This is a genomic window from Gallaecimonas kandeliae (assembly GCF_030450055.1).
Taxonomy (GTDB): Bacteria; Pseudomonadota; Gammaproteobacteria; order Enterobacterales; family Gallaecimonadaceae; genus Gallaecimonas; species Gallaecimonas kandeliae.
The window spans coordinates 1169645-1225716 of sequence record NZ_CP118480.1 but is presented as its reverse complement, the minus strand read 5'-3'; the positions used below and the strand labels follow the sequence as shown (position 1 = coordinate 1225716).

The window sequence follows — 56072 nt, the reverse complement described above, 5'->3', positions numbered from 1 at the left end:
TAATTACGGAGTTATACTTTTTATCATTAAATAAAAATAATGAAATTTGGTCAGATAAAATGATGGTAGTTGGCACTACAGCCATCAAAATCAAAGCGACCCAGAAAATGCTGGCTTTCCACCAAGATGAACAGGCCTCATAGCCATCATCCATGTTTTCTGCCGTGTAACGGATAACGCCAGAAGACACTGGAGCATTAACAAATCCATTTAACGCAGTAGAAAAACTTTGAAACTGTCCGAGCACTGCAATGCCGCTCGGCCCGGTATAAATTGCTACGACCTTTCCAATAACAAACCCAATAGCCATTTTTAAAAAAGTAAACAGCCCAGTTAGGGCTGTTACCTTCAACATTTTTTTCATAGAGAAAATGAATTCAGGGAAGATATTATATGTTCGACGGCTCCGCTACTAAGTGTTGGATCCAACGGTATCGAAACTATTTCCTCATGAATCTGCTCTGTTATAGGTAAACACAGGTCATTCCATTGAGAGAAAGCAGTTTGCTTATGAGGAGGAATAGGGTAATGAATCAAAGTCTGAATGCCATCCTTCTCCAGGTGTTCTTGAAGCTTCTTTCTCTCCTGAGTGCGAATAACAAAAAGGTGAAAAACATGTGATTCAACGTTTTTCCACTCAGGCATGCCTAGAGAAGGGTTGCAGACCCCGCTAATATAGGCTTTAGCAACAGCTCTACGCGCCTGGATCTCGCTGTCCAAGTGAGGTAATTTCACCCTCAAGAAAGCAGCCTGCATTTCATCCAGTCGACTATTGGTTCCCTGATAGATGTTTTCGTATTTCTTATGGCTCCCGTAGTTACCTAGAGCACGGAGAGTAGACGCTAATTCATCATCATTTGTCGTTACTGCGCCAGCATCACCTAAAGCGCCCAGGTTTTTCCCTGGGTAAAAGCTGAAGCCACTTGCATGCCCCCAACTACCAGCCTTACGTCCCTCTATACTCGCACCATGAGCCTGCGCTGCATCTTCCAAGACCAACAGATTATGCCTGTCGGCGATATTCATAATGGCAGGCATGTCAGCCAATTGACCGTAAAGATGCACAGGTAGAATGGCCCTTGTTCGTGAAGTGATAGCCACTTCGATTTTCTCGGGGCAAAGGTTATAAGTTTTTTCATCAGGCTCGACCAGCACTGGTACCAGCCCGTTTTCCGTGATAGCAAGAATACTGGCGATGTAAGTATTCGCAGGGACGATGACCTCATCTCCCTCCTTGAGTTTACCCAGTTCCTTCCATGCCCAAAGGGTAAGAGTCAAAGCATCCAAGCCGTTGGCTACTCCTATGCAGTGTTTGACGCCGCAGTAATGAGCAAACTCATCTTCAAAACTGCTAACCTCATTGCCTTGGATATACCAACCAGAATCTATAACTCGAGAAGCCGCTTCATTGAGCTCTTTGGAGTATTTCTCATTAATTTTTTCTAGATCCAAAAACTTAATCACAATGGTTCTCTCAAAAATTGTTATAGGGATTCACTGAACTCTGAAATCCACTTTTCAACTTCAGCCTCAGGATATCCTCGGTGAAAATGTCTGCGCCAAGGATATGCACTGCCTCCAGTTCCATCTTTAAGTTTTATCTTGTCAATTGAGCAAATATGCTTCGCTGGATTTCCCACAACGACAGACCCGGATTCAACATCTCTACCAACGACGCTACCAGCACCAACTAGTGTATCTGAGCAAACCTTTACTCCAGGGAGAATAACTGACATCGTGGCAATTACGGCAAAGTCCTGTATCTCGCATCCTAAGAGTGTATGGCTAGGAGGATGAGGGTCGTTCGTTAGCACTACGTATGGAAATATCCATACATAATTGCCTATCTTAGACAGATTACCGATATGAACATTACTGTGACACTTGACATAGTCCCCAATCTCACAATGCCCTTGGATATCACCTAATGTCCCAATCTGAAACCCTTTGCCCACCGTTGTTCTTTCTCTAATCGTAACACGGTGTCCCGTAACAAGTCCGTCACCAAAAGAGGATGAGCTATAAAGAACGCTATGACTCCGTATCAGCGATTTTTCTCCAATAACAAGAGGGGTATCATCACAAAATTTATTGACGACACCTAGCTCGCAGTAAGATTCTATCTTCGAACCTTTCCCAACTACAACATTGTCATGAATTATGCTGAAGGCTCCGATTGAAACATCATCACCTATAATTGCCTTGTCACTAACTAAAGCTGTTGGATGAATATCTTTCATACCATGATCCTATTGTTAGTAATTATAAAAGCCATGGCCAGTCTTACGCCCAAGTCTATTCGCTGATACCATTTTTCTGAGTAAGTAGGATGCGCGATATTTAGTGTCACGGGTGGTATTATAAAGAGCATCCATTATGGAAAGGCAAACATCATTTCCAATCAAATCAGCGAGGGCGAGAGGTCCTAGCGGATGATGGGCCCCTAGTGTCATAGCTGAATCAATTTCATCAACGGCTGCAACTTTATTTTCTAAAAGTATAACCGCCTCGTTAATCATAGGAATCAAAAGTCGATTAACAATGAATCCAGGGCTATCTTCTACTTTTACTGATTTTTTACCCAAGAACTCACCCAGCCCGACTACTTTTAAATATGTATCTTCATCAGTTAACATTGAAGGAATTACTTCAATAAGCTCCATGCTGGATACTGGATTAAAAAAATGCAGGCCGATAAACCGGCTAGGATGTGGGTAAGACGACGAAAGATCGGTAACAGAGAGGCTAGAGGTATTTGTAGCCCAAATAGTTTTCTCATCGACAAAGCTGGAAAAATTTTCAATAAGACTTTTCTTATCAGCAAGACTTTCTTTTATAGCTTCAAAAACCAAATCGAAGGTCGTATCATTGGGCAAAGATGATACAATTCTTATATTATCTAAGTACATATTCAGATCATTAGATAAGCCAAGTTTTCGAATCAGTCTAAGGATGCTTTTCTGTAAACCAGAAGCCACATGGTCATGATTACTTTCTTTTCTGACTAGTAGCGTTACTTTTATTCCATGCACAGCCATTAGAGCCGACACTCCGCTCCCCATAGTGCCGCCACCGATAATCAATACGTTGTTAAACATTCTCACACTCTCTCAAGAATACTTGATAGTCCCGAATATAGTCACCTTCATCATAATGCTCGCTTGCAAGCACTAGTAAAACACAATCATCGCTGAAATCATGCATCTCACGCCATTGCATATTTTCTATCAGGATTCCTTTCGAAGGTGAGTCCAGCCAGCACTCTTCCCTACTCTTACCGTTGTCCAAAATCATGCGACATTTTCCGCTGACGCAAACGGCAACTTGCTCCAACGCTTTATGGGCATGGAATCCCCTGACCATCCCTTCACATGTTCCAAATATATAATACACCCGCTTAATATCGAACGGAATTGACAGTCCACTCTCTATTGCAACAAGTCCGCCACGACTGTCACTCAATTCAGGCAAGTCAATGAGTTTTATAATGCTCATACTTTTCTTTCCAAAAGGTCGAGAAGGTACACTCCGTATCCATTTTTTTTCAAACTATTTCCAACATTACGGATTTCTTCCCGGCTTAACCAACCATTGTGAAAAGCAATCTCCTCCAAGCAGGCAATTTTATATCCTTGTCGCTTCTCAATGGTTTCTACAAAATGAGCTGCCTCTAATAGACTTTCATGAGTGCCAGTATCCAGCCAGGCAAAGCCACGACCTAGTAGCTCAACATTAAGTTTTCCTGCCTCTAGATAGGCTTGATTAATGCTGGTGATCTCCAATTCTCCCCTAGTAGAGGGGGTTATCTGCTTGGCCAATTCGACTACTTTGTTATCGTAAAAATAGAGGCCGGTGACAGCATAATGTGATCTTGGGCAATCAGGTTTTTCTTCAATAGAAACCGCGCGGAAGTTTTCATCAAACTCCACCACACCGAAACGCTCAGGATCTTTTACCTGATAACCGAATACAGTAGCACCATCTAAGCGCTGCGCAACTTGGCGAAGTTTTGGTGTAAATCCCTGGCCGTAGAAAATGTTATCACCCAGCACCAAGCAAACACTGCTGTCGCCAATAAAGTCTTCACCAATAATAAAGGCTTGCGCCAGACCATCTGGGCTAGGCTGCTCTGCATAGCTAAGTTCGATGCCGAACTGGCTGCCATCGCCTAAGAGGCGTTTAAAGGCGTCGGCATCTTCCGGGGTAGTGATAATCAGGACCTCACGTATACCGGCCAGCATCAGGACTGACAGGGGGTAGTAGATCATCGGTTTATCGTAAATGGGCAACAATTGTTTGGAGACGCCTCGAGTAATGGGGTAAAGGCGTGTGCCGGAACCACCGGCCAATATAATTCCTTTCACTGCACGACTCCCAATCGTTCTCGCCGATAGGAGCCATCCTGTACTCGCCGGCACCACTCGGAATTATTGAGATACCAAAGCACTGTTGCACGAATGCCACTTTCGAAAGTCTCTTGTGGCACCCAGTCCAGTTCACGTTGGATCTTACTGGCATCAATGGCATAGCGCTGATCGTGGCCTGGACGGTCTTTAACGAAGGTTATTAAGTCTTCAAAGCGCCCCACTCCATCCGGCTTGGGGGCCTGCTCCTCCAACAGCGAGCAAATCATCTTCACAACCTCGATATTCTGCTTTTCGTTATGTCCACCGATATTGTAGGTCTCCCCCACTTGGCCTTGTGTGACGACTTGATAGAGTGCCCGCGCGTGATCTTCAACAAAAAGCCAGTCACGGACTTGATCACCCTTGCCATAGACAGGTAAGGGCTTTCCTTCCAAGGCGTTGAGGATCATCAGCGGAATGAGCTTTTCCGGGAAGTGGTAGGGCCCGTAATTATTTGAGCAATTGGTTACCAATGTCGGCAGCCCGTAAGTGCGCTGCCAGGCCCGCACCAGATGATCAGAGCTAGCTTTACTTGCAGAGTACGGCGAACTGGGGGTATAGGGTGTTTGTTCGGTGAATAGATCCTCGGTGCCGTGCAGATCACCATAAACTTCGTCGGTGCTGATGTGATGAAAGCGGAAGGCCTGCTTGCGTGCCTCTGGCAGCCCTTGCCAATACTGCCTCGCAACCTCGAGCAGTGTGTAGGTACCCACAATATTGGTTTCGATAAAAGCCGCGGGGCCGTCAATGGAGCGGTCAACATGACTTTCTGCAGCCAGATGCATGACCGCATCAGGTTGATGTTCGTTAAACACACGCTCCAATTCAGTACGGTCACATATGTCAACTTTTTCAAACTGATAACGTGAGTTCCCGCTCACTTCAGCCAAATTTTCGATATTGCCAGCGTAGGTCAATTTATCGACATTAACAACGCAATCATTAGTATTGCTAATAATGTAACGGATAACGGCAGAACCAATGAAGCCTGCACCGCCAGTGATAAGTAGTTTCATGCTATTCATTGTTAGTATTAACGACCCATACCAAAAATTACAACCTTCACCGTCATCAGGATGACCTTCAGATCCAGCAGAGTACGATGATGTTTGATGTAATGGATATCAAAGCGGTGTTTCCACTTAGCATCCTCTATAGAAGCCCCGTAAGGATATTTGACTTGGGCAAGTCCCGTGATGCCTGGTTTAACAGCGTGACGGAAACGATAGTAAGGAATATGCTTTTCCAACTCCTGAATAAAAACATCCCTCTCTGGACGAGGACCGACGATTGACATTTCACCTCTGAAAACATTGATCAGCTGAGGCAGCTCATCTATTCTCGTCTTCCGAATAAAACGGCCAACTCTAGTGACACGGTCATCATTCTCTCTTGCCCAAGCAGCACCATCCTTTTCTGCGTCTGTGCGCATTGAACGGAACTTGACAACATAATATTCTTTGTTGAATTGACCGACCCTTTTTTGCCGGTAAATAACAGGCCCCTTAGATTCCAGCTTAATAGCCAAGGCCGTCAACAGCATGATTGGCAGCGCGAAAAGACCGATAGCGGTTGCCATCAGAAGATCCATGATGCGTTTTCTCATAGCCTGCATCTTGTCTGACAAAATTGAAAATGCACGTTGATGCAGGAAATAGCCAGAGTGAAGAAGTTCGATACTTGTATAACCTAAACGACAGTCAAGATAACTTACCAAAGGTTCCACCCAAGCCCCGATCTCCGTTGCCAATACAAGAAACTCACGCTGATTTTCTGGCAACTCTGAACTCTTATAGTGACAAATGACCTTACCTTTTACGCTCTCAATATTGAGTTCATTGAAGATGAAGTTAATATCCAGCTCTCTAACAGAGGCTCTTACTGACTCGACTTCTTCTTCAGGGCAAAAGACATAAATCTCCTTCATCTCATAAGCTTGTTTTTTTGTCAAAGCAGCTGCCCGTGCGGTGGAAAGCATTTGCTCAATGGAAAATTCATCGGAGCTTCTCAGATAAACATTCATAGTTTATTCCTTCCGCATAAAATATCTGATAAGTGCCGAGGCAACGCCTAACATGCCTCCCAGCATAATCCCAAGTATGCAAATAAGGGCACGCTTAGGTTTGTCCTTTTCTTCGGGCACTATCGCAGGGTCGACCGTTTTAAAAACGTATTCATCGCGGACCTCAGCAAACATCAAGGTCTTGGTTTGCTCTTCCACCAATTGATAGAGCATGGATTTGAGGTCGGCCAAGTTGGTCTTGTTTATCTGGTTTTCCAGATACCTGATGCTTTTCTTAGCCTCCGCCATATCTCGCTGGCGCATTACTTCGTTGAGATCCTGTACTAGCCAGGCGGTCCATTGTTGTGCAAGTTCAGGGGAATAGAAGCTAGTAGCGATAGTCACCATTCCAGACTCCTTGTCCTGGCTAGTGACTAGTACATCCTTGACAAACTTCTTGTAAGCCTCCTGGGCCGACGGCTTGGATTTAAAAGGCAGCTTGGCCTTTCTTACCCACTCTTGAGCCTGGGCATCATAGATATCGCCATCCAGCTTCAGTTGATCACTGCTCCTGTCCCAGCCCTTGGCTGCCATGAGTGGCACCAGCAGCTGGTGCCTATCGATAAAATGGCCGATAAAGTCCCTGGATTTCAGCACCTGCAACGCCAGTGCGGTCTTATCGGTAGTGGAGCCACCCAAGTTGATGCCGGCCAGGGAAGCCAGGCCGCCAAACTGGCTGGCAAGACCTGCCAGTCCACCTTTTTGATCGCTGTCAGCAGGAGCCACCAAAGCTTCTGACTTATAGACATTAGGCAGGTAAAGGGCGATGGCCACAGACCCCAGGGCAAAGATGAATGTAACGATGAGCACCATCCACTTGCCGGCCCAGATGGCGGCGAAAAGCTCGCGAAGATCAATTTCATCGTCCCGTGCCGGCAGATAACCAGGATGCGGTACGCCCTGCTGCGCGGGAAAGTCAGCGTCTTTCATTTGATTCATTTTCAACCTTATGAGCTGAGAGCTTCGGGAGTTTGGGAGCTCAAAGCTGTTAGCTTGCCCGGCAGCCTATGCTGCCAGGCTTCTATTACAGGGTCGCGATAGCAGCCAGGGCCACAGCGCTCTGATAAATGATCTGGGTCACGTTGCTCCACAATGACAGGCTGTTCATGTACTCGGTATCCAAAGGCACGACGACGGTATCACCGGGGCGCAGGCTGTCGTTGTTTGCGCTGAACCAGCTGGTGCCATGGGGGATCATCACAGAGCCGTCGGCGCGGATCACGTAGACGTGGTCGTCGTCCGCCCGCTTGCGGAAGCCGCCAGACAAGTTCAGGTAGTCATCCACCGTCATGTCAGCCTTGAAGCGATGACTGGCTGCATGTTGTACCTCACCCACTACGCTGATGGTGTCGGTCTTGCGAGGCACATAGAGGATATCCCCGTCTTCCACCTGCATATCGGCATTGGCGTCACCGGCCAAGATATCAGGAAGGTCGATAACCAGGCGGCCAAGGGGTTGCACCTTCTGCAGCTCACCTATCATGGCCATGGCGTCTTGGTAGCCCACCTGGGCACGCTCGGCGGACAAGGCGCGGGTTGCCACATCAGTACGCAGCTGCTCGATAAGCTTGTCCACCTGCATCTTCTCCCGCTGCTGGACCTGCTTACGGGTAAAGACGGCGCCATCGACAAAGGCATACTGGGTAACGCCGCCCGCACGCAGCAGCACGTCTTCCAACGTCTCTCCCCTGTGCACAGTGTAGCGGCCGGGGAATTTCACCTCGCCACGCACCTCCACGACCCTGTCCACCTGCCAGTCGGGAGTGGCGAATACGTTGAGGTGATCACGACTGACCAGAGCCAGGTTGTCGGCTCCACCCTTGATGGCGGTTTCCAGGTCTATGGCCTGATGTTCGACGCTGATGCCGTTGACGTTCTTGTTGCTGCCCATGGCCCGGGTCAACTCGGCACGGCCTACATAGGCAGATACCTTCAGGCCGCCAGCGGCTGTGACCAAGCTCCTGACATTCCCACCGACGACAAGGGGGTAATCCCCGGGCACCTTCACATCACCACTGATACTGACCAGCTTCAGATCAGAGCCGTTGCGGGCTTGGACCCTCAGCTTGCTCAATATAGGGTAAAGCAGTTCCTGACGGCTTAGTTCAGGGGTCAACGCCATCAGCTTGGGCTCAACATAGATACGGGCTAACAACTTGCTGACTTCATGGCCCAGGGTGTTGACTTGCTCTTCTTTACTTAGACTATCAGCCTGCTCGGATGCAGTGTCTTCTATGGCGTAACCAGCTACCGAAGTCGCTTTGATGTCTTCAGGTTTTTGTTCCAGGTATTCAAACCCTCTGGCCACGAGATCATCCGTCAACCAGCGCTGGGAAGCAGGCTTGCTAAGTACCGGCTCTAATTCCTTTGCCACCAGCTTGTTGAGCTTTTTCCTGTCCAGGCTGCTGTCGTCGTAATTGAATACCACCACCACATCGTGGGGTGAGAGAGTCAGGTCCTGGTCACCGCCAGGTTCAGTGACCGCCTGGCCAAGGGCGAACTGGTGTACTTCGATATCCCCAAGCTCGTTAACTTCCCGCACCACCAGGGCGTAATCGAGGTCGGCGGAGATCTTGAGATCGGCCCAAAGGCTACCCACCAAGTCATGCACATGCATGCCCTGGTGCCAGGCATACTTGCCAGGGCGAACGACGGCGCCCGCCAGCACCACGGCATTGGCATAACGGTCTGAGGTGACCCCTACCCGCAGCACATCTCCAGCCTTGATAGCTTGTTGGAGAACCTTGGCCTGGGTCAGGTCGACGTTCTGGATGTCACGCAGGTTCTGGTCGTTGATCCGCTCCAGGACCGAGGCCTTGGGATAGGCACCGGAGCGGGCACCACCGGCCATGGCCAAGAGATCTTTCAGGGTATCGCCTTTGTTGATTTCGTAAAGGGCTGGACGGCGCACTTCACCTTTTGCCTCCACCAGGCCGGAGTAAGGAGGGATGAAGACGACGTCACCGGATTGCAGGCGGATATCGTCAGAAGCGTCACCGCGCAGTAGCAGATCGTAAAGGTCGAACTGGGCGACCGTCTTGCCGGCACGCTTGACGGCGATGTGACGCAAACTGCCGATGTCGCTGACACCACCCGCCACGAAAAGCGCCTGAGTGACGGTTGCCAAGGCCGGTAGCGCATAGGAACCGGGATTCTTGGCTTCACCGGCAACGAAGACACTGATGGTGCGCAGGCTGTTGAGGTTGACAGCGGCGCTGACCCCAATCATCTGGGTTTTGACGCGCTCTTCTATCACCGCCTTGGCCTTGGCAAAGGTCATGCCGGCAAGGTTCAAGGGTCCCAGGTCCGGAAAGTTGATGGTGCCGTCCCTCTCCACCTTCAGGCTGAGCTGCTGGCTTTCCTTACCGTAGAGTTGGACGTTGATGATGTCGTTTACGCCCACCACGTAGTCGTCGGGCACGGGGGCATTGTCCACCGGAGCGAAGGTGCTGACGTCAGCGTCGAAAAGGTTCAACCCGAAGCGCTTGGGCTTGGCCTCGTCATCATGGCTGCCCCTGTCATCCTTGGCCTGCTTGGCGCTGTCCTGCTGCTCGGAGGGGCGCTGCTGCAAAGGCACTGCCTGAGGCTCCACGCTCTGGCTCTGCCCCTGGCTTAGCCCCAACTGCGAAGGATCGATGCCATATTGCTTCATCAGCTGTTCCTGCTGGGCGCGGGGCATGGCCTTGAACTGCTCTATCATCGCCGGTGAGATAGCAATGGCCGAAGCGGTACCACACATCAGCAGGCCGATGAGCGCAAACCAGAATTTCCTCAACACACAATGCTCCGTTTTATCATTTGGCAAAGGTCCACGGCAGATTTCCTCCCGAGCGGCGCCCAGGACAAAACCGTCATGAGCACAACAAGAAAAAATCATTTAAAAACAAGAAGATAAACACAAGCAAGCCATTACATTCAGGCACGCTACCGCCCCTGGGTTGCAGCTCCCACAGTGCTGGTATTGGGCATATTGTCTTGGGCTTCCTTAGCTGTGCTCAAGCGACAAAGCAAAAAGCACAAAGTGCGACCAATGGTCCATCGGTCACACTTTGTGCTTCTCATGTAGCAATAACAAATTTTCCACCATTTCCTTACATTGCCCTACTCAGTTTATCCCGCACTCCCTCGACCTCCGGGGGAATCTTGAAAGGCCTAGCTGCATGGCCTCTCCAGGGTGTCAAAAAATTGTCACCAATAACGCTTCTGGATGGCAGCTAGATTAACAAGCTTTGGGATGCTTTTATACAAAAAGCCCAGCCAAAACGGCTGATACAAGCCCGCCATCACAGGCCTCGTCACATACAATCCGTTAACAAAATTCAGATTGTTGCCGCCCCCATTGCCGGTCATAGATGTGCCGGCACAGAATCGCCAAATAAAAGCCAAAGGCGGGCCAAGGGGCAAGCCTTCTCTCACAATCGTTCAATGTCCTTTAAGGAGATGGAGATGGAAGAGTGATGACTGAGAAGTTCGACCATGACCTTGGCTCGCTCTTCACCATCCTCCATCTGATAGACGGCGCTCAAGCCCTTGAATGGACCGTTCAGCAAGCGGATCTTCTGGCCAGCCTTGAAGCCAGAGTCCAAGGCTCCCTGGCTTTCCAGGCGTTCTTCGTTGAGGACCAGGGTCTTGATGAGTTTGCCAGGGACCCGCACCGGGCTTTCGCCACAGCGCACGAAACCATGGACGCCCCGGGTGGAGCGGACCTTGTAGTAATCGCCAGCTGTGGGATCGATATGCACAAAGAGGTAATTGGGGAAAAGCACCCGCTCGGCGGTCTGACGCCGGCCGCGCTGGATGTCGGTAGCCAAAATCCTGGGGAGATAGGTCTCGAATCCCTGATTCATGAGGTTCGCTTTTGCCCGCATTTCCTGCTTTGCACGGCAATACACCAGATACCAACCCAACACTGAACTTCTCCGGACAAATCCTATGTCACAATAGACGAGTAGTTTACTCCCGCTATGTCAACTTTCAATAACGCCAAAGCCTGTTTGCCTAGTTCCTCGCCATCAGTAGAAATGCCCACGCCATGCCGCCCTGCTGCCCGCCATGACTCACAACTCGGCGCGCCGCAGGTTGTGTTTTGCAGGGGGCATGGGTATAAGTGGCCGTCGACCAAAACAATAACTGAACCATCGAAGGACGGGAGTTCATTCATGAGCCAAAACATCCCACAGGGGACCATGCTGGGCCACCCCAAGGGCCTATTCCTGCTCTTTACCACAGAGATGTGGGAGCGCATGAGCTACTACGGTATGCGCGGCATCTTCGTGCTGTACCTGACCACTGTCGCTACCGCGGCCGCCATGGGCTGGGATATGTCCTATTTCGGCATAGACCCCAAAATGCCGGGCGCTGAGGAAGCCTACCAGAATGCGCTGAGCTCCAATGCCCTTTCATACCTGGGCACCTATGCCTTCCTGGTTTACGTCACTCCGGTCTTTGGCGGCTGGTTTGCCGACAACGTCGCCGGCCAACGCAAATCCATCATCCTTGGCGGTGTCATCATGGCCCTCGGCCAGTTTGCCCTGGGTACTCCTCACAGCCTCATCCCTGGCATGGAGCATGAGTTCCTGATGCTGGGCCTGGCGCTGCTGATCATCGGCAACGGCTTCTTCAAGCCCAACATCTCCACCATGGTCGGTGACCTTTACAAGGAAGGGGATCATCGCCGCGACGGTGCCTTCACCATCTTCTACATGGGTATCAACCTGGGCTCTATCCTGGGCTACTTTGTGGTCGGTTCCATCGGTGAAAAGATCGACTACCAGTACGGCTTTATCACAGCCGGTATTGGCCTGCTTATCGGTGTCGTCCTGCAACTGGCCCTTTCCAACAAGTACCTGGGCAGCATCGGCACCGTGCCCTCAGCGAAGATGTCTTCCGGCAACGATGCCGTGACTGCCAACAAGAAGCCCCTGACCCATGAGGAGCGTGACCGTATCAAGGTGATACTGATCATGAGCTTCTTCACCATCATCTTCTGGGCCGGCTTCGAGCAAGCCGCAGGCTCCATGAACCTCTTCGCCAAGTACAAGACCGATCTGGTGTTCTTCGGCTGGGAGATGCCCGCCAGTTGGCTGCAGTCTGTGAACCCCCTGTTCATCCTGATACTGGCCCCTATCTTCGCCAGCACCTGGATCCGCATGGGTGAAAAGGAGCCCGACTCCCCCCGCAAGTTTGCCTTGGGCATGTTGTTCCTGGGGCTGGGCTTTATCAGCATGGTCGGCGCCGCCCTGCAGATCGGCGACAGCGAAACGGCCAAGGCCCATGTGATCTGGCTGGTCATGGCCTACATCTTCCACACCATGGGTGAGCTGTGCCTGTCCCCCATCGGCCTGTCCATGGTTTCCAAGCTGGCTCCCCTCAAGTACACCTCGCTGCTGATGGGGATGTGGTTCTTCTTCTCCGGCGTGGGCAACTATGCCGCCGCAGAGATAGGTAAGCTGGTTGGCGAAGCCGGCCCTCTGGGGACCTTCGCAGGCGTGGCCATCATGGCCTTCGTCGCCGGTTTCTGCCTGTGGCTGTTGGCCGACAGGCTGATCGACTGGATGCACGGCGCCGAGTCCAAGGCCCACAACGTGGAAGCAGAGATCGCCGTCACCGCTGACCACGAAGCCATGCGCAAGTCCCACGACTAAAAGGGACCTGCAAAAAAGCCCCGCCTGGCGGGGCTTTTTTATCGCCGCTCTTTTGACTCCACTTCCCCAGCCTCTATGCTTATCAAAGTCTTATGAATCCCTTCCGCCTCAGTACCAAGCCAGGAATACGGATGTCCCGCACCCCTGCCAGGCTCAGCCTCTACGACAGTGAACAATGCCTCTATGTGCTGGTATTGCCGCCCTGCTTCAGTGCCTTGGAGATGGCGCGCCTGGCTAGCCAGGAATTGAAGGCAACACCACAGGCCAGCCACGCTGAACTGCGGGACAGGTACGGTAACGGCTATCGCATAGGGAAAAAGGGCTCGAGCCTGGCTTGGTTGCTACTCTACCTGCGGCTGCTCTAAAGCCAGCCAAGGGACTCAGCTGGCCTGGGCCGTCCGCTGGTAGAAAAGCCCCATCAACAAGAGGTCATCGTCCCTGCCCCCTTCTTCTGGCAGAGAGAGCTGTTCCGACAGGCTGAGGTCGGGAGACAGGGGCCAGCGCCATTCCACGGCCCTGTTGGCCAACAGCAGCTGCCCCTGGGCGACAAAATCCAGGGTTTCAGTCTGGTAGCGGCTCCATTCAAACATGCCGAGCGGCGCCTGGCCCCCTTTGAGGGCGATGCCCGACAGCAACGCCACCGGCTGATAGCCGGCGTTGGCGTAATGCAACTGGTGCTTTTCCCTGTCCACCAGGAAATAGGTGGCCCTGACCGGCTGCTCCAGCTGGCTTTTCAACAATTCGTTGTTCAGGTATTCGAGGAAAGGGCCAGGGTTCAGCAGTACCGAGGGTTCGCCACTGCGATATTGTTTGAGAGGCTGGTTGAACAGGCTTTTCAGCAGCACCGACAGGAAGGCGCTGTTGGAGGATACGTGGGTGAAACGGCCCACCAATACCGCCAGGTAGCGATCATCCAGGGCAACATAGTCGATGAACTGGTCGGCGATCTCGGTGGCACTGAACAGCTGATAGCGCAGGGTCAGTTCGTGCCAGCGGAAGCAGCCCTGGGGCATCATCTGCAACTGGATCTCCCTGCCCGCCAGCTTGCTCTCTTCCAGCATCCGCAGGTTCAGCTCCAGCTCGACATGGGCCGCCTCCAGCTCTTCCGTCAGCCGCTGGTTTTCCCGCATCAGGCGGCGGCGCTCCAAGGCCGACTCCACCGCGTACTCGACCATGGCCAACTCGTTGATGGGCTTGAGCAAGACGTCGCTGGCCCCAAGGCGCAGCGCCTTGGTCACGTCCTCCATGTTGGCCGTGCCGGAGATCAGCACCACGGGCAAATCAAGGTAAGCGTCGCGGACCTGCTCCAACAGGGCAAGGCCGGAGCCATCCCCCAGTTGCAGATCGCAGAGCACCAGATCGATGTCCTCCTGGGCCAGCACCGCCATGGCCGACTCCAGGCCGGTCACATCCACCACGTCGAAATCGAGGCGACGCAGGAAAGCCACCAGCAGGCGCAGGAACACCGGCTCATCGTCCACGACCAGAATGCGTTCTCTTGCCATCCATCAAAAGGGCGCTTACGCGCCCCTTTCCCTTAAAGACTGCTTATCTCAACCCTTGTCCAGATACCGGCCACTGTCAATGTGGCCAGCCCCAAGAGCCTTTCAACTGCCGAAAAGATAGGCTGTACCGCCATAAAAAAAGGCGCCGCAGCGCCTCTTTTCATTCCACCTCGTCCAGGTAGGAGTCGATGTCGATGTTCTCCTCTTCCTGCTTCATGGGCTGGTCGAAGGTCTTGTAGTAGCTGTCCTGGAAATAAGCTTCACGGATGAAGGCGTAAGGATCGACGCTCTGATGGATGATCCCTTCCTGCGGAATGAGCCTGGCCCGTTGGTCTATGCCCAAGATGCCCCAGCGGATGGCTTTCTCGGTGAAGTTGAGGGCGGCGAGCGGCGGATAGAGGAAGTCCACGACATCCCCGACCTTGTCCCTGGGAGTGGTGGGACCCAGCACCGGCAACATCACGTAGGGGCCTTCGGCCACCCCGTAGTAGCCAAGGACCTGGCCAAACTGGGTCTCATGCCTGTCGATACCGGCGATGGTGGCCACATCGATAAAGCCCAGCAGGCCGAAGGTGCTGTTGAGGAGGAAGCGCCCAAAGGTCTTGCCGGAACGGGCAAACTCGAGGCGCAGCAGCTGGTTGACGGCGCTGCCAGGTTCACCGAGGTTGTCGGCAAAGTTCAAGAGCCCTTTCTGCACCAGGGTCGGGACATGCTGGGTGTAGGCCACTGTGACGGGGCGGGCGACATTGGGATCCAGGATATCCCAGTTGAAGTGCCACATGGCCCTGTTGAAGCTTTCGATGGGGTCACGCTCGGAAGCGGGCTTGACCACGGGCGGCTTGGCGTCGGGGAGAACCTGGGGCCTGGCGGCACAACCGGCCAGCAGGACCAGGGAAAAACTGATTAACCACCTCATTCAGGGGATCCTTGTATCGATGATGAGATTGACGTGCTGCTGCGAGGCCTCGACAGGCCCCGCTTCGCCACTGAGATCGCCAGACTGGCTCTTGCCCACCATGCCGCTCTGGCTGATCCGGGCACCTATCTGGTACTGATCGGCATCCCCCAGGCTGCGCCCCGGGATCATGGAGGTGGCATCAGACAACTCCACTTCCGTCGGCAGCCTGGACAGCGGCAGCCGCACGGCCGCCAGCGGCGGCCCGCCTTGGGGGCCTCGGGCAAAAACGAAAAGGCTGGCATCCTTGGGCAATTGTCCGGCCAGCGCCGGGGCCAGAGCGACCTTCACCAGCAGGTGCCGGCCCTTGCCCTTGAGCTTGGCCCGGGCATCTTGGATGCGCTGGTCCAACAGGGCCTTGCGGGGGTCGCCTTCCGGCAATTGCCCCTTCAGCTGCTGCCAGAGGGTCGCGGCCTGATCATAATCCTGATGTTCAAAGGCCACCAGCCCCGAAAGCAGCATGGCGTCCTGGTTGCCGGGCTCCTTGGCCAGCAGGCGGCCAAGCACCTCGCCGGCCTGGCTGATGCCCGCCTCGCCGCCATCCGCCAGCAGGGACTGGGCCAGCCCCAATAAGGCGCCGCTGTTGTCTGGATCCATGGCCAGGGCGCGGCGATAGGCATCCTGAGAGAGGCTGGCCTCCTCAAGGGCAAAACCCACCTTCCCCAGGAAAACCCAGGCGTTCTTGTCGTCCCGGCTCAACAGGCGGGTACGGATCCCAAGGGCGAGATCCTGCATCTCGTCGCGGCTGAGTTCCTGCCCCGCCTTGGGTTTCAGGACCCGCTCGGCAAGGCTCGGTAAGCCCGCCATTACCTGCTGCCAGTGGGCAAGCTTGGGCTCGGCCCCCAGTAGCCGGTAAAGCCCGAGAGTTCCCAACACCAGCACCAAGAGCCCGGGTAGCAGCAGCTTCCAGCCGGCGGTATTTCCCCTGCCCTGCGGCTGCTCGGTATCGTCCAGCAGGCTGCGCTTGAGTTCGCTGTCCAGCTCGTCGAAGCGGCCGGCGTCCACCAGACCCTGCTCCCGCTCCCCTTTAAGCTCGTCCAGGCGATGGCGATAGAGTTCGAGATTGAGCTGCCGCTGGGTCATCCCTTTGGAATGGCGCTTTACCCGGACCAGGCTCGGCAGCAGCACCAAGGCCGCCGCCAGGGCCAGCAAGGCCGCCATGCCCAGGTAAAGGCCTGTCATGGACGGGGCTCCTTTTCATCCAGCAGCCGCCGCAGGCGCTTCTTTTCTTCCTCACTCAGGGCCACGGCCGGGTCCCGGCTGGCCCGCACGAAGATGAAGATGAGGCCGCCGACCAGCACCATGACAGGGGCCAGCCAGAGGATGATGGTGTCCATGCGCACCGGCGGCTGGTAGTGGATGAAATCCCCGTAACGGGCCTTCATGTAGCGGATGATCTCCTGGCGGCTCTTGCCGGCCTGGGTCATCTCGTAGACCTTCTCCCGCAGATCCTTGGCCAGCTCGGCGTCAGAGTCGGCAATGTCCTGGTTCTGGCATTTGGGGCAACGCAGCTCCTTGATGAGCTGGTTGAACTGGGCCTCTTTTGCCGGATCGTCAAAGGTGTAGGCATCCACCGCACAATGGGCGGTCATGGACAGGAAGGCGGCTGGCAACAGCAGGATAAACAGCAGCTTTCGGATCATGGCTTCAGTCCGTTGTAGAGTGGCTTCAAGGTCTCGTTCCAGACCCGCTCGTTGACGTCACCGACGTGGCGGTAGCGGATGATGCCCTGCCCGTCGATAAGGAAAGTCTCAGGGGCGCCGTAGACGCCCAAATCCAGGCCCAGCATACCGTCTGGGTCGAAAAGGGTCACGGCATAGGGATTGCCCAGCTTGCTGAGCCAGGCCATGGCCTTGTCCCGCTCGTCCTTGTAGTTGAGGCCGACGATACGCACCCCCTCACGGGCCAGGCTGTTCAGGTACTGGTGCTCGGCATAGCAGGTGGGGCACCAGGTGGCCCAGACGTTGAGCAGCACCGGCTTGCCGTCGGCCAACAGGGCGGCGTCATAATGCTTGGCCGGCTCGAAGAGATCGACCATGGTAAAAGCCGGCACCGGCTTTCCCACCAGCACCGAATCCAGGGTGCGGGGGTCGGAAAAAAGGCCGCGCAGCAAGAAGGAGGCCAGGGCCAGGAACAATGCCAGGGGCACCAGCAACCACCACTTTTTCATGCCACCGCCTCCCGCAGCTTCTTGAATCGATAACGCCTGTCGGTCACCACCAAGAGGCCGGCAAAGGCCATGATGATACCGCCCCCCCAGATCCAGCGCACAAAGGGTTTGACGTGCAGCCGCACCGCCCAGCTGCCATCCTTGAGCTGCTCGCCGAGGGCGACATAGAGGTCACGCCCGAGACCTGGATCTATGCCCGCCTCCGTCATCACCGAGCCGGCCACCGAATAGAAACGTTTCTGGGCATCCAGCTGTGCCTCCACCTTGCCGTTGTGGCTGACCGAGAAGTGGGCGCCGTAGCCCTGGTAGTTGGGGCCTGTGACAGGGCCGATATTGTCGAAATGAAAGCCATAGCCGGCCAGCTCGTAGGTCTCCCCCGGCTTGAGCCTGACATCCTTTTCCACCGAATAGCTGGTGGTCAGCGCTATGCCGATAACGGTCACCGCCAGCCCCAGATGGCCGAGGATCATGGCCCAGTGGCTGCGGCTCAGCAACAGCAGCCCCTGGAAGAAGCCGTGGCGGTTACCCACCCGCAGCTGCACCTCCAGTACGCTGGTGATGAGGATGAAGGCCGCCAAGGCCAGGCCCAGCATGGCGTAGCCTTGGGCCTTGTCCGCCAGCAGCAGTGGCAGGCTGACACCCAGCACCAGGCTGAGGGCAAAGGCCAGGCTCAAGCGTTTCAAGAGGGCCGCTGCAGGCTCCCGCTTCCACCTGGCCAGGGGACCTGCCCCCATGGCGAAGGCGAAGGGCACGAAGAGCCAGGTGAAGAGGCTGTTGAAGAAGGGGGCGCCCACCGAGATGGCGCCCAGACCCAGCTCCCGGTGCACCAGCGGCATCAGGGTGCCCAGCACCACCACCAGGCAGGCGGTGGTCAAGAAGACGTTATTGCCCAGCAGCAAGGTCTCGCGGCTCAAAAGTTCGAAGCTGCCCTGGCTCTTCACCCGGCCGGCCCGCAAGGCATAAAGGCCCAGGCTGCCGCCGATGACCAGCACCAGGAAGGCCAGGATGAAGAGGCCGCGAGCCGGATCCGAGGCGAAGGCATGGACAGACACCAGGACACCGGAGCGCACCAGGAAGGTACCCAGCAGGCTGAGGGAAAAGGCCGCAATGGCCAGCAGCACTGTCCAGGCCTTGAAGACGCCGCGCTTCTCGCTCACCGCCAGGGAGTGCATCAAGGCGGTACCGGCCAGCCAGGGCATGAAGGAGGCGTTTTCCACCGGATCCCAGAACCACCAGCCACCCCAACCGAGCTCGTAGTAGGCCCACCAGGAGCCGAGGGTGATGCCGATGGTCAGGAACAGCCAGGCCGCCGCCGTCCAGGGCCTTGACCAGCGGGCCCAGGCCGTATCCAGCTTGCCGGAGAGCAGCGCCGCTATGGCAAAGGCGAAGGCCACCGAGAAGCCCACATAGCCCATGTAGAGCATGGGCGGATGCACCACCAGGCCAGGGTCCTGCAGCAGCGGATTGAGGTCGGCGCCGTCCACCGGGTAATAGGGCAAGCCCAGCTCGAAAGGATTGGAGGTGAAGAGGATGAAGGCCAGGAAGCCGGCCCCTATCATGCCCATCACCGCCAGCACCCTGGCCACTGCCGGTTGCGGCAGGGCCCGGGAAAAGAGCGCCACGGCCGCGCCCCAGCCGGTCAGGATCAACACCCAGAGCAGCAAGGAGCCTTCATGGGCCCCCCAGGTGGCGCTGATACGGTAAGGCAGGGGCAGCTTACTGTTGGAGTGGGCCGCCACATAGACCAGGCTGAAATCGTTGACCACGAAGGCATGGACCAGGGCCCCGAAGCTGAGGGCCACGAACAGCAGCTGGCCGAAGGCCAGGGGCCTGGCCAGGGCCATCAGCCGCTCATCACCCCTGTGGGCGCCCCAGAGGGGATAGAAGGAAGCCTGCAGCGCCAGGAAGAAGGCGACGATAAGGGCGAAATGCCCCAGCTCAGGAACCATTGACGCCTCGCTCATGCTGGGCCTTGGCGGCACCCGCCACTTCGGGCGGCATGTATTTCTCGTCGTGCTTGGCCAGCACTTCGGATGCCTGGACAGTGCCGTCGGCCTGGAGGCGGCCCTGGGCCACTATGCCCTGCCCCTCCCGGAAGAGATCCGGCAATATCCCCACATAGCTGACCCTGACCCGCTCGCCGCTGTTGTCGGTAAGATCGAAGCTCACCGCCAGGCTTTTGGCGTCACGCGTCACAGTGCCGGGCACCACCAGGCCGCCGATACGCAGCCGCTGGCCGGCCTGGGGTAACACGCCATCCTTGCCGTGGTGCATCTCCACCGGGGTGTAGAAGAGATCGATGTTCTGGCCAAGGGCGTAGAGCACCAGGCCGACAGTGGCGCTGAGCCCCAGCCCTATGGCCAGCACTATCGCCAGCCTGGCCTTACGACGCGGGTTCATCGATGACCTCCTCCATGCTGCGCTGGGCCCGGCGCCTTGCCCTGGCTTCGCGCTTGTCCAGGCTCTGCCAGAAGGATTTTTCGGCCCGCCACAGGTACCAGACCAGACCCAACAGGCTCAGCAAAGAGACACCGTAGGCCAGCCAAACGTAGACACCGTGGCCGCCCATGGCCAGGAAAGCGTGCCAATCCTTAAAGTACATGCCTGGCCTCCAGCATCTTGATGACCCAGGGCCGCCGCGACTCCTGGGCCAGGAGCAGGGTGGCCATGCGCTTGAGGGACAATGCCCCCAGCAGCAGGGCAAAGCCGGCCAGGTTGACCAGCAGCGGCCAGATCATGCTGGGATCTATGGTCGGGTCCAGGCGGCTGATGGTAGAGCCCTGGTGCAGGGTGTTCCACCACTGCACCGAGTAATGGATGATGGGCAGGTTGACTACCCCCACCAGGGCCAGCAGGCCGGCGGCGCGGCCGGCGGTGCGCTTGTCGCTGATGGCGCCATAGAGGGCCATCACCCCCAGGTAGAGGAACAAGAGGATCAACTGGGACGTCAGGCGTGCGTCCCATTCCCACCAGGTACCCCAGGTGGGTTTGCCCCAGACGGCGCCGGTGAAGAGCGACAGGAAGGTGAAGACGGCCCCCACAGGCGCTACCGCCTGTATGGCCAGCTCGGCCAGGCGCTGTTGCCAGACCAGCCCCACCAGGGCCGCTATGGCCATGGCCAGGTAGCCCCCCATGCCCAGCATGGCGGTGGGCACATGGAGGTAGATGATGCGAAAGCTGTCCCCCTGCTGGTAATCGGGGGGGACGAAGGCAAGGCCCCAAACCGACCCCAGCACCAGCAGCGCCAGGGCCGGCCACAACAGCCAGGGCTGCAGGCGCCGGCAGAGCCCGTAGGCCTTTTCCGGCTTGGCGTAAGGGTGTAACCAGCTCCACATGCTCCCTACTCCTTCAATCCAGGCTGACCCGCAGCGCCGCCGCTATGGCAAAGGGACAGAGGGTCAAAGCCGCCATGCTGATGGCGCCCAGCAGCGCCAGCTGCCCTTGGTAGCCAAGGCCAAGGCCGGCCGCCTCCATGGCGCCGACCGCGAATATCAATATGGGAATATACAGGGGTAATACCAGCAAACTCAAAAGGATACCGCCCCTTTTTAGCCCCACCGTCAGGGCCACGCCCACGGCCCCCACCAGGCTCAGGGCCGGGCTGCCCAGCAGCAACGTCAGCAGCAGCGCCCACCAGCCGGCCCCGTCCAGGTGCAGCAGCACCGCCGCCAGGGGCGACAGCACCAGCAGCGGCAAGGCCGTCAACAGCCAGTGGGCACAGACCTTGGCCAACGCCACCAGCGGCAGGGGTAGCGGCAACAGCATCAACTGCGGCAGGGAGCCGTCCGCCAGATCGTCCTTGAACAGCCGCTCGAAGGACAGCAGCGCCGACAGCAACACCGCCACCCAGAGGATGCCGGGCGCCAGGCGGGCCAGCAGCTGCGGCTCTGGCCCCAGGCCCAGGGGAAAGAGGGTGATGACCAGCAGGTAGAAAACAAGGGGATTGAGCACCTCGGCCCGGCGGCGAAAAGCGACCTGCAGGTCGCGCTTGAGGATGCTGGTAAAAGCCGTCCTCACGCCGCCTCCAGCTTAAGGCAGTGGCTCAACGAGAGCCCCAGGGGCTGGTGGGTGGTGAAGATGACGGCGCCGCCGCCCTGGCAATGGGCCTCAAGTTGCGCTTCCAGGGCCTGGACACCCTTCTTGTCCACCGCCGTCATGGGTTCGTCCAGCAACCAGAGCCTGGCCTTGCTCTGCCAGAGCCGGGCCAAGGCCACCCGCCGCTGCTGGCCGGCGGAGAGCTGGCCCACGGGCTGCTCTTCGAAGCCGAAGAGCCCTACCCTGTCCAGCAGCTCCCAGGGGTCCACCGGATGGGCCGGCAGCACCTTGGCGTAGAAGGCAAGGTTTTCGAGGGGGCTCAGCACAGGGTTGATGCCGCCCTGGTGGCCGATGAACAGCAGATCCTGATGATAAGCCTGGCGCACCGCCTCTATGGGCTGGCCCAGGTAGTACACCTGGCCGGCATCAGGCCTGGCGAGGCCCGCCAGAAGCGCCAGCAGGCTGCTTTTGCCGGCGCCGTTGCGCCCTTCCAACTGCACCAGCTGGCCTGGCTCCAAGGAGAAACTCAGGCCTTCGAACAGGCAGCGCTCCTCTCGGATGCAACATAAATTGTCAGCAGCAAGAAGGGGATAGGTCATCCATGATGGCCTGACTGATAAGGTTCTTAGGATGATACCATAATGCTCAAGACTGGCTAGCCGAGGACCAGCATTGAAGATAGCCCCCCCCACGACGCCGCCTCCGGCCGCTCCCTCGGAGAGCGCCAAGGCCACAGGCCAGCCCAGGCTGACCCTCCCCTTGGCGGCCCAAGCCCCACTCTCTGCCGAAGGAGCCAGGCTGGCCATAGGCCTGACACTGCCAAGCCCGGACGGGGCGGCCCTCGCCAAGCTGTTGCCGGAGCTGGCCCTGGAGAAGCTGCCGCAGCTGCTGACCAGCCTGCTGCTGCCGGCCGAGGGCAAAAGCCCGGCGGTACGGCAATGGCTGCTGGGAGCCCTGGCGGCGCGCCTGGCCAATGCCGGCAGCCCCCTGCCCCCGGCGCTGCAAAAATGGCTGAGCCTGCTCTCAGACGACGCCAAGGCCCTGCTCAACCAGGGCCTTGGCCGCCTGGAGCAGGCCCAGGTGCAATCGAGCCAGGACAACCTCTTCTGGGCCCTGCCCCTGCCCTGGGCCAGCGACTGGCTGGAGCTGGCCTGGCCGAAAAAAAAGCGGCCCGCCGGCGGCAAGGCCGAGGAAGAGCCGGTACTGACGCTGCTCTTTCCCATACCCGGCCTCGGGCGGCTGCTGGTCAAGGCCGGCGTCCAGCAGCTGCGTTTCTACGCAGACAGCCCGGCCCTCAAGGCCAGGGTGGACGAGACCTTGCCGCGCCTTGCCAGGCGCCTGGCCGACCTCAACCTCACCCCTGCGCTGCACAGCTTTCAAGGCAAGGTGCCCAAGCGCTTGATGCCGCCGGTGGGCGGCATCAACGAACTGGTTTGAAGGAGTCTTGATGGCAAACAAGGACCAGGCCCTCGGCCTTTCCTACGACGGCTCCAGCCCACCGAAGCTGGACTTCAAGCTGAGCGGTGAAGAAGCCAGGCGACTGGTGGCCCAGGCCCGCGAAAAGGGGCTCTTGGTCCACGAGGACGAGGGGCTGCTGCAAAGCCTGGCCCGGCTGGAGGCCGGCGAAGAGATACCCCCCGAGCTCTACCAGATAGTGGCGGAGCTCATCGCCTACGCCTGGCTGCTGATGGGCAAGGAGCCGGATTATTGGCGCACGCCGCAAGGCGGGATCAGCGCCAAGGCCTAAGAAAAACGCGCCCTCAGGCGCGTTTATGGAGATTGTAGAGCAGTTCGGCCTCGGCCCTTGGCAGCTCACATTCGCGCATCAGCTCCTCGACGTCAGCCCCAAGGGCCACCATCTTGGCGGCGCGGCTGTAGAGCTTGCCTTCGGGATCTATGCTCTTGAGCTCGTCCTGGGCACCTTGGAGGTGCTCGACGTCGGCGGCCAGGGCCAGCAGCCGCTGGCCCATGCCAAGAGCACCTGAATGCACTTCGTGCAGCAACTGACCCCGCTCGGCCAGTTCCCGCTCGGCATCCTCCAGGCGCTTGGCCAACTGGTTCTGGCGGCGGTACATCAGCGCCACCACGGCCACCAGCAGGAGCAGCAGAATCAGCTGCAAAAGGTTCATCAACCCCATCAGAGGCTCATGATCTCTTCCCATTCCTCGTCGGTCAGCATCTTGTTGAGATCGACCAGGATCAGGAGTTCGCCCTCGCGGTTGGAGACGCCTTGGATGAACTTGGCGCTCTCCTCGGTGCCGACGTTGGGGGCCACTTCGATGTCGGAGCGCTTGAGGTAGACCACCTCGGCCACGGCGTCCACCAGTATGCCGATCACTTCCTTGTCCGCTTCGATGATGACGATGCGGGACTGGTCGCTGACTTCGGCCGGCGGCAGCCCGAAGCGGGCGCGGGTGTCGATGACGGTGACCACGTTGCCGCGCAGGTTGATGATGCCGAGCACATAGTCCGGGGCCCCGGGCACTGGGGCTATGTCGGAGTAGCGCAGCACTTCCTGCACCTGCATCACGTTGATGCCGTAGGTTTCGTTATCCAGCTGGAAGGTCACCCACTGCAGGACTTGATCATTGGCTTCCGCCACTTTGGAAAGCTGTTGCTTGTTGCTCATCTCTTATCCTTACTCTCTTCCAGATCCAGACCACCCAGGCCCTTGTCGAGCATGGCCAGGAGGGCATCCACGTCCAGCAGCGCACACATCCGCTCCTTGACCATGCCCGCCAGCCAGGGGCGTTTGCTGCCGCCCTGGCGCCAGCGAACCTGCTCGCTGTCCAGGCGCTCGGTACGCACCAGGCTGTTGCAGGCCAGGCCCCAGGGGCTGTCCTGCAACATCACCAGATATCGGTAATCTTCGTTGCTTTCTTGATGCTTTATTTTATCCGGCATTACCCAAAGTGCCGTGTCCACCACCCGCATCTTCTGCTCGCGGTGCAACATCAGGCCCTTGAACCAGGCCGGCTTGCCAAAGAGCGGGCTCACTTCCCCAACCTGGTGGATGCCGCCCAGTTTATCCAGGGGCACCGCCAACTCAAGCCCCGCCACGTCGAACAGCAGCACCTGGAAGCTGCCCTCCCGCTCGGGACTGGGGGGCACTTCCACCGGGGCCGGCTCGGCAGCCACCTGGGCCTGGGCTTCGACCTTGGGTTCGGCGACCGGCGCCTTGGGCGCCGGCGGCGGTGCGACAGGCTGGGGCGCCCCCGGCGCTTCCACCTTGGCTTCGACTTTTTGTTCCAGCTGTTCCTGCTGGGCAGCCCTGACCTGGGCCAGTAGCTTGTTGAGGCTGTCTTTGTCGTCGCTGGCCGGGGCCGGCCGCTCGGCCAGGGGTCGAGGCGCCGCCGTTTTGGGCACAGCCGGCTGAGGTGCTGCCGGTGCGGGGGCCGGCTGGGCGGCAGGATCGGCCAGCAGAGAGGCGAAGTAGTCGTCCATCAGGCTCATACGCTCACCTCCAGCGGCAGCAGGCTGTCGAGGAGCTGCCGATAGGCCTCCACACCCCTGGCGTGGGGCATCAGCACCGGCAGGGGTACATGGTCGCGGCTGGCGTCGCGGAACTTGGTGTCCACCGGCACCATGCCCTGCCAGACCCGGCTGCCAAATTCCTGGTGCAGCTCCTGGAGGGCGTCCAGGGAGGCGCGGGTACGCTTGTCGAACATGGTCGGGATGATGCTGACCAGGCGTTCGCCCTTGAGGGATTTCTCCATCATGGACAAGGTGCGCAGCATCCTTTCCAGGCCCTTGATGGCCAGGAACTCGGTCTGTACCGGCACCAGCACCCGCTGGCAGGCGGCCAGGGCGTTGACCATCAGCACCCCCAGCACGGGCGGGCAGTCGATGAGCACATGGGCATAGAGGCCGTCCAGCTTGCCCAGCAACTGTTTGAGCAGCAGCCCCAGGCCCTCGCGGCTGCCGAGCTGCCGGTCCAGGGTGGCCAGTTCCATGGCCGCCGGCCACATGAAGAGGTTCTGGCCCACTTCTACCGTGGCCTTGTCGATCAGGGCCGGAGTCAGCTGCTGGGCAGAGAGCAGGTCGAAAAGGGTAGCCTGCAGCTCTTCGGGGGTCTTGCCGAAATAGCTGGTGAGGGAGGCATGGGGATCCATATCGATGAGCAGCACAGGTTCGCCCCTGGCGGCCAGCAAGGCCCCCAGGGTGACTGTGGTGGTGGTCTTGCCGACCCCACCCTTCTGGTTTGCAACAGTCCAGATATTCACGCTGTTCTCATCGCCTCAATTGTCCGGCCTGGTGGTGATGCGGATGCCGCCACCGGGCAGGCTTATCTCTTTGATTTCAGGCTCCCCAGCCTTGGCCTTGGTCACCTTGGCTTGGGGCCGGGGTTTTTGCCAGCCGTACACCGACAGGGCCAGCACTACCCGGCGCCGCTCGGCTTGGCCCAGGCCATCTTCCTGGCCAAAGGCGCCGTAGCCTTCCAGGGCCAGTCTGGGCGCCTCTACCCCCAGGGCCACCAGCTCCCGCAACACGGCGGCGGCCCGGCTCGCCGACAGTTCCCAGTTCGAGGGGAAGAGGGCGTCGCTGATGGGGGCGCTGTCGGTATAGCCCCTCACCCGGATGTAGTTGTTGGCGCCCTTCAGGGCCGGTGCCAGGGAGGAAAGCAAGTCTCGTGCCGGTTTCTGCAAGGTGGCGCTGGCCTGGGAGAAGAGCAGGCTGTCGGGCAGCTCCAAGGTCAGCCAGCGCTCCCCCAGCTTGAGCTTGGCGCCAGCCAGGGCCTGGTTGCCGTCCAAGGCCGTTTCCAGCTTTTTCGCCAAGTCCGGCAAAGGCACCCCCAGCTGCTGGCGAGGCGCCTCGGCCAGCAGGCCGTCGTCGGCCGCCTGCCGCCCCTTGCCCTCTTCTTTGAGCTTCTCGCCGCCGTCAAGGAGGCCGGCGCCGTCCGGCAGCATGGCCTGGCCGCCGGTGTTGCCCTGCAAGGCTTCCTTTGGCGCCCCGTCCTTGGGATAGGGCCTGGCCACCTTCTTGATGGCCTGCTCCAGGTTGGAAACCACTTCCCGGTACTCGTCCTTTTCCAGGAGCACGAAGGCGTAGAGCACCACGAAGAGGGCGAACATCAGGGTCATGTAATCGGCATAGGAGACCAGCCAGCGATGGCTGTGCTCCTTGTGGCTGACCCTGTGCTGGCGCCGGTAGCGGTACATCTCAGTGGTCCTGGTAGCTCTGCAGCTTCATGGCCACCTTGGCCGGATGCTCACCGAGGCCCAGGGACATCAGGCCGACGATGGCCGCCTCCTGGTAACGGCTGCGCGCATCTATGATGGCGTGGAGCCGGCCGCCCAGGGGCAGGAAGATGAGGTTGGCGAAGGCCACACCGTAGATGGTGGCGACGAAGGCGGTGGCGATACCGGAGCCCAGGGCCTCGGGGTTGGTGAGCTGGCCCATGGCCTGGATCAACCCCAGCACGGCGCCGAGGATGCCCATGGTGGGGGCATAGCCGCCCATCATCTGGAAGATGTCGGCGGCCTTGTAGTCGCCGTCCTGCTGCAGGTAGAGGTCGCTTTCAAGGAGATCGCGCAGTTGCTCCGGCGGGGCACCGTCCACCAGCAGTTGCAGGCCCTTGCGCACGAAGGGATCGGGATAATCGTCCGACACCTCTTCCAGGGCAAGCAGCCCCTGGTTGCGGCACTGCTGGCTCCAGAACTGGAGGTTGTCGGAGAGGCCGTCAAGATCCTGGCGCGGCGGCGAGGCCAGCCAGCGGCAAAGCGTCAGCCAGCGCTGGAAGCGCCCCCAGGGGCATTGGGCCAGGGTGGCCACCAGGGAGCCCCCGACCACGATCAGCAAGGCCGGCCCGTTGAGCAGGCTGGCCAGTTGGCCGCCCTCGAGCCAGAGGGCCAGGAGTATGACTCCCAGCCCCAGCAGCACGGCGGGCAGGGCCAGTCTATCCATGGCCGATCTCGGCGAGGATGCGCCCGGCGATGCGTTCCAGGCTGATGGACTCGTCGCTCAGGCCGGCGGCGGTCACCGCCTGGGGCATGCCGTAGACCACGCAGCTGGCTTCGTCCTGGGCAAAGAGGGTGGCGCCCTGGGCCTTGAGCAGGCGGGCGCCGTCGCGGCCGTCCGCGCCCATGCCGGTGAGGATCACCGACAGCACGTCCCCCGTGACCTTGGCCGCAGAGGCGAAGGTGATGTCCACCGAGGGTTTGTAGACCAGGGAGGCCGGGCCTTCCATCACCTTGAGGCGCATGGCGCTGGGCGCCCCTTCCACCAGCATCTGCTTGCCGCCGGGAGCCAGGTAGGCGACGCCGGCCTGGAGACGGTCACCGTTCTCGGCTTCCTTGACCTTGATCTGGCAGAGGCCGTCGAGGCGCTGGGCGAAGGCGGTGGTGAAGGTGCCGGGCATGTGCTGGATAAGGACTATGGGCAGCGGGAAGTTGGCGGGCAGCCGGGTCAGGATCTGCTGTAGCGCCACGGGGCCGCCGGTGGAACAGCCGATGGCCAGCAGCTTGTAGGGCGCAGTGCGGCGCCGGCGCGGTGCCGGGGCTTCCCGCTCACCGGCGCTGCGGACAGGCAGGGGAGCCGGTTCGGGCTTGGCGATGGTCGGGGTGGCGCTGCGCAGCTGGCGGGCCTTGATGAGGCTGAGGCCACGGCGGTTGGCCAGGGTCTTGACCCGGGTCAGCAGGGTGGCCACGGCGTCGTTGCGATCCCGGGCTATGTCCTCGAAACGCTTGGGCAGGAAGTCCAGGGCCCCGGCATCCAGGGCGTCCAGGGTGGCCTTGGCGCCGTCGTGGGTCAGGGAGCTGAACATCAGAATGGGCGTGGGGTTGGCGAGCATGATCTCGCGTACCGCCGATATGCCGTCCATGACCGGCATCTCGATATCCATGGTGATCACATCAGGCCGCAATGCCTTGGCCTTTTCTACGGCGTCCTTGCCGTTGATGGCGGTATCTATGACCTCGATATCGCGGTCGGAAGTCAGGATCTCTGACACCCGGCGGCGAAAGAAACTGGAGTCATCTACCACCAGTACACGGATCGGCATAGGTTTTCCCTTTACATCTTACGGGCATAGCGCTTGAGCAGCGCCGGTACATCCAAAATCAGGGCGATGCCGCCATCGGAGGTGATGGTGGCGCCGGCCATGCCGGGGGTGCCTTGGAGCATCTGGCCCAAGGGCTTGATCACCACTTCTTCCTGGCCGATGAGGCCATCCACCACGAAGCCCACCTGCATGGAGCCCTGCTGGATGATCACCACATGGCCCTGGCCCTTGCGGCGCTCGCGCAGGCTGCCCCTGACCAGCCAGCTGTCGAGGTAGAAGAGCGGTATGGCCTTGTCCCGCACTATGACGGTGAGCTGGCCGTCCACCACGTTGGTGTTGGACAGATCCAGGTGGAAGATCTCGTTGACCGTGGCCAGGGGGAAGGCAAAGGTCTGCTTGCCCACCAGCACCATCAAGGTCGGCAGTATGGCCAGGGTCAGGGGCACCTTGATGGTGAGGCGGGTGCCCTCGCCCTTGGCGGAATCGATGTGGATGGAGCCGTTGAGCTGGCTGATCTTGGTCTTGACCACGTCCATGCCCACGCCACGGCCGGAGATGTCGGAGATCTCCTTCTTGGTGGAGAAACCGGGGGCGAAGATGAGGTTATAGGCCTCTTCGTCGGACATGCGGGCGGCCGCATCCTGGTCCAGCACGCCCCGCTCTATGGCGATGGCCTTGAGCTTCTCAGGGTCCATGCCGGCACCGTCATCGGTGATGGACAAGAGGATATGGTCCCCTTCCTGGCTGGCCGACAGCACTATGGTGCCGTTGCGCGGCTTGCCGCTGCTGGCGCGGGCGTCGGGCATCTCTATGCCGTGGTCGACGGCGTTGCGCACCAGGTGCACCAGGGGGTCGGCCAGGGCCTCCACCAGGTTCTTGTCCAGATCCGTCTCTTCCCCCACCAACTCCAGGTTGATGTCCTTCTTGAGGCTGCGGGCAAGGTCGCGCACCACCCGCGGGAAGCGGCCGAACACCTTCTTGATGGGCTGCATGCGGGTCTGCATGACGGCGCCCTGCAGATCCCCTGTTACCACGTCCAGGTTGGCCACCGCCTTGGACAGCTCATCGTCGTCGGCGTTGAGGCCGATAGAGAGCAGGCGGTTACGCACCAGCACCAGCTCGCCGACCATGTTCATGATCTCGTCGAGCTTCTTGGTGTCCACCCGCACCGTGGTTTCGGGCGGCGGGCTGGCGACGCCGGCCGGGGCCGGGGTGTCGGCCTTGGCGACAGGGGCCGGGGCCTTGTCAGCACGGGCCGGGGCCGGCGTGTCGACGGAAGGGCCCTTGCCCTTGCCGTGCAGCTGGTCCAGCAAGGCTTCGAATTCGTCGTCGTTGATGAGATCGCCGCCACCCTTGGCTGCGGTGGCCTTGTCCTCGGCCTTTGGCGCCTCGGCCGGGGCTTCGGTGGCCTTGTCATCCACGGCACCGCCGAACTGGCCCTTGCCGTGGAGCTGGTCCAGCAGGGCTTCGAATTCGTCGTCGGTGATCTCGTCACTGGATGGCGCAGAAGACGGCGCTTCGGCCGCCGGTGTGGCAGGGGCGGCCTCTGCGCTGGAGGGGCCCTTGCTGGAGCCGTGCAGCTCGTCGAGCAGGGCTTCGAATTCGGCGTCGGTGATCTCGTCGATGCCGCCGGATGAGACTTCAGAGGGGTCGACCGGCATGGCTTCGGGCTCGGCCGGGGCCTCAACCGCCGCCGCGGGGGCGCTGGCCTGGGCCTGCTCTTCCTCGCAGAGGCGATGCAGGCCAGCCAGCAGGGTCTCGTCGGCCGGGCCTGGGATGATGCGCTCCTGAATGAGGGCGAACATCTCGTTGATGGTGTCCAGGGCCGCCAGCACCACGTCCATCAGCTCGGCATTGACATGGCGCTGGCCGTTCCTCAAGAGGTCGAAGACGTTCTCGGCGCCATGGCAGACATCCACCAGGTTGCTCAGGCCAAGGAAGCCGGCGCCACCCTTGACGGTATGGAAACCGCGGAAGATGGCGTTCAGCAGATCGCTGTCCTGGGGCCGCTTTTCCAGCTCCACCAACTGCTCTGAGAGTAATTCCAGGATCTCGCCGGCCTCGACCAGAAAGTCCTGCAGGATGTCTTCGTCCAACTCGAAGCTCATCAATCGGCTCCTTTAGAAACCCAAACTGGACAGCAGGTCGTCAACATCGTCCTGCCCTTTGACCACGTCGTCCCTTTCTTCGGGATTGATGATGGGGCCTTCGGCTTCGGTGCCGAGCTTGGCACGCTCAGCACCAGGTTGGTTGCCGAACATCACCACCAGGCTCACCAGCCGTTCCTCTACTTCCCGCACCAGCTCTATGACCCGGCGGATGATCTGCCCGGTGAGATCCTGGAAGCCCTGGGCCATCAGCACCTCGGTCAGGGCGCCGCGCAAATCGTCGGCCTCCAACTTGGAGTTGGCCAAGAAAGCGTCGAGGTCGTGGACCAGGGTCTTGAATTCGCCCACCTTCATCTCCCGCTCCATCAGGCGCTGCCAGGCGGGGTTGAGGCTGTCGATGCTTTCCACCAGCTTGTCGGCGATGGGCAGGCAGGATTCGACGGCGTCCATGGTGGTGTTGGCCGCAGACTCGGTCATGGTGATGACGTGCATCAGCCTGTCTTTGGCGTCGGGGATGTCCTGGGTGGCCAGGGTCGCCAGGCGCGGGTCCTGCTGGAACTCCAAGAGGGAGTTGTGCAGCTCGCGGGTCAGCTTGCCTACCTGGGAAAAGAGTTCGGTGTTGGCCACCATGGCCATTTCCCGCAGCATGACATCCGCTTCTTCGGTCTGTCCTGCTTCCAACAGGGCGACCAGTTGGCGGGCCTGCTCCAGGGAAATGCCGGTCTTTTGACGTTCAGTCATGGCCATTCCTTAACCGATCCGTTCAAAGATCTTGTCGAGCTTCTCTTTGAGGGTCGCGGCCGTGAAAGGCTTGACCACGTAACCGTTAACCCCGGCCTGGGCGGCGGCGATGATCTGCTCGCGCTTGGCCTCGGCAGTCACCATCAGCACCGGCAGGTGCTTGAGCTTGTCGTCGGCGCGGATCGCCCTCAAGAGGTCGATGCCCTGCATGCCGGGCATGTTCCAGTCGGTGATCACGAACTCGAAGTCGCCGTTCTGCAGCATGGGCAAGGCGGTACTGCCGTCATCGGCTTCGTGACAGTTGTTGAACCCCAGGTCGCGCATCAGGTTCTTGATGATGCGGCGCATCGTGGAGAAGTCGTCCACGATGAGGATCTTCATGTTCTTGTCCAATGCTTCCTCCAACGAAGCTTGCGTTGCTTCTTAATCGGCAATCTTTGCAAAAGCTTAAATAATGTTGCTGTCCTGGTGCCAGTCCATCAGCTTGCCCTTGAGCCGGGCCATGGCCTGGCCGTGGATCTGGCAGACCCGCGACTCGCTGACGCCCAGCACGGCGCCGATCTCCTTGAGGTTGAGTTCCTCTTCATAGTAGAGGGACAGCACCACGGCCTCGCGTTCGGGCAGTTTTTTCAGGGCTTCGGCGAGATCGGCCTGGAAGCGGCTGCGGTGATGGTTGAGATCCGGCCGCTCAGAATCATCGGGCGCGAAGACATCTTCCCCCACCCCAAGATCTTCCATGGCCACCAGCCGGCCGCTGTTGATATCGGTCAACATGCGGTGGTAATCATCGACGCTGATCTTGAGCACGGCCGCCACGTCGTGGTCGCGGGCCTCGACGCCGGTGCGCTTTTCCACCTCACTGATGGCGTCGCTGATGGCGCGGGCGTTGCGGTGCACGCTGCGCGGCACCCAGTCGCCACGGCGAATTTCGTCAAGCATGGCACCGCGGATGCGGATGCCGGCGTAGGTCTCGAAGCTGGCACCCTTGCTGCCGTCGAAGTTACGGGATGCCTCGATAAGCCCCATCATGCCGGCCTGGATAAGATCATCCAGCTGCACCGAGGGCGGCAGCCGCATCAGCAGGTGGTGAGCGATACGCCGCACAAGCTCGGCGTGGCGGGCCACCAGTTGGTTCTCCCGCTGCTCACCATAGGGTGTCTTATTAAGAATCTTGCTCGCTCCCGACATGAGATTTGTCGCCGATCAATTGTTCCAGGAAAAATTCCACATGGCCGCCGGGGCGGCTGGGGATGGGCCAGGTCATCACCTTGGCGGCCAGAGCCTTGAAGGCCACGGCGGCCGGGGCCCGGGGATAGACATCCACCACCAGCTTCTGTTTACGTACCGACTGGCGGACATGTTCGTCGTAAGGCACTGTCCCCACCAGCTCCAGGGCTACGTCCAGGAAGCGGTCGGTCACCCTCGACAGCTTGGTAAAGAGCTCCTGCCCTTCCTTGAGGCTGCGCACCATGTTGGCCACTATCTTGAAGCGGAAGAGGCCGTGGTCGCGGGACAGCAGCTTGATAAGAGCGTAGGCGTCGGTAATGGACGTCGGCTCGTCACAGACCACCACCATCACGTCCTGGGCGGCGCGGGAGAAACTCAGCACCATGTCGGAGATACCGGCGGCGGTGTCGATGATGAGCACATCGAAGTTTTCTTCCAGCTCGCTGAAAGCGCGGATCAGGCTGACGTGTTCGGCGGGGGTCAGCTCCACCATGGATTGGGTACCGGAGGTGGCAGGCACTATCTTGAAGCCGCCCGGCCCTTCCAGCAGCACGTCCTTGAGTTCGCATTCGCCGCTCAGGACATGGCTCAGGTTCTTCTGAACACGCAAGCCCAGCAGCACGTCGACGTTGGCCAAACCCAGGTCGGCGTCCAGCAGCAACACCTTCTGGCCAGCCTGGGCCAGCGCTGCCGCCGTGTTGATAGAGACGTTGGTTTTGCCGACACCGCCCTTACCGCCGGTGACAGCTACCACTTTGGTTATGCTCTGGCGCTTCATTTGCCTCAAGCCACTCGCTTGATCCATGCATGTTCCTTAATTTTACTTATCGTCTCGACTTACGCTGCGGCGCCATCGACAAAAAGGGCCAAGGCGCGCTCGAGCAGGTTGTCCGGTTGTGCCACCTGAAGATCTTCGGGGACCCGCTGACCGTCGGTAAGATACCCTATCGGCAGCGTATTTTGTATTGCCAGGCCCAGGACTTCGCCCATGCTGAGGGTCTCGTCAAGTTTGGTCAGCACCAGACCGTCCAGGGGCACCTGGGAAAAGCGCTTCATGGCGTCATTCAGCACCCGCTGCTGGGCCGTGGCGGCCAGCACCAGGTAGCGTTGGATGGGCACCTGCCCGGCCTGGATCAGGGTAGCCAGTTGCTGGCCCAGGCGCAGGTCGCGCTGGCCCATGCCGGCGGTGTCGATGAGCACCAGGGATCTGTTGCGCAGCTGGTAGAGCACGTCTTCCAGCTCTTCGGCGTCCTTGGCCACCTTGACCGGACAACCGATGATGCGGCCGTAGGTGGCCAGCTGTTCGTGGGCACCGATGCGATAGCTGTCAGTACTGACCAAAGCGACCTGATCGGCGCCGTGCTTGAGGGCGTAATGGGCCGCCAGCTTGGCGATGGTGGTGGTCTTGCCGACCCCGGTGGGGCCCATCATGGCCACCACGCCGCCTTTACGCAGAATGCTGTTGTCGGTGCAGTAGAGGCGCTTTTTCAGCTGTACCCGCACCCATTTCCAGCCGTCGTTGGCCCCCAAGGCCTCGGGCATGGGCGCCACCAGTTCTTCGGCCAGGGCCTGGGTGAAGCCCATCTCCACCAGCCGCTCTTCCATCATGGTGCGCACCGGTGCCCGGCGGGCCTTGGCGTCCTGGCGCAGGCCGGACAGCTGGTGCTCCAGCAACTGGCGCAGGCTCTGCATTTCCTCGGACAGCTCGCCTATCGTCACTTTCTTGGCGGGGGCCGGTTCGGCCGCGGCGCTGGCTTCCATCTCCTGGCCCATGGCCTGGCGGGCCAGGTTCCTTGACCACTCCGGCAGGCTCTCGGTGCGGCTGTCCTGCTCCTTGGCCTGCCAGTCCCAGTTGAGGCTGGGGGCCTGCTTCTTGCGGGGCTCGGCAACGCGGGGGCTGGAAGAGAGGGTGACCCTGTCCTCGGACAGTTCTCGCTCGTTGAAGCGGTCGGCCAGAGGGCGTTGCGGCTTGGGCTGGGCCTGGCGAGGCGCCGGGGCCTGCTTGTCGGCATCCACGGCGGCCACGATCTCGATGCCACCGTTGACCTTGGTGTTGGACAGGATCACGGCGTCGACGCCCAGGGTCTCCTTGACCTCCGCCAAGGCGGACCTCATGTCTTTGGCAAAAAAGCGATGGATCTTCACCGGGTCTAGCCTCCGCTACCTATGCTGCTGACGATACGGATCTGCTTGTCATCCGGCACTTCCTGATAGGACAGGACGCGCAGGCCCGGTATCGAGTACTTCACGAATCGGGCCAGGGAGCCTCGGAGGACCCCGGATGTCAGCAGCACCGCTGCCTGACCGTTCATTTCCTGTTGATTGGCGGCGTTTTCCAGGGACTGTTGCAGGCGCTCTGCCAGGCCAGGCTCCAGTCCGGCATTCTCGCCGCCGGCTTGCAGGGTCTGATGCAACATCTGTTCCAACTCCGGCGCCAAGGTAATGACGGGCAGTTCCGCCACTGGTCCGAAGATGTCCTGGACCAGCAAGCGCTTGGTGGCGATACGGCAGGCGGCAGTGAGCACGTCCGCGTCCTGGCTCTTGGGCCCGTATTCCACCATGGTCTGCACCAGGGTGCGCATGTCGCGGATCGGCACCCCTTCGTGGAGCAGGTTCTGCAGCACCTTGACCAGGATCCCCAGCGGCATGATGTCGGGCACCAGGCCCTCCACCAGCTTGGGCGCCTTCTTGGCCAGCATGTCCAAGAGGTTCTGCACTTCTTCGTGGCCCAGCAGCTGGGCGGCGTTGTTGGCCAGCAGTTGGCTGAGGTGGGTGGCCACGACGGTGGAGGCGTCCACCACCGTGTAGCCCAGGCTCTGGGCATGGTCACGCTGGGAGGGCACTATCCAGTAGGCCTCGAGGCCAAAGGCCGGCTCTTCGGTGGGAATGCCGTCAATCTTGCCGAACACCTGGCCGGGGTTGATGGCCATCTCCCGGTCGGCACGGATGTCGGCTTCGCCGACGGCCACCCCCATCAAAGTGATGCGGTAGGTGTTGGGCTCCAGCTCCAGGTTGTCCCGCACATGGACGGGGGGCACCAGGAAGCCGAGATCCTGGCTGAGCTTCTTGCGCACCCCCTTGATGCGGGAGAGCAGCTCGCCGCCCTGGGCCTTGTCGACCAGGGGAATGAGGCGGTAACCCACTTCCAGGCCAATGGTGTCCACCGGCTGCACATCGTCCCAGCCCAGCTCACGCTGGTCGGGGGGCAGCACGTCGCCGGTCTTGGGCTCGGGGACGGCAGGGGCCAGGGCCGCCTTGGCCTTGCGCTTTTGCTGCAGGAAGCCGGCATAGCCGCAGAGGCTGCCCAGCAGCAGGAAGGCGAAATGGGGCATGCCGGGTACCAGGCCCATGACCGCCAGAATACCGGCGGCGATGAACAGGGCCTTGGGACTGTCAAACATCTGACCCAGCAGCTGGCTGCCCATGTCGCCGTCGGCGTTTTCACGGGTCACCATGATGGCGGCCGCCACCGACAGCAGCAGCGAGGGGATCTGGGCCACCAGGCCGTCACCTATGGTCAGCAGCGTGTAGATCTGCAGGGCGTCGCCGAAGCCGAGACCGTGCTGGACCATGCCGATGATGAAACCACCGATGATGTTGATGAAGAGGATGAGGATACCGGCCATGGCATCCCCTTTGACGAACTTGGAAGCACCGTCCATGGCCCCGTAGAAGTCGGCCTCGCTGGTCACTTCCTGGCGGCGTTTGCGGGCTTCTTCCTGGTTGATGATGCCGGCGTTGAGGTCGGCGTCTATGGCCATCTGCTTTCCAGGCATGGCGTCCAACGTAAAGCGGGCACTCACCTCCGAGATACGGCCGGCACCCTTGGTGACCACCACGAAGTTGATGATGATGAGGATGGCGAACACCACCAGGCCCACGGCGTAGTTGCCGCCGATGACCACAGAGCCGAAGGATTCGATCACCTGGCCGGCGGCGCCCGGGCCGTTATGGCCTTCCAGCAGCACCACCCGGGTGGAGGCCACGTTCAGGGCCAGGCGCAGCAATGTCGCCACCAGCAACACGGTCGGGAAGGCGCCGAAATCCAGGGGCCTCTGGGTGTAGATACAGACCAGCAGCACCACCAGGGCCAGGGAGATATTGAAGGAAAACAGCACGTCCAGCAGCAGCGGCGGCAGCGGCAGCACCACCATGGCCAGGGTGGCCAGCACCAGCACTGGTGCCCCCAGGCCCTTCATCAGGCTGCCTTTGGAGGATTTGATGTTCAGGAGGACACTTTGCCAGTTCGCAACAGCCATGCCTTGACGCTCTCAATCGGGATAAGTGAGCCAAAGCAAAGACCAGGCCAACTCAAAAAGACTCTGAATAACAGGGAGTTATTTTACCAGTGCCGGAATTGTGGCGGTACCGGCACTTCCGTGGGAAGGCGTTTTGGCCTTTGGCCCCTGCCCTTCTTCCAGAGCCGCAGCTGGTAGACATAGGCCAGCACTTGGGCCACGGCGGTGAAGAGGCCGTCGGGGATGGGTTTGTCGAGATCGGCCGAATAGTAGAGGGCCCGAGCCAGCATGGGGGAGCGCAGCATGGTGATGTTGTGGGCGTTGCCGATGTCGCGGATGTGAGCGGCCACTTCGTCCACGCCCTTGGCCAACAGCATGGGGGCGGCATCCTTGTCCTGGTCGTAGCGCAGGGCCACGGCGTAATGGGTGGGGTTGGTGATGATGACGTCGGCCTCCGGCACCTTGGCCATCATGCGCCTGGCGGACATCTGCATCTGCATGCGGCGGATACGGCCCTTGATCTGGGGGTTACCCTCGGCGCTCTTGTGCTCTTCCTTGATCTCTTCCTTGCTCATGCGCAGCTGCTTGTTGTACTGCCAGAGCTGGTAGGGAGCGTCGACCAGGCCGATGAGGAGATAGGGCATGCACAGTGCCAGGCAGAGCCAGAGCAGGATCTTGAGGCCGTCGATAATGGCGCCGTTCACCGGTTCCATGGCCAGGGCCTGGACCTTGCCGAAGACGCCGGACAGCAGGCCCCAGGCGGTGCCACCGATGATCAGGAACTTGACCAGGGACTTGGTGAGCTCCACCAGGGCATTGAGGCCCAGCATGCGCTTGAGGCCGTTCAAGGGATTGAGCTTGGAAAACTTGGGCGCCATGGCCTCTGTGGAGAAGTTGAAGCCCCCCAGCAAGATGGAGCCGATGAGGGCGACGAGACCCATCATCAGCAACAAGGTGAAGACAGGCCAGAACATTGCCCAAAGTACGCCCCCCAGGTGCGACAGCAGCTTGTCGAAATCGAAGAGGGTGTCGCGGTCCAGCACCAGGGTCTGGTGCATCACCCCCACGACGTTGCGGCCCAGCCAGGGGCCGAACCACATCAGCGCGACGACGCCCCCCAGCAACCCAACGGAGCTGGCAAGATCCTTGGAGCGGGGGAGCTGGCCTTTTTCACGGGCCTGCTCCCTTCGTTTGGGGGTCGCCTCTTCTGTGCGTTCGCCGGCCTGGTCTTCTGCCATCAGCAGTGACTCCCCAGCAGTTCACAGACGGCGCTCTGGCCCTGTTGCCAGGCGATGATGAAATGGTCCAGCAGGCTGGCGGCCGTCACCCAGAGGAAGAGCAGCCCCGACAGCATGATGATCGGAAAGCCGATGGTGAAGATGTTGAGCTGGGGCGCGGCGCGGGTCATGTAACCGAAGGTGATGTTGATCATCAAGAGCGCTATGACCTCGGCGATGGCCATCCCCAGGCCGCCGGCGAAGAGGGTGGAGCCGAAGCTCATGATCACCTGGAAGTTGGGCATCTTGATGCCGTCGACACCGACAGGCACCAGGAAGAAGCTCATGTGCACCATGCGGATGAGCCAGAGGTGACCGTCCATGGCGAAGAACAGCAAGGTGGAGAGCATGATGAACAGCTGGGCCACCACAGGGCTCTGCTGGCCGGACACGGGGTCGACCATGGCGGCAAAACCCAGGGAGGACTGCATGGCGATCACCGAGCCGCCCATGGTCATGATCTGCATCACCATGATCGAGATGAAGCCGATACCGAGGCCGACTATGGCCTGGAGGGCGGTGATCACCATCCCCTTGACCGAAAAGAGCGCCTCGGCCGGCATGGCCGGCAGGGTGGGCACTACCACGATGCAGATGGCCAGGGCCAGCAAGGTCTTGACCCGGTTTGGCACCAGCTTGGTGCCGAAGGCCACCATGGCCGTGAGCATGGCGCCGATACGCACGAAAGGCCAGGCGTAGGCGGCTATCCAGTCCAGCAGCTGGTCCACCGAGAAGCTCATTGCAGGACCTGGGGTATGTGCCGCATCAGCTCGAAGAAGTAGTCCATCAGCTCCCGGGTCAGCCAGTGGGCCAGCGCGATCAGGGTGAGGATGGTGACCAGCAGCCTCGGCAGGAAGGACAGGGTCTGTTCGTTGATGGAGGTGGCGGCCTGGAAGATGGAGACGATAAGGCCGACGATAAGGCCGGGGATCATGATGGCGGCCACCATGATCATCACCAGGAACAGGGCCTCGCGGAAAATGTCGACAAACTGTTCAGGGGTCACGGCGCCACCTCCCCTTTCAGTATGGCGCCCTGCCCCGCCCTTGCCATCGGCAGCGTCATCAGAAGCTCCCCGCCCAAGGATTGCCCCAGCACAGGTGCGGCCAGGCTCATCAGAAGCTCCCCGCCAGGGTGCCCAGCACCAGGTTCCAGCCGTCCACCAGCACGAACAGCATCAGCTTGAACGGCAAGGATACGATCATCGGCGACAGCATCATCATACCCATGGCCATCAGCACCGAGGCCACCACCAGGTCGATGATGAGGAAGGGGATGAACAGCATGAAACCGATCTGGAAGGCGGTCTTGAGCTCGGAAGTGACGAAGGCCGGGATCAGGATGCGCATGGGGATGTCGTCCGGGCTGTCGAAACTGCCCGCCCCGGCCATGCCGGCGAAGGTCTTCACATCCGCCTGGCGGGTCTGCTTGAGCATGAAGGCCTTGAGGGGCTTCTGGGCCTCGGTCAGCGCCTGCGGGAAAGTGATCTTCTCCTGGGCATAGGGCTGGACGGCCGTGTCGTAGATCTTGTCGAAGACCGGGCTCATCACGAAGAAGGTCATGAACAGGGAAATGCCCATCACCACCTGGTTGCTGGGTACCTGCTGCAGGCCCATGGCCTGGCGCAGTATTCCCAGCACCACCACTATGCGGGTGAAGGAGGTCATCATCATCAGGATGGCGGGGATGAAGGTGAGCAGCGTCATCAGCAGCAGCACCTGCAGGGTGATGCTGTATTCCTGGCCGCCGTTGGGGCCTGTGGTGACGGTCACAGCCGGCAGGGCGCCGGTCGGCAATATGGGGTTGGCAAAAGACAGACAGGGCAGCAACAGCAGCCCCCAGATAAACCAGCGTTTCACCCGTTCTCCTTCACTGGCTTGTCCAGCGCCTTGATGAGCCTGACCTCGTTGCCGGCCACCGAGACCAGCATCTGCTCTTCCCCCACTTCCACCAGCACCAGCTTGGCGCGGGTGCCCAGTTGCTGCTGGGCCACCACCTTGATAGGGCCGGCCTTGAACTGGGGCATGTGGCGGCGGGCGAAATAAAGCACCCCTACCAGCAAGGCCACCACGCCCATCAGGCTCAGCACCAGGGTGCCGAGCTTGTCGCCTGGGGTCACCATGGGGGTTTGGTCTGCGGCGACGGTGGCCGCGCTGAAAAGCCAGCCGATCATTTGAGCTTCTTGATCCTTTCCTGCTGGCTGATGACGTCGGTGAGGCGGATACCGAACTTGTCGTTTACCACCACTACCTCGCCGTGGGCGATGAGGGTGCCGTTGACCAGTACGTCCAGGGGCTCACCGGCGACGCGGTCCAGCTCCACCACTGAGCCCTGGTTGAGTTGCAGCAGGTTGCGGATGGTGATCTTGGAACGGCCCACTTCCATGGAGATGGTCACGGGAATGTCGAGGATGGTGTCGAGCTTGCGCTTTTCCTCGGCGGTCAGTTCAGGGCCGCTGTCGTCTTTGAATTCTTCCAGCTCCACCGCCTCGGGCTCTTCCTGTTCGGCCATGGCCTGGGCCCATTCGTCGGCCAGCTTCTGCTCTTCATCAGATACCATCGAGATCCCCTTCCAAATCGGTTTCCAGTTCTTCCATCCCGGAGAGGTTGTCTATGCGCACTCCGCGACGGGTAATGTTCTGCATCTCGGCCTTGGCCGAGCGTGGCCGCTTCATCTTCTCGGTGACGCGGATGGCGACGTGCTCGCCGCTGCGCCCCAGTTGGGCCCTGTAGGTGGGCAGATCTTCCACGAACACCGTCAGGTGCTCGGGCATGTCCACCGGTATGATGTCGCCGGCCTTGAGGGCCATCAATTGGCGCAGGCTCACATCGGTATCCAGCAACTTGGCGCGCAGGTTGACCGGCACGTCCATGATCTCGTCCCGCAACGCCTTTGACCAGCGGTGATCGGTGTCTTCCTTGTCGGACTGGACGCCGGCGTCGAGGATCTCGCGGATCGGCTCCAGCATCGAATAAGGCATGGCGATATGGAAGTCGCCGCCGCCCCCTTCCAGTTCGATATGGAAGGACGACACTACTATCACCTCGGTGGGGGAGACGATGTTGGCCATGGACGGGTTCACTTCCGAGTCCAGGTACTCGAAGGCCACGTCCATCACCGGCGCCCAGGCCTCCTTGTAGTCCTCGAACACCAATTTGAGCAGCATCTGGATGATGCGCCGCTCGGTGGGGGTGAATTCCCGGCCTTCGATCTTGGCGTGGAAGCGTCCGTCACCACCGAAGAAGTTGTCCACCAGGATAAAGACCAGGCGGGCTTCCAGGGTGATGAGGGCCGTGCCCTTGAGGGGCCTGAAGCGCACCATGTTGAGGCTGGTGGGCACGAACAGGGTATGGACGTACTCGCCAAACTTCATGGTCTGGACGCCGTTGATGGAGACCTCGGCCGGGTGGCGCATCATGTTGAACAGGCTGATGCGCATGTGGCGGGCGAAACGCTCGTTGACGATCTCCAGGGTCGGCATCCGGCCCCGGACAATACGGTCCTGCGAGGAAAAGTCGTACTGGGCTATGGCGCCCGCGTCTTGTGCCGCTTCCTCTTCATCGACGTCGTCGACCCCGTGCAACAGGGCATCGATCTCGTCTTGTGACAGCAAATCGCTCACCTGGCCTCCTTTACTGCATCACGAAACCGGTAAAGAGCACTCGCTCTATGACGGAGTTCCCGGTCACCTTGGTCAGGGCGTCGTCCACCGCTTTCTGGGAGGTGGATCTCAGGGTTTCCCGGCCCTGGCTGGTAGCCAGCTGCTCTTCGCTGAACTGGCTGAAGGTCTGCAGCAGCACGCTTTCCACCAGCGGCAGGTGCTTCTTGACCAGATCTTCCTTGGCCTGGCCGCGCACCATCACCTGCACAGTGATCTGCACCAGACGGTCGCGCTTGTTGCCCGGCACGTTGAAGACGAAGGGCTGGGGCAGCGCCACATAGAGGGCCTCTTCACCGTCGCTGGCAGGCGCGGCCTTGACCGGGGCCTCGGCAGCCTGGGGCGCCGGGGCCTTGTCGCCGCTCAGGAACCACCAGGCACCGCCGCCGATGGCCAGCAGCACCACTAACGCCACGCCGCCCAATACCAGCAACTTCTTCTTGCCTGCCTTGGCCCCTTTGTCCAGGGGTTCGAGTTCCAGCTCTTCCGCCATTTTCATGTTCCTGACTGTCAATGGAGCCTACTTTACCCTAGCTCTGGGCTCAGGCGTAGGCGTCTACCAGGCCATCCTGGGTCAATTCATAACGATAGGTCATGCTTTCATCAGTGCCTTCATCCTGCCAGCCCTGGCCGCTGCCGCCGCCCTGGCCGCCTTGGCGGGATTGGCCTTCGCTGCCGCCCTGGTCGCGCACCTGGCCGTCGCTCAGGTTAAAGCCCTGATTGGCCATCATGTCCTTGAGCCTCGGCATGGCGTCCTGCAGCCATTCCCGGGTCTGAGGATGGTTGGCCTGGAACTGCACCTGGGCATCCTGGTGATGGACCTGCACCCGGATCATCAGGCTGCCAAGCTCAGGCGGGTCCAGTTTGATTTCGGCGTGCTTGAGGTTCCTGGCCAGCATCACTTCCACTTTCTCGGTCAGGGCCTCGCCAAAGCGCTGCTGGGCGACCAGCTGCTTGTCGGTGGCCTGGCTGTCTTTGGCCTGCAGGGACTGGGGCTGCAGGCTGCTGGCCTGGTCAACCTTATGTTGCTGCCCCCCTTGGAGGTTGGCCGCCAGGCTGTTGTCAGCCTGGGGGGCCACCACCTGGCCCTGCACCTTGTGCTCGGCCTGGACCGGCTGGGACTCGGCACTAGAGCCCAATGCCTGGGTATCGCCATCGCCCTCTGTGGAGAGCCCAGCCTTGTCCAACTTGGCCGCCGCTTCGCCCTTATCGAGCTTGGCCGCATGGGCCTTGCCCTTGGCCGAGGCCTGGCCACCGGCGCTGAGCGCCTGCTGCAGGCCCGCCGGCAAGGGCTTGTCCTTGACTGGTGCGCCGCTCGCCTTATCGGGAGCCTGGGTGGCGGCTTGAGCCGTCGCCAGTACAGCAGCCTGGTTTGACTGGCCGGTGCCTTGCCCCTGGCCGGCGGATGCCGCCTGCTGATCAGGGGGCTGCCCCTGGGCCTGGCCTGCGGCCAGCTGTTGGCCAACCGTCGCCTGCGGGGCGCCGGTTGCCTGCCCCTGGGGGGCCGGACCGGCAGGGGCTTTTTGCCCCGGTACCTTGGCGGCGCTCAGCCCCAGCAGGTTCTCTCCTGCCTTACCGTGACCGGGCTTGTCGTCTATGGCCTTGGGCTGATCTTCCAAACGCCCCAGCCCCGTATCTGGGCCGTCCGCCGCCTGGCCAGCCTTACCTGTCTGTGCAGCAGCCCCGGTTTGAGGATCGCTTTGGTCAGGCCCGACCTTGGCGGTGGCGGCCGGGTCCAACTCCGGCAAGGTCTTGCCGTCAGTGGCCTTGGCTCCCGGTGCCAGCCCGTCTTTGCCCAGCCCTGGTGCTCCCGCTAGGGTATGCCCCTTGGCCTTGGCCGGCTGCCCCTTGCCGGCCAAGGAGCCAGGCCCTTGGGCGGCGGCCAGGGCAGCCTCTTTAGCGCTCGCATCGGCCGCCACGTCCTTGGCGGCCGGCTGCAGCTGCTGCTGGGCCTGGCTGACCAGCGTCAATAAGGCGTCGCCGTCCTCGGTCTGCCCGCCCTGATCCGTTTGGGCCTCCTGCGCCTTGGCATCGGCCACCTGATCGCCTGCGCCTTTGGCGCTTGCCGTCTTGGTGTCACTGTCCTTGGGAGCCAGGGTTTCATGGTTCTGGGGCTGGGCCTGGGGATCCTGCCCCTTGGCGGCAGGGGCCTTATGGTCATGGCCCTCGGTACGGCGGTTTTCCGGCACGGCCTTGCCGCTGCCGCCCAGGGCCTGGCCCAGGACATTGGCGAAACCGCCCTGGCCCTGATCGTCGGCCTTGGCCGTCGAACCTTTGGGTTCAAGGACTTGGGATGATTTTGCTGGGGCGGTGACTTGCATAACAGGGTCCGGGATCGGGCAACTGAGAAATATTATGCAAGGGGTGTTCCAACACGGCGGCTGACCAGATCATCCAGCTCCCGCTGTTCGCGGCGCTGGCCGGCCAACCGGGCTTCGGCGGCCTTGCGCTCCAGCAGCAGCTCTATGGCCTTGGTGTCCTGGCGGGCGCTGCGCCAGCCCTGTTCGCGGCTGGCCACGGCCTGCTGGCTCTGGGTGAGCTGCTGGTTGAGATCGGCCAGGCCGCTATCGAGGCGAGCCACGAAGTTCTGGTAGTGGAGCAGGTTGGCGGCGGCCAGGCCGTTGCCGGCCTTCTGCTGCATCTCCCGCAGGTAGTCGTTGCGGTAACGCTGCAAGGTATTGTACTTGGTCTGCAGCGCCTGCAAGGCTTGGCGGGCCTGGGCCAGGTGGGCCAGGGCCTGATCTTCCAGTTTCTGGCGCTGCTCCAGCACCAGGTTCAAAGCCTTGCTCATGCGCCCTCCCCGGCCGCCTTGGCCAGCATTTCCAAGGCCTGCAGGCATTCGTCATAAGGACAGACTTCCTGCATGGCCTGGCGCAGGAAGAGGTTCATGGGTTCCTTGAGGCGGATGGCCATGTCCACCTTGGGATCCGAGCCCTGGCGGTAGGCCCCCACCTGAATGAGGTCACGGGATTGTTCATAAGCGCTGAACAGGGCCTTGACCGCCCTCGCCTGCTGTTGGTGGCCCTCTGAGGTGACTTGGGGCATGACCCGGGAGACAGAGGCCCCCACGTCGATGGCCGGGTAATGGCCGGAATCGGCCAGGGCCCTGGACAGCACTATGTGGCCGTCGAGGATGGCCCGGGCGGCGTCGGCGATGGGGTCCTGGAGATCGTCCCCTTCGGAGAGGACGGTGAAGAAGGCGGTGATGCCGCCTTGGCCGTCGCCGCCGTTGCCGGCCCGCTCAACAAGGCCCGGCAGGCGGGCAAACACGGAAGGCGGGTAGCCCTTGGTGGCCGGGGGCTCACCCACGGCCAGGGCGATCTCCCGCTGGGCCTGGGCATAGCGGGTCAGGGAGTCGATCAGCAGCAGTACGTTGAGGCCCTGGTCGCGGAAATACTCGGCGAAGGTCAGGGCCGTCTCGCATGCCTTGAGGCGCATCAGGGGGCTGGTGTCGGCAGGTGCCGCCACCACCACGGCCCGCTCCCGGCCCTCGGCGCCGAGGATCTCGTCGATGAACTCCCGTACCTCCCGGCCCCGCTCCCCCACCAGGCCGACGACGATGACATCGGCACTGGTGCCCTTGGTCATCATCCCCAGCAGCACCGACTTGCCGACACCGGAACCGGCGAAGAGGCCCATGCGCTGGCCCTGGCCGACGGTGAGCAGGCTGTTGATGGCCCGCACCCCCACGTCCAGGGGTTTGCGGATAGGCCTGCGGGTCAGGGGGTTGAGGGGCTGGCCCTTGAAGCCGACCCTGTTCTCGGCCCGCACGGCGCCGAGGCCGTCCAGGGGCCGGCCCAGGCCGTCCACCACCCGGCCAAGCAGCGTCATCCCCACCGGCAGGGTGGCGGAAACGCCGAGGGGGGTGACGCGGGCGCCGGGCAATATGCCGGACACGTCCTGGTTGGGCATCAGGTAGAGGGTGTTGTTGCCAAAGCCCACCACTTCGGCTTCCACGTCCTGGCTATGGCCTTCGATGCGGCACAGCGACCCTATGGGCGCGCGGCAGCCCTGGGCTTCCAGGGCCAGGCCCACCACCCGCACCAGGCGGCCGGCAACGCTGGGCCGCGGCAGCTGCATCAGCCGCTCGTAGCGGCCGAGGCGCTGGTCCAGGGGCGGCCGCTCACTCATGGTCCAGCCCAGCTTCCAGCAGCAGGCCCTGGCAGAGGACGCGCAGCCGATCCTGCAGATCCAGTTCCACCAGGGACTGGCCGTTCTCGATACGGCATTGGCCGTGCTTGAGGGTGGGATCTTCGCGCAGCTTCCAGCGCCTGTCCTGGAGTTCGGTCTCACCGTAATGGTCCCGCAGCAGGCGGGCGTCGGTAGGAGCCACTTCGATGACAAGCTGGCTGTCGTCGTCGGACAGGGCGTCAATGCCCTGGCGGATCAGGTGGTGGATGATATGGGGATCTGTCTTGAGCTCATGGCCCAGCACCGCCTGCATGCCGGCGATCAGCAGCTGCACCAGTTGGCCTTCGAGGCGTTGGTCCTTGTCTTCCAGGGGGGCGGCCAGCTCGTCGGCCAAGCCCTGCCAGTGCTGGAGGGCCTCCTGGATCTGCTGCTGGCCGGCCTTGAGACCTTCCTGCAGGCCCTGTTGGTAGCCTTGCTGCTGGCCTTCCATCAGACCCTGGGCATGGCCCTCGGCGTGGCCGGCGGCCTGGCCCTCGCTGCGGCCCTCGGCAAAGCCCTCTTCGTGAGCGGCGGCGCGCAACTCTTCCAGTTCATTGATGCTGATCCCCTGAGGACGGCTGTCTTCAGGCTCGGGATCGGCCTGCTGCTTGCGCCTGTGGATGTTGAGGGCGCGGCTGACCTCGTCCTGTGTCTGGGGCGTGAAGTCCGCCCCTTGCCAGCGCTGGATATCTTTGACCACTAGGCCCCCTTAGATTCTACCACTAGGCCTCTTAGAGGAATTCTTCGGAACTGCCGGTGCCCAGGGAGATCTCGCCGGCGTCGGACAGGCGGCGGGCAATGCCCAGGATCTCTTTCTGGGCCGCTTCCACTTCGGAGATGCGGATGGGGCCCATGGCTTCCAGGTCGTCCCTCATCAATTCGGCGGCGCGTTTGGACATGTTCTTGAACATCTTCTCGCGCAGGCTGTCGTCGGCGCCCTTGAGGGCCTTGATCAGCACGTCCTGGGGCACTTCGCGCAGCAGCGCCTGGATGGCCCGATCGTCGACCTCGGCGAGGTTTTCGAAGACGAACATCAGATCCTGGATCTGCTGGCTGAGTTCTTCGTCTGTCTCGCGGATACCTTCCATCAGCTGGTTTTCCACGGCCGTATCCAGGTAGTTCATGATGTTGGCGGCGGCCTTGAGGCCGCCCATCTTGGCCGCCTGGGCCCCGCTCTGGCCGGCGAACTGTTTCTCCATGATCTCGTTCAGCTCCTGCAGGGCCGCCGGTTGCACCTCTTCGAGGTTGGCGATACGCATCAGGAGATCCAGGCGCACCCGCTCCGGGAACTGAGACAAAATTTCGGCGCTCTGGTCCGGGTCCAGGTAGGACAGCACTATGGTCTGGATCTGGGGGTGCTCGTTCTGGATGATGCTGGCCACCTGGCGGGCGTCCATCCATTTCAGCGAATCCAGGCCGGTGGCGTTGCCGCCGAGGATGATCTTGTCGATAAGGGCGCTGGCCTTGTCCTCACCCAGGGCATGGTTCAGGGCCTTGCGGATGAAGTCCTGGGAGTCGAAGCCGATGCTGGAATACTGCTGGATGTCCTCGATGAAGGACTTGTGCACCGCCAGCACCTTGTCCTGGCTGAAGTCTTCCATGGACGCCATCATCATGCCCACCTTCTGGACCTGCTTGGGCTCCATGTGGCGCAGTATGGAGGCGGCGTCTTCCTCGGTGAGGCTCAGCAGCAGTATGGCGGTCTTCTCGATGCCGTTCAGCTTGCTGACGTCAAAGGGTTCTTTTTTCTCATTTGCCATCTTGGGTCAACCACCCTTTCACCACCTGGGCCGACAGCTCAGGTTCGTTGGCCACCAAGGCGCGGATAGCCTTGAGCACTTCTTCATCCTTACGGAGATCCGGGAGCTTGACGCCACCCACCAGGGTCACGCCGGGCACCAGGGCGTCCTCTTCTTCGAGGCTGGCCAGGCTCTCCAGGGCGTCACCACCCATGTCACCGCCGTAGCCGCCATAGGCCAGGTCGGTACTCTGCTGGGCCGGGCCCAGCAGGCGTTTGAGCAGGGGCCGCACCACCACGAAGATCAGCACCACTATGATGAGGGCGCCGGCCAGCACCTTGAACAGCCGCGCAAACCAGGGCTGCTCGTAGAGGGGCATGGCGGTGTCGGTAACGGCCTGGGGACGGGCGAAAGGCACCGACAACACCTCCAGGGTGTCACCCCTGGCCGGGTTGATGCCGAGGCCCGCCATCAGCAGTTTCTTGATGTCCGCCAGCTCTTCGGGGCTACGGGGCACCTTCTTGGTGGTGCCGTCGGCCTGGGGTTCGTTCTTGTAGTCCACCGCCACCGACACCGTCATGCGGTCCACCACCCCGACCTGCTGCTGGGTGTAGCTGATGGTGGTGTTCAATTCGTAGTTCTTGGTGCTCTCGGAACGGCTGGAGCCGGGGGCCTTGCTCTCTGTCTGGGAGGCGTCCTTGGCGTCTTCCGGGATCTGGGAGGCCGCCGGCGGCTGGTTGGACAGGGCACCAGGGATGCCGCCAGTGGTGCTGCCGCCGCTGTGATTCTCCTCCAGGTTCGACTCGGAGCGCACCGCCTTCTGGTCCGGGTTGTAGCGTTTCTGGGTCTGTTCGACGGCGGTGAAGTCCATGGACACGTCCACCTGGGCGGTGTAGTTGTCCAGGCCCACCACCGGCATCATGATCGAATCGACCTTGTCGAGGTACTGCTTCTCGCGGGCGTTCTCCAGCTCCAGCTCCTTGCGGGAACGGGAGGCCAGGGCGTTCTGGCTGCCGGAGTTGAGCAGGCGGCCGTTCTGATCGGTGACGGTGACCTTGGCGGGCTCCAGGCCGTGCACGGCGGAGGCCACCATGTCGACGATGGAGTCGACTTCTTCCTGCTTGATCATGTTGCCGTTTTTGAGGGTCAGCACCACTGTCGCCGAGGGCTGCTGGCGGTCACGCAGGAAGACGGATTCTTTGGGGATGGCCAGCAGCACCTTGGCGCGCTTGACCGAGCTGAGCTCTTCCACGGCGCGGGCCAGCTGCTGCTCGCGGCTGAACTTGAGGCGTTCCTGCTCCAGGCGCTGGCTGACGCCAAAGCCCATGTCCTTCATCAGGATGTCGTCGCCGCTGTTTTCGTTGCTGTTGTCCATGCCGGCGCGGGTCATGGCCAGCTTGACCTTCTGGTAGTCCCCCTCGGGCACCAGCACCGTATTGCCTTCAAGCTTGTATTTGAATTGGTTCTGGTCGAGGAAATCGAGGGTGGAGACCAGTTCGTTGGTGTCCATCTTGGCCAGGGGGCGGTATTCGGGCTCCTTGGCCCAGAGGAAGACCAGCACCACCAGGGCCAGGCCTATGGCCAGGCCCAGCACCAGGCTGATCTGGCGCAGCACGTCGGCGTTGCCGAGGTTGGACAGCAGGCTGAAGCTCTGCTCCCCCTCGTCGGTGGCGATATTGCTGACGGCAGGGGCTGTGCCCGGGGCATTGCCTACCGTTGCCAATTGGGTGTTTTCGTTCGCCACTTAGCTACTCCTTACACCGGCATGTTCATAATGTCCTGGTACGCCTGGATCAGCTTGTTACGTACCTGGACTGTGGCCTGGAAGGCAATGCCGGCTTTTTGACTGGCGATCATGGCATCGGCGACAGTGACTTTGGGGTCGCCCATCTCCACGGCGGTTTGCTTGGCAGCCGAATCCTGCTGCAAACCGTTGACCTTGTCCAGCGCCTGGGTGAACAGATTGGCAAAATCGCTCTGCACCGGCTTGGGACCGGCACCCTCGCTGCCCTGCCCCAGTCCCTGCAGGCCAAGGCCCTGGGTTTCCAGGCCGCCCTTGGGCATCTGGCTTTGTCGGATAAGGGACTGCATTTCCTGCAGCAAGGCTGAGTTTGCACCACCAATCTTCATGTCAGTTTTCCGCCGTTATGGACAATGACAGCAGTACCTCTGCAAGGGACGGGCCAAGATTCAGGCCGGGATATTGACCCCGGCGTCGCGCATCTTGGCCAGCTTGTAGCGCAGCGTCCTGGGGCTGATCCCCAGCTTCTCGGCCACGGCCTGGCGCGAGCCGTTGCAGGCTTCCAGGGTGTCGAGGATGATCTGGGCTTCCTGGGCCTTGAGCTCACCGGACAGGCCGTCGCCGTTCGGGAGCTCGTCCTCGGCGCCTTCGATCAGCAGGTGCTCCAGCCCGATTTGTGGGCCGTCACAGAGGATCAGGGCCCGCTGCACCACGTTGTCCAGCTCCCGCACGTTGCCCGGCCAGCTGTGCCCGGCCAGGCTCGCCTCGGCGTCCTCGCTGAAGTGTTTGCCGGTGCCGCCGTGGCGGGCCAGCAGGTGCTGGGCCAAAGGCACTATGTCGCCCGGCCTGTCCTTCAAGGCCGGCCAGGTCAGGGGGAAGACGTTGAGGCGGTAGTAGAGGTCTTCACGGAAGCGCCCGTCGGCCACCGCTTCCTTGAGATCGCGGTTGGAGGTGGCCAGCACCCGCACGTCCAGGGCTATGGTCTTGCGGCCGCCAAGGCGCTCCACTTCCCGCTCCTGCAGGACCCGCAGCAGCTTGGCCTGCAGGCCCAAGTCCATCTCGGTTACCTCGTCCAGCAGCAGGGTGCCGCCGTTGGCCTGTTCGAACTTGCCTGGGCAGGCCTGGATGGCGCCGGTGAAGGCCCCCTTCTCGTAACCGAAGAGGGTGGCTTCCAGCATGTTGTCGGGGATGGCGGCGCAGTTGATGGCCACGAAGGGTCCCTGGCTGCGCTTGGATTGCTGGTGTACGAAGCGGGCCAGCACTTCCTTGCCTGAGCCGCTGGGGCCCAGCACCATGACGGTGGCGTCGCTCTTGGCGACCTTGGTGGCCAGTGCCAGCAGCGCCTGGCTTCTGGGATCGGCCACCACTGGCCCCACGGCCTGTTCATCGGCCAGGGCGTAGCGGCTGACCATGTTGATCAGCACCTGAGGGGCGAAGGGCTTGGCCATGTAGTCGATGGCGCCGAGCTTCATGGCCTCGACGGCGTCGTTGACCTTGGCGTGGGCCGTCATCAAGAGCACCGGCAGTTCGGGATGGCTCTTGCGCAATGAGCGCAGCAAGGCCATGCCGTCCATGCCCGCCATCTGCACGTCCGAGACGACTATCTGGCAGTCCTGCTCCTTGAGGGAAAGCAGGGCCTCCTCGCCGCTGCTGGCGGTGTCGACCTTGAAGCCGGCCAGCTCCAGGGTGTCCACCAAGGCTTCAGACAGGGCAGCGTCGTCTTCGACGATCAGGACGCGGGTCATGCGTTGTCCTCCAGCAGGGGCAGGATCAGGGTCATCCGGGCGCCGGTGGCGCCGTTGGCCATGTGCAGCTGCCCGCCATGGGCCTGGGCCACGGAGCGCACCACGGACAGGCCAAGGCCAGTGCCATGGCTCTTGGTGGTGAAGAAGGGTTCGGCCACCTTGAACAGCAGTTCCTCGGCGATACCGGGGCCGTCGTCGGCAAGGCAGAAGGACAGCCAGGGTGCCTGGGCCTTCACTTCCAGCACCAGGTGGCGGGCGCCGGCCTGGAGGGCGTTGTGCACCAGGTTGGACAAGGCCGACACCAGGGCGCTTTGGGCCCCCAGCAGCTGGCTCTGGGGCTGGTCCATCTGAACTGTCAGTTCGGCATGGTGGCTCTCCAGCATGGACTCGCAGGCCTGCTGCAGTTCCGCCACCAGGGCGCCGGCTTCGAGCTTGTCCGCCAGCTTCTGCTCGCCGCTCTTGGCGAACAGCAGCATGTTGTTCATCTGGCTCTCGAGATCCTTGAGGCGGGCTACCAGTTTCTGCTGGAAGCGGTCATGGGTGGCGGCGGGCAGGGTCTGGTCCAGCTGGCCGGCATAGAGCATGGCCGCCGACAGGGGGGTGCGGATCTGGTGGGCCAGGGAGGCCACCATGCGCCCCAGGGAACTCAGTTTTTGCAGGTGGGCGATGCGGGTCTGCATGGCCCTTGTTTCGGTGAGATCGGAGATGACGATCAGCTGGCCGGGCTCGCCGTCCAGGGGGCAGATGTCCAGCTTGACCCGCAAGCCATTGACCAGGGACACCTCGGCGCCATCGTCGGCGCGGGGCCTGAAGGCCCGGGCCACCACGTCCAGCCAGCGGCAATCCAAGAGGGGCTCTCCCAGCAGCTCCATCGCCTTGGTGTTGGCCTCCTTGACCCAGCCGCTACCATCCAGCACCAGCACCCCGACGGGCAATATGCTCAGCAGCTTGTCCAGCTGCCGGGCCGCGGGTGCTGTGCTTGGGAACCATTGCTGTGCCAGTGCCATCTCATACCTCGATCATCGGGCTTTGTATGACAGGGGTAATGCAGAAGGCGTGCCAACTGAAAAGGTGTTTATTTTCAGCTTATTAGGAAGGAATTAATGGGCGCCAAGGATTTGACGCCCGGGATTTGTCAGTCGTTGCCCTTGTTGAGGCCGTACTTGCGCATCTTCTCCACCAGGGTGGTGCGGCGCATGCCCAGCAGCTCGGCGGCGCGGGCTACCACGTTGTCGCAGCTGTCCAGGGCCTGGCGGATGAGATCCAGCTCCAAGTCCGCCAGCATCTCCTTGAGGTTGATACCGTCCGGCGGCAAGGTGGCCAGGTTGTCGCCGTTGCCGGACTCGGCCGGCGCCGGCTCGGGTTCGGCCTGGTGATGATCGTCCTCGGGCGCGTCGAAGAAGATGGACATCAACGCCTCGCGCTCCAGCACTTCCTCGTCGACGGCGTCGAACTCGGCGATATCGCCGTACTGGTAGTTCCGCGGCAAGTGGCCGGCGTCGATCTGCTGGTTGGGGTAAAGAATGAGCAACCTTTCCACCAGGTTGGCCAGTTCCCGCACGTTACCGGCCCAGGGATGCTGGGACAGGGACTGCAGCGCGCCTTGGGAGAAGGTCAGGCTCTTGCCCTCTTCCGCCTCCAGGCGGGAGATGAGCTCGTTGACCAGCAGCGGTATGTCCTCGGCGCGCTCGCGCAGGGCCGGCATCTCGATGGGAAAGACGTTGAGGCGGTAGAAGAGGTCCTCGCGGAACCGCCCTTCTTCGATCATCTTGGGCAGGGCCCTGTGGGTGGCGGCGACGATGCGCACATCGGCCTTGATAGGCTTGGCACCACCGACCCGCTCGAAGGTCTTCTCCTGCAGCACCCGCAGCAGCTTGACCTGCATGTTGAGCGGCATGTCGCCGATTTCATCCAGGAAGAGGGTGCCGCCCTGGGCCAGCTCGAAACGCCCCTTGCGGGCTGCAACGGCGCCGGTGAAGGCACCTTTTTCATGGCCGAAGAGTTCGCTCTCCAAGAGTTCCGCCGGTATGGCGCCGCAGTTGACGGGCACGAAGGGGCCGTCCTTGCGGGCAGACTGGAAGTGGAGGTTCCGGGCCACCACTTCCTTTCCGGTTCCAGATTCCCCCAGGATCAGCACTGAAGCCTCGGAAGGGGCCACCTGGTGGATGAGGTTACGCACTTCCTGCATGGCCTTGCTCTGGCCCACCAGGGAGCGGAACAACCGGGCGTCGCTGCCGGCGCCGGGCTCGGGGGGGATGCGCTGCTGGCGCCGGGCCAGCAGGCGCAGCAATTCCTGGAACTGGCTGAGTTTGAAAGGTTGGTTGAGGGAGCCGAGGAAGGCGCCGTTGGCCTTCTCGGGATCCCAGCCCACCGTCACGTAGGGACGCTGGCAGCTCTCCAACCAGATCTGGGGAACACCAGTGCCGGCCACCACCACCCGGCAATGGGGCTGGTTGGGCTTGGCGCACAGTTCGGCCGGAGCCGCCGTTTCACAGTACTCCCCAATGAATTCCAGCAAGGTATGAACCTTGTTACGACGTTCGACGTCGGCGTCTACGACCAGAAAACCAAGTTGGGTCTGCATGCCTTACTAAACCGTTCTCTTCTTTGGCGCCGCACCATAATGCAAGCTTTTGTTATAGTGAAGAAAAAGCCCCTGTGCCTCAGGCGCCTTGCCGTTTTATGATGCCCATCGGCATCCATAGATGCCAGTGTTCAGCAGGGATTAATTTTAATATCTTTGCGTTTTGCGCGATGGCGCGCAATTTGCTTTACCACTTTAAGCTCAGCCTCACGTGGAGATAAGGCATGTTCGATAACGCATCCATCCTGGTCACAGGGGGTACCGGTTCCTTCGGTCACATGTTCGTGCGCCAGGTGCTGGCCCGCTATAAACCCAAGAGGCTGATCATCCTGTCCCGGGATGAGCTCAAGCAGTTTGAGATGAGCCAAGTGTTTGACGCCCCCTGCATGCGCTACTTCCTTGGCGACGTACGGGACAAGGAAAGGCTGAACCAGGCCTTCAAGGACGTGGACTACGTGGTCCATGCTGCCGCCCTCAAGCAGGTGCCGGCCGCCGAATACAACCCGACCGAGTGTATCCGCACCAACATCAGCGGCGCCGAAAACGTCATACAGGCGGCGCTGAACAACAACGTCAAGAAGGTGATAGCCCTGTCTACCGACAAGGCCGCCAACCCCATCAACCTCTACGGCGCCACCAAGCTGGCCTCGGACAAGCTGTTCGTCGCCGCCAACAACATGGCAGGGCGACACCCCACGCACTTTTCTGTAGTGCGCTATGGCAATGTGGTGGGCTCAAGGGGCTCAGTGGTGCCCTTCTTCCAGAAGCTCATCGACAACGGCTCAGACCACCTGCCCATCACCCACAGGGACATGACCCGCTTCTGGATCACCCTGGAGCAGGGGGTGGATTTCGTACTGGACAACTTCCAGCGCATGCAGGGCGGCGAGATCTTCGTGCCCAAGATCCCCTCGGTGCGCATCACCGACCTGGCCACCGCCATGGCCCCCAAGCTGCAGCAGAAGGAGATCGGCATCAGGCCGGGGGAAAAGCTGCACGAGGTGATGTGCCCGGCGGATGACTCCTACCATACCTTTGAGTTCAAGGACCATTTCGTCATAGCCCCCTCCATCACCTTCTTCAGCCGCGACAACGACTTCAGCAGCAACGGCCTGGGGGAAAAGGGCCAGCTGGTGGAGGCCGGTTTCGAATACAACTCCTTCAACAACGGCCACTACCTCAACGTGGAAGAGGTGCGGGCCCTGAACGAGCAGGTCCTGAAGTGATCCCCTACGGCCGCCAGAGCATAAGCCAGGACGACCTCGATGCCGTCATCGAGGTGCTGCAGAGCGACTTCCTGACCCAGGGGCCCATGGTGCCCCGCTTCGAGGCGGCCCTGGCCGAGGCCTGCGGGGCGGGCTTCGCCGTAGCCAGCAACTCCGCCACCTCGTCGTTGCACCTGGCCTGCCTGGCGTTGGATCTCGGCCCAGGGGACAGGCTCTGGACCAGCGCCGTCTCCTTCGTGGCCTCGGCCAACTGCGGCCGTTACTGCGGCGCCGACGTCGACTTCGTGGACATCAATCCCCTGACCGGCAACCTCTGCCTTGAAGCATTGGCCCAGAAGCTCAAGACAGCTTCGCAAAGCGGCACCTTGCCCAAGGTGCTGGTGGTGGTGCACCTGGCCGGCCAAAGCCTGGACATGGCGGCCGTCGTTGCCCTGACCAAGCCTTACGGCATCAAGCTGGTCGAAGATGCTTCCCACGCCATAGGCGCCTGGGACGGCTCGCACAAAGTGGGCAGCTGCGCCCATAGCAACATCTGCGTCTTCAGCTTCCACCCGGTAAAACCCATCACCAGCGGCGAAGGCGGCGCGGCCCTCACCAATGATCCGACCCTTGCCGAGCGGATGGCGCTCCTTCGCAGCCACGGTATCACCCGGGACCCAATGGAGATGCCGGCCCCGCCCGACGGCGACTGGTACTACGCCATGCTGGAGCTGGGCTTCAACTACCGGATGACGGATCTGCATGCGGCCCTGGGGCTCAGCCAGCTCAAGAAGCTCCCCGACCTCATGGCCCGCCGCCAGCGCCTGGCCGCCCAATATGACAAGGCCCTGCCCGCCCCCTG

60 protein-coding genes (2 of these 60 running past the window's edge) are annotated in these 56072 nt (G+C 60.8%); 6 read left to right on the top strand and 54 right to left on the bottom strand.

Annotated elements, in window-relative coordinates; all coding sequences use genetic code 11:
• From PVT67_RS05990 to rfaH, 11 genes are all read right to left on the bottom strand, one after another.
• Positions 1-364 carry the 5' portion of an O-antigen translocase gene (locus PVT67_RS05990; protein ID WP_301498857.1) on the bottom strand. 896 nt of this gene lie to the left of the window's left edge, so only the first 364 of its 1260 coding nucleotides appear in the window; its start codon is at positions 362-364; the stop codon falls past the left edge of the window.
• Positions 361-1464 (bottom strand): DegT/DnrJ/EryC1/StrS family aminotransferase, encoded by a 1104-nt coding sequence (locus PVT67_RS05985; protein ID WP_301498855.1) that lies wholly within the window; start codon positions 1462-1464, stop codon positions 361-363. Before PVT67_RS05985 ends, PVT67_RS05990 begins: the two co-directional genes overlap by 4 nt.
• A 20-nt stretch (positions 1465-1484) precedes the next feature.
• On the bottom strand, positions 1485-2240 hold the full coding sequence (locus PVT67_RS05980; protein ID WP_301498853.1) for an acyltransferase: 756 nt from the start codon (positions 2238-2240) through the stop codon (positions 1485-1487).
• A 15-nt stretch (positions 2241-2255) separates the two neighbouring features.
• Positions 2256-3098 carry a 3-hydroxyacyl-CoA dehydrogenase family protein gene (locus tag PVT67_RS05975; RefSeq protein WP_301498851.1) on the bottom strand — a complete coding sequence of 281 codons (843 nt, stop codon included), beginning with the start codon at positions 3096-3098 and terminating at the stop codon, positions 2256-2258.
• The gene (locus tag PVT67_RS05970; RefSeq protein WP_301498850.1) at positions 3091-3495 is read right to left on the bottom strand and encodes a sugar 3,4-ketoisomerase; all 405 of its coding nucleotides are present in this window, start codon (positions 3493-3495) and stop codon (positions 3091-3093) included. Before PVT67_RS05970 ends, PVT67_RS05975 begins: the two co-directional genes overlap by 8 nt.
• A complete protein-coding gene (gene rfbA / locus PVT67_RS05965; protein ID WP_301498848.1) occupies positions 3492-4364 on the bottom strand; it encodes a glucose-1-phosphate thymidylyltransferase RfbA in 873 nt (290 codons plus the stop codon). The genes PVT67_RS05970 and rfbA overlap by 4 nt, the downstream gene beginning before the upstream one ends.
• The gene (gene rfbB / locus PVT67_RS05960) at positions 4361-5422 is read right to left on the bottom strand and encodes a dTDP-glucose 4,6-dehydratase (protein ID WP_301498846.1); all 1062 of its coding nucleotides are present in this window, start codon (positions 5420-5422) and stop codon (positions 4361-4363) included. The genes rfbA and rfbB overlap by 4 nt, the downstream gene beginning before the upstream one ends.
• A 17-nt stretch (positions 5423-5439) precedes the next feature.
• Positions 5440-6429, bottom strand: coding sequence for an exopolysaccharide biosynthesis polyprenyl glycosylphosphotransferase (locus PVT67_RS05955; RefSeq protein WP_336407812.1), 990 nt, complete (start codon positions 6427-6429; stop codon positions 5440-5442).
• Positions 6430-6432: 3 nt separating this feature from the next.
• Complete coding sequence (locus PVT67_RS05950) at positions 6433-7407, bottom strand: Wzz/FepE/Etk N-terminal domain-containing protein (RefSeq protein ID WP_336407811.1); 975 nt, start codon at positions 7405-7407, stop codon at positions 6433-6435.
• An 85-nt stretch (positions 7408-7492) separates the two neighbouring features.
• Complete coding sequence (locus tag PVT67_RS05945; protein ID WP_301498844.1) at positions 7493-10246, bottom strand: SLBB domain-containing protein; 2754 nt, start codon at positions 10244-10246, stop codon at positions 7493-7495.
• A gap of 634 nt (positions 10247-10880) precedes the next feature.
• Entirely contained in the window at positions 10881-11378 is a 498-nt protein-coding gene (rfaH, locus tag PVT67_RS05940; RefSeq protein ID WP_301498842.1) for a transcription/translation regulatory transformer protein RfaH, read from the bottom strand.
• Positions 11379-11627: 249 nt separating this feature from the next.
• On the opposite strand from rfaH, the gene PVT67_RS05935 reads away from it, so the two are divergent.
• Positions 11628-13112 (top strand): peptide MFS transporter, encoded by a 1485-nt coding sequence (locus PVT67_RS05935; RefSeq protein WP_301498840.1) that lies wholly within the window; start codon positions 11628-11630, stop codon positions 13110-13112.
• A 131-nt stretch (positions 13113-13243) separates the two neighbouring features.
• Positions 13244-13477, top strand: a complete 234-nt coding sequence (locus PVT67_RS05930; protein ID WP_301498838.1) for a hypothetical protein — start codon at positions 13244-13246, stop codon at positions 13475-13477.
• Positions 13478-13492: 15 nt separating this feature from the next.
• Here PVT67_RS05930 and PVT67_RS05925 read toward each other — a convergent pair whose 3' ends face one another.
• The 11 genes from PVT67_RS05925 to ccmA all read right to left on the bottom strand — a co-directional run bounded on the left by PVT67_RS05925 (position 13493) and on the right by ccmA (position 22376).
• Positions 13493-14617, bottom strand: a complete 1125-nt coding sequence (locus PVT67_RS05925) for a response regulator (RefSeq protein ID WP_301498836.1) — start codon at positions 14615-14617, stop codon at positions 13493-13495.
• 160 nt (positions 14618-14777) lie between these two features.
• Entirely contained in the window at positions 14778-15533 is a 756-nt protein-coding gene (locus PVT67_RS05920; RefSeq protein WP_301498834.1) for an MlaA family lipoprotein, read from the bottom strand.
• Positions 15534-16754 carry a c-type cytochrome biogenesis protein CcmI gene (gene ccmI, locus PVT67_RS05915; RefSeq protein WP_301498832.1) on the bottom strand — a complete coding sequence of 407 codons (1221 nt, stop codon included), beginning with the start codon at positions 16752-16754 and terminating at the stop codon, positions 15534-15536.
• Positions 16751-17215: a cytochrome c-type biogenesis protein gene (locus tag PVT67_RS05910; RefSeq protein WP_301498830.1), complete on the bottom strand. Its 465-nt coding sequence runs from the start codon at positions 17213-17215 to the stop codon at positions 16751-16753. The genes ccmI and PVT67_RS05910 overlap by 4 nt, the downstream gene beginning before the upstream one ends.
• Positions 17212-17742, bottom strand: a complete 531-nt coding sequence (locus tag PVT67_RS05905; RefSeq protein ID WP_301498828.1) for a DsbE family thiol:disulfide interchange protein — start codon at positions 17740-17742, stop codon at positions 17212-17214. The genes PVT67_RS05910 and PVT67_RS05905 overlap by 4 nt, the downstream gene beginning before the upstream one ends.
• Positions 17739-19691, bottom strand: a complete 1953-nt coding sequence (locus PVT67_RS05900) for a heme lyase CcmF/NrfE family subunit (RefSeq protein WP_301499654.1) — start codon at positions 19689-19691, stop codon at positions 17739-17741. Before PVT67_RS05900 ends, PVT67_RS05905 begins: the two co-directional genes overlap by 4 nt.
• Positions 19681-20142, bottom strand: a complete 462-nt coding sequence (ccmE, locus tag PVT67_RS05895; RefSeq protein WP_301498826.1) for a cytochrome c maturation protein CcmE — start codon at positions 20140-20142, stop codon at positions 19681-19683. The genes PVT67_RS05900 and ccmE overlap by 11 nt, the downstream gene beginning before the upstream one ends.
• On the bottom strand, positions 20126-20344 hold the full coding sequence (gene ccmD, locus PVT67_RS05890) for a heme exporter protein CcmD (RefSeq protein WP_301498824.1): 219 nt from the start codon (positions 20342-20344) through the stop codon (positions 20126-20128). The genes ccmE and ccmD overlap by 17 nt, the downstream gene beginning before the upstream one ends.
• The gene (locus PVT67_RS05885) at positions 20334-21077 is read right to left on the bottom strand and encodes a heme ABC transporter permease (RefSeq protein WP_301498822.1); all 744 of its coding nucleotides are present in this window, start codon (positions 21075-21077) and stop codon (positions 20334-20336) included. The genes ccmD and PVT67_RS05885 overlap by 11 nt, the downstream gene beginning before the upstream one ends.
• A gap of 13 nt (positions 21078-21090) precedes the next feature.
• Entirely contained in the window at positions 21091-21759 is a 669-nt protein-coding gene (ccmB, locus tag PVT67_RS05880) for a heme exporter protein CcmB (protein ID WP_301498819.1), read from the bottom strand.
• A complete protein-coding gene (gene ccmA / locus PVT67_RS05875; RefSeq protein ID WP_301498817.1) occupies positions 21756-22376 on the bottom strand; it encodes a cytochrome c biogenesis heme-transporting ATPase CcmA in 621 nt (206 codons plus the stop codon). Before ccmA ends, ccmB begins: the two co-directional genes overlap by 4 nt.
• Positions 22377-22449: 73 nt before the next feature.
• Between ccmA and PVT67_RS05870 the strand changes: the two genes are divergently transcribed.
• Together PVT67_RS05870 and PVT67_RS05865 are read left to right on the top strand one after the other, a co-directional pair.
• The gene (locus PVT67_RS05870) at positions 22450-23214 is read left to right on the top strand and encodes a hypothetical protein (RefSeq protein ID WP_301498814.1); all 765 of its coding nucleotides are present in this window, start codon (positions 22450-22452) and stop codon (positions 23212-23214) included.
• Between the two features lie 10 nt (positions 23215-23224).
• Complete coding sequence (locus tag PVT67_RS05865; protein ID WP_301498812.1) at positions 23225-23524, top strand: EscU/YscU/HrcU family type III secretion system export apparatus switch protein; 300 nt, start codon at positions 23225-23227, stop codon at positions 23522-23524.
• Between the two features lie 13 nt (positions 23525-23537).
• On the opposite strand, the gene PVT67_RS05860 is transcribed toward PVT67_RS05865, so the two are convergent.
• The 32 genes from PVT67_RS05860 to PVT67_RS05705 all read right to left on the bottom strand — a co-directional run bounded on the left by PVT67_RS05860 (position 23538) and on the right by PVT67_RS05705 (position 54005).
• Positions 23538-23906 carry a DUF2802 domain-containing protein gene (locus PVT67_RS05860; RefSeq protein WP_301498810.1) on the bottom strand — a complete coding sequence of 123 codons (369 nt, stop codon included), beginning with the start codon at positions 23904-23906 and terminating at the stop codon, positions 23538-23540.
• An 8-nt stretch (positions 23907-23914) separates the two neighbouring features.
• Positions 23915-24406, bottom strand: coding sequence for a chemotaxis protein CheW (locus PVT67_RS05855; protein WP_301498808.1), 492 nt, complete (start codon positions 24404-24406; stop codon positions 23915-23917).
• Complete coding sequence (locus tag PVT67_RS05850) at positions 24403-25230, bottom strand: chemotaxis protein CheW (RefSeq protein ID WP_301498806.1); 828 nt, start codon at positions 25228-25230, stop codon at positions 24403-24405. Before PVT67_RS05850 ends, PVT67_RS05855 begins: the two co-directional genes overlap by 4 nt.
• Complete coding sequence (locus PVT67_RS05845; RefSeq protein WP_301498804.1) at positions 25227-26000, bottom strand: ParA family protein; 774 nt, start codon at positions 25998-26000, stop codon at positions 25227-25229. Before PVT67_RS05845 ends, PVT67_RS05850 begins: the two co-directional genes overlap by 4 nt.
• A 15-nt stretch (positions 26001-26015) precedes the next feature.
• Complete coding sequence (locus PVT67_RS05840; protein ID WP_301498803.1) at positions 26016-26936, bottom strand: flagellar motor protein MotB; 921 nt, start codon at positions 26934-26936, stop codon at positions 26016-26018.
• Between the two features lies 1 nt (position 26937).
• On the bottom strand, positions 26938-27681 hold the full coding sequence (locus tag PVT67_RS05835) for a flagellar motor protein (protein ID WP_301498801.1): 744 nt from the start codon (positions 27679-27681) through the stop codon (positions 26938-26940).
• Positions 27674-28777 carry a protein-glutamate methylesterase/protein-glutamine glutaminase gene (locus tag PVT67_RS05830; protein ID WP_301498799.1) on the bottom strand — a complete coding sequence of 368 codons (1104 nt, stop codon included), beginning with the start codon at positions 28775-28777 and terminating at the stop codon, positions 27674-27676. The genes PVT67_RS05835 and PVT67_RS05830 overlap by 8 nt, the downstream gene beginning before the upstream one ends.
• 11 nt (positions 28778-28788) lie before the next feature.
• Positions 28789-30885, bottom strand: a complete 2097-nt coding sequence (locus tag PVT67_RS05825) for a chemotaxis protein CheA (RefSeq protein ID WP_301498797.1) — start codon at positions 30883-30885, stop codon at positions 28789-28791.
• A 12-nt stretch (positions 30886-30897) separates the two neighbouring features.
• Positions 30898-31626: a protein phosphatase CheZ gene (locus tag PVT67_RS05820; protein ID WP_301498795.1), complete on the bottom strand. Its 729-nt coding sequence runs from the start codon at positions 31624-31626 to the stop codon at positions 30898-30900.
• A gap of 9 nt (positions 31627-31635) precedes the next feature.
• Positions 31636-32007, bottom strand: coding sequence for a chemotaxis response regulator CheY (gene cheY / locus PVT67_RS05815; protein ID WP_473092211.1), 372 nt, complete (start codon positions 32005-32007; stop codon positions 31636-31638).
• Between the two features lie 66 nt (positions 32008-32073).
• Positions 32074-32814 (bottom strand): RNA polymerase sigma factor FliA, encoded by a 741-nt coding sequence (locus PVT67_RS05810; protein WP_301498793.1) that lies wholly within the window; start codon positions 32812-32814, stop codon positions 32074-32076.
• Positions 32789-33658: a MinD/ParA family protein gene (locus tag PVT67_RS05805; RefSeq protein ID WP_301498791.1), complete on the bottom strand. Its 870-nt coding sequence runs from the start codon at positions 33656-33658 to the stop codon at positions 32789-32791. Before PVT67_RS05805 ends, PVT67_RS05810 begins: the two co-directional genes overlap by 26 nt.
• A 32-nt stretch (positions 33659-33690) precedes the next feature.
• Entirely contained in the window at positions 33691-34998 is a 1308-nt protein-coding gene (gene flhF / locus PVT67_RS05800; protein WP_301498789.1) for a flagellar biosynthesis GTPase FlhF, read from the bottom strand.
• A 5-nt stretch (positions 34999-35003) separates the two neighbouring features.
• A complete protein-coding gene (gene flhA / locus PVT67_RS05795; protein WP_301498787.1) occupies positions 35004-37112 on the bottom strand; it encodes a flagellar biosynthesis protein FlhA in 2109 nt (702 codons plus the stop codon).
• A gap of 83 nt (positions 37113-37195) precedes the next feature.
• A complete protein-coding gene (flhB, locus tag PVT67_RS05790; RefSeq protein WP_301498785.1) occupies positions 37196-38329 on the bottom strand; it encodes a flagellar biosynthesis protein FlhB in 1134 nt (377 codons plus the stop codon).
• Positions 38329-39108: a flagellar biosynthetic protein FliR gene (fliR, locus tag PVT67_RS05785; protein ID WP_301498783.1), complete on the bottom strand. Its 780-nt coding sequence runs from the start codon at positions 39106-39108 to the stop codon at positions 38329-38331. Before fliR ends, flhB begins: the two co-directional genes overlap by 1 nt.
• Positions 39105-39374 (bottom strand): flagellar biosynthesis protein FliQ, encoded by a 270-nt coding sequence (gene fliQ / locus PVT67_RS05780; protein WP_301498781.1) that lies wholly within the window; start codon positions 39372-39374, stop codon positions 39105-39107. The genes fliR and fliQ overlap by 4 nt, the downstream gene beginning before the upstream one ends.
• Before the next feature lie 109 nt (positions 39375-39483).
• A complete protein-coding gene (gene fliP / locus PVT67_RS05775) occupies positions 39484-40227 on the bottom strand; it encodes a flagellar type III secretion system pore protein FliP (protein WP_419181028.1) in 744 nt (247 codons plus the stop codon).
• Positions 40224-40541, bottom strand: a complete 318-nt coding sequence (locus PVT67_RS05770; RefSeq protein WP_301498779.1) for a FliO/MopB family protein — start codon at positions 40539-40541, stop codon at positions 40224-40226. The genes fliP and PVT67_RS05770 overlap by 4 nt, the downstream gene beginning before the upstream one ends.
• Positions 40538-40927, bottom strand: coding sequence for a flagellar motor switch protein FliN (fliN, locus tag PVT67_RS05765; protein WP_301498777.1), 390 nt, complete (start codon positions 40925-40927; stop codon positions 40538-40540). Before fliN ends, PVT67_RS05770 begins: the two co-directional genes overlap by 4 nt.
• On the bottom strand, positions 40917-41990 hold the full coding sequence (gene fliM / locus PVT67_RS05760; RefSeq protein WP_301498775.1) for a flagellar motor switch protein FliM: 1074 nt from the start codon (positions 41988-41990) through the stop codon (positions 40917-40919). Before fliM ends, fliN begins: the two co-directional genes overlap by 11 nt.
• 10 nt (positions 41991-42000) lie before the next feature.
• Positions 42001-42525, bottom strand: coding sequence for a flagellar basal body-associated protein FliL (gene fliL / locus PVT67_RS05755; RefSeq protein ID WP_336407810.1), 525 nt, complete (start codon positions 42523-42525; stop codon positions 42001-42003).
• A gap of 43 nt (positions 42526-42568) precedes the next feature.
• Positions 42569-44347: a flagellar hook-length control protein FliK gene (locus tag PVT67_RS05750; RefSeq protein WP_301498773.1), complete on the bottom strand. Its 1779-nt coding sequence runs from the start codon at positions 44345-44347 to the stop codon at positions 42569-42571.
• A 32-nt stretch (positions 44348-44379) separates the two neighbouring features.
• Positions 44380-44817, bottom strand: coding sequence for a flagellar export protein FliJ (fliJ, locus tag PVT67_RS05745; RefSeq protein WP_301498771.1), 438 nt, complete (start codon positions 44815-44817; stop codon positions 44380-44382).
• Positions 44814-46139, bottom strand: a complete 1326-nt coding sequence (fliI, locus tag PVT67_RS05740) for a flagellar protein export ATPase FliI (RefSeq protein ID WP_473092210.1) — start codon at positions 46137-46139, stop codon at positions 44814-44816. Before fliI ends, fliJ begins: the two co-directional genes overlap by 4 nt.
• A 10-nt stretch (positions 46140-46149) precedes the next feature.
• Complete coding sequence (locus PVT67_RS05735; RefSeq protein ID WP_301498767.1) at positions 46150-46896, bottom strand: flagellar assembly protein FliH; 747 nt, start codon at positions 46894-46896, stop codon at positions 46150-46152.
• A 31-nt stretch (positions 46897-46927) separates the two neighbouring features.
• Positions 46928-47956: a flagellar motor switch protein FliG gene (fliG, locus tag PVT67_RS05730; RefSeq protein ID WP_301498765.1), complete on the bottom strand. Its 1029-nt coding sequence runs from the start codon at positions 47954-47956 to the stop codon at positions 46928-46930.
• Positions 47946-49679, bottom strand: coding sequence for a flagellar basal-body MS-ring/collar protein FliF (gene fliF, locus PVT67_RS05725; protein WP_301498763.1), 1734 nt, complete (start codon positions 49677-49679; stop codon positions 47946-47948). Before fliF ends, fliG begins: the two co-directional genes overlap by 11 nt.
• An 11-nt stretch (positions 49680-49690) precedes the next feature.
• Positions 49691-50038 (bottom strand): flagellar hook-basal body complex protein FliE, encoded by a 348-nt coding sequence (fliE, locus tag PVT67_RS05720; protein WP_336407809.1) that lies wholly within the window; start codon positions 50036-50038, stop codon positions 49691-49693.
• A gap of 87 nt (positions 50039-50125) precedes the next feature.
• Complete coding sequence (locus tag PVT67_RS05715; RefSeq protein ID WP_301498758.1) at positions 50126-51421, bottom strand: sigma-54-dependent transcriptional regulator; 1296 nt, start codon at positions 51419-51421, stop codon at positions 50126-50128.
• Positions 51418-52428, bottom strand: coding sequence for a sensor histidine kinase (locus PVT67_RS05710; RefSeq protein WP_301498757.1), 1011 nt, complete (start codon positions 52426-52428; stop codon positions 51418-51420). Before PVT67_RS05710 ends, PVT67_RS05715 begins: the two co-directional genes overlap by 4 nt.
• Before the next feature lie 128 nt (positions 52429-52556).
• On the bottom strand, positions 52557-54005 hold the full coding sequence (locus PVT67_RS05705) for a sigma-54 dependent transcriptional regulator (RefSeq protein WP_301498755.1): 1449 nt from the start codon (positions 54003-54005) through the stop codon (positions 52557-52559).
• A gap of 224 nt (positions 54006-54229) precedes the next feature.
• On the opposite strand from PVT67_RS05705, the gene pseB reads away from it, so the two are divergent.
• Positions 54230-55231 carry a UDP-N-acetylglucosamine 4,6-dehydratase (inverting) gene (gene pseB, locus PVT67_RS05700; RefSeq protein WP_301498753.1) on the top strand — a complete coding sequence of 334 codons (1002 nt, stop codon included), beginning with the start codon at positions 54230-54232 and terminating at the stop codon, positions 55229-55231.
• Positions 55228-56072, top strand: partial view of a UDP-4-amino-4,6-dideoxy-N-acetyl-beta-L-altrosamine transaminase gene (pseC, locus tag PVT67_RS05695; RefSeq protein WP_301498751.1) — the 5' portion only. The gene runs 295 nt beyond the window's last position; the window shows 845 of its 1140 coding nt (coding positions 1-845); its start codon is at positions 55228-55230; its stop codon lies beyond the right edge, outside the window. The genes pseB and pseC overlap by 4 nt, the downstream gene beginning before the upstream one ends.

Excerpts from the sequence above, each read along its gene's own strand:
- PVT67_RS05980 (WP_301498853.1), bottom strand. The coding sequence starts at position 2,240 with ATGAAAGATATTCATCCAACAGCTTTAGTTAGTGACAAGGCAATTATA.
- PVT67_RS05975 (WP_301498851.1), bottom strand. The coding sequence starts at position 3,098 with ATGTTTAACAACGTATTGATTATCGGTGGCGGCACTATGGGGAGCGGA.
- PVT67_RS05970 (WP_301498850.1), bottom strand. The coding sequence starts at position 3,495 with ATGAGCATTATAAAACTCATTGACTTGCCTGAATTGAGTGACAGTCGT.
- rfbB (WP_301498846.1), bottom strand. The coding sequence starts at position 5,422 with ATGAAACTACTTATCACTGGCGGTGCAGGCTTCATTGGTTCTGCCGTT.
- PVT67_RS05955 (WP_336407812.1), bottom strand. The coding sequence starts at position 6,429 with ATGAATGTTTATCTGAGAAGCTCCGATGAATTTTCCATTGAGCAAATG.
- PVT67_RS05950 (WP_336407811.1), bottom strand. The coding sequence starts at position 7,407 with ATGAATCAAATGAAAGACGCTGACTTTCCCGCGCAGCAGGGCGTACCG.
- PVT67_RS05935 (WP_301498840.1), top strand. The coding sequence starts at position 11,628 with ATGAGCCAAAACATCCCACAGGGGACCATGCTGGGCCACCCCAAGGGC.
- PVT67_RS05930 (WP_301498838.1), top strand. The coding sequence starts at position 13,244 with ATGTCCCGCACCCCTGCCAGGCTCAGCCTCTACGACAGTGAACAATGC.
- PVT67_RS05925 (WP_301498836.1), bottom strand. The coding sequence starts at position 14,617 with ATGGCAAGAGAACGCATTCTGGTCGTGGACGATGAGCCGGTGTTCCTG.
- PVT67_RS05920 (WP_301498834.1), bottom strand. The coding sequence starts at position 15,533 with ATGAGGTGGTTAATCAGTTTTTCCCTGGTCCTGCTGGCCGGTTGTGCC.
- ccmI (WP_301498832.1), bottom strand. The coding sequence starts at position 16,754 with ATGACAGGCCTTTACCTGGGCATGGCGGCCTTGCTGGCCCTGGCGGCG.
- PVT67_RS05910 (WP_301498830.1), bottom strand. The coding sequence starts at position 17,215 with ATGATCCGAAAGCTGCTGTTTATCCTGCTGTTGCCAGCCGCCTTCCTG.
- PVT67_RS05905 (WP_301498828.1), bottom strand. The coding sequence starts at position 17,742 with ATGAAAAAGTGGTGGTTGCTGGTGCCCCTGGCATTGTTCCTGGCCCTG.
- PVT67_RS05900 (WP_301499654.1), bottom strand. The coding sequence starts at position 19,691 with ATGGTTCCTGAGCTGGGGCATTTCGCCCTTATCGTCGCCTTCTTCCTG.
- ccmE (WP_301498826.1), bottom strand. The coding sequence starts at position 20,142 with ATGAACCCGCGTCGTAAGGCCAGGCTGGCGATAGTGCTGGCCATAGGG.
- ccmD (WP_301498824.1), bottom strand. The coding sequence starts at position 20,344 with ATGTACTTTAAGGATTGGCACGCTTTCCTGGCCATGGGCGGCCACGGT.
- PVT67_RS05885 (WP_301498822.1), bottom strand. The coding sequence starts at position 21,077 with ATGTGGAGCTGGTTACACCCTTACGCCAAGCCGGAAAAGGCCTACGGG.
- ccmA (WP_301498817.1), bottom strand. The coding sequence starts at position 22,376 with ATGACCTATCCCCTTCTTGCTGCTGACAATTTATGTTGCATCCGAGAG.
- PVT67_RS05865 (WP_301498812.1), top strand. The coding sequence starts at position 23,225 with ATGGCAAACAAGGACCAGGCCCTCGGCCTTTCCTACGACGGCTCCAGC.
- PVT67_RS05860 (WP_301498810.1), bottom strand. The coding sequence starts at position 23,906 with ATGAACCTTTTGCAGCTGATTCTGCTGCTCCTGCTGGTGGCCGTGGTG.
- PVT67_RS05855 (WP_301498808.1), bottom strand. The coding sequence starts at position 24,406 with ATGAGCAACAAGCAACAGCTTTCCAAAGTGGCGGAAGCCAATGATCAA.
- PVT67_RS05850 (WP_301498806.1), bottom strand. The coding sequence starts at position 25,230 with ATGAGCCTGATGGACGACTACTTCGCCTCTCTGCTGGCCGATCCTGCC.
- PVT67_RS05840 (WP_301498803.1), bottom strand. The coding sequence starts at position 26,936 with ATGTACCGCTACCGGCGCCAGCACAGGGTCAGCCACAAGGAGCACAGC.
- PVT67_RS05835 (WP_301498801.1), bottom strand. The coding sequence starts at position 27,681 with ATGGATAGACTGGCCCTGCCCGCCGTGCTGCTGGGGCTGGGAGTCATA.
- PVT67_RS05830 (WP_301498799.1), bottom strand. The coding sequence starts at position 28,777 with ATGCCGATCCGTGTACTGGTGGTAGATGACTCCAGTTTCTTTCGCCGC.
- PVT67_RS05825 (WP_301498797.1), bottom strand. The coding sequence starts at position 30,885 with ATGAGCTTCGAGTTGGACGAAGACATCCTGCAGGACTTTCTGGTCGAG.
- PVT67_RS05820 (WP_301498795.1), bottom strand. The coding sequence starts at position 31,626 with ATGACTGAACGTCAAAAGACCGGCATTTCCCTGGAGCAGGCCCGCCAA.
- cheY (WP_473092211.1), bottom strand. The coding sequence starts at position 32,007 with ATGAAGATCCTCATCGTGGACGACTTCTCCACGATGCGCCGCATCATC.
- PVT67_RS05810 (WP_301498793.1), bottom strand. The coding sequence starts at position 32,814 with ATGTCGGGAGCGAGCAAGATTCTTAATAAGACACCCTATGGTGAGCAG.
- PVT67_RS05805 (WP_301498791.1), bottom strand. The coding sequence starts at position 33,658 with ATGGATCAAGCGAGTGGCTTGAGGCAAATGAAGCGCCAGAGCATAACC.
- flhA (WP_301498787.1), bottom strand. The coding sequence starts at position 37,112 with ATGGCTGTTGCGAACTGGCAAAGTGTCCTCCTGAACATCAAATCCTCC.
- flhB (WP_301498785.1), bottom strand. The coding sequence starts at position 38,329 with ATGGCAGAAGACCAGGCCGGCGAACGCACAGAAGAGGCGACCCCCAAA.
- fliR (WP_301498783.1), bottom strand. The coding sequence starts at position 39,108 with ATGAGCTTCTCGGTGGACCAGCTGCTGGACTGGATAGCCGCCTACGCC.
- PVT67_RS05770 (WP_301498779.1), bottom strand. The coding sequence starts at position 40,541 with ATGATCGGCTGGCTTTTCAGCGCGGCCACCGTCGCCGCAGACCAAACC.
- fliN (WP_301498777.1), bottom strand. The coding sequence starts at position 40,927 with ATGGTATCTGATGAAGAGCAGAAGCTGGCCGACGAATGGGCCCAGGCC.
- fliL (WP_336407810.1), bottom strand. The coding sequence starts at position 42,525 with ATGAAAATGGCGGAAGAGCTGGAACTCGAACCCCTGGACAAAGGGGCC.
- PVT67_RS05750 (WP_301498773.1), bottom strand. The coding sequence starts at position 44,347 with ATGCAAGTCACCGCCCCAGCAAAATCATCCCAAGTCCTTGAACCCAAA.
- fliJ (WP_301498771.1), bottom strand. The coding sequence starts at position 44,817 with ATGAGCAAGGCTTTGAACCTGGTGCTGGAGCAGCGCCAGAAACTGGAA.
- fliG (WP_301498765.1), bottom strand. The coding sequence starts at position 47,956 with ATGGCAAATGAGAAAAAAGAACCCTTTGACGTCAGCAAGCTGAACGGC.
- PVT67_RS05715 (WP_301498758.1), bottom strand. The coding sequence starts at position 51,421 with ATGACCCGCGTCCTGATCGTCGAAGACGACGCTGCCCTGTCTGAAGCC.
- PVT67_RS05710 (WP_301498757.1), bottom strand. The coding sequence starts at position 52,428 with ATGGCACTGGCACAGCAATGGTTCCCAAGCACAGCACCCGCGGCCCGG.
- PVT67_RS05705 (WP_301498755.1), bottom strand. The coding sequence starts at position 54,005 with ATGCAGACCCAACTTGGTTTTCTGGTCGTAGACGCCGACGTCGAACGT.
- pseB (WP_301498753.1), top strand. The coding sequence starts at position 54,230 with ATGTTCGATAACGCATCCATCCTGGTCACAGGGGGTACCGGTTCCTTC.